The following is a 57,671-nucleotide window of genomic DNA, read 5'->3' on the forward strand; positions in this document are numbered from 1 at the left end:
TCATTTGGACTTCAAAAAACCTCCTAGCTCGTCCGTCATTCAAGAATTTTTGAATTCCACGCATCGCTATGGTCGCAACCACTTGCGAGCGCATACAAATAAGCACTAAGCGTTGACCTTCCAGGAATATGGGGGTATGTTAGTATGGTTGCCATTTCGATTAAGTCACGATTAGTTTGCGTTACTACGGGTAATCTCACTAATCAATTCATTCAATAAGGAGTTGAACCACTTTGGACGAAACTGAAAGAGAACACGGACTCTGGCGTCGTAATCTGCGGGTTCTCTGGTTTTGTACGTTCGTTGCCGGCATGGCTTTCAGTGAAATCATGCCATTTCTATCGTTATATATTAGTAGTTTAGGTGATTACACCAAGTCACAAGTCACCATGTATAGTGGGTTAGTCTACGCGGCCGACTTCTTTGTCAGCGCCATCGCATCCCCACTTTGGGGCATGGTCGCTGACCGTAAGGGTCGGAAACTCATGCTACTGCGGGCATCACTAGGAACGGCTGGTGCCATGGCGTTGATGGGATTTGCCACCAGCGTTTGGCAGTTGGTCGCTCTGCGAGCCCTCCAAGGGGTCTTCGCCGGTTTCATTTCCAACGCACAGGCTTTAGTCGCCTCACAGACACCGCGGAATCACAGTGGTGCTTCTCTCAGTACCCTCATGACCGGGGTTACCAGCGGAATGTTGCTGGGACCCGTCATCGGTGGTGTGTTAGCACAGGTCTTCTCAATTCGACTGACCTTCTTCATCACCGCCGCCCTGTTATTTATCACCTTTATCATGAGTTGGGTTTTAGTAGAAGAAAAGTTCAAACCGGTTCAGAAGAAACCAGCGGCCGAACGCAGCCACAATCCACTGGCCGCCTTTCCAAATCCCAAACTAATTTTGGTTCTTTTGACGTCCACCTTGATCGTCCAATTCGGGAACATTTCTATTTCTCCCATCATCAGTCTCTACGTCAAAGAACTGATGCATAACGTCGGCCCAATCACCGTGGTCGCCGGGGTCATTGCGGCCCTACCCGGGATTTCAAACATCTTTGCGTCACCACGACTGGGGCGTTATGGTGACGAGCACGGTTCTGGTAAGGTGCTCATCTTCGGTTACGTTTTCGCGTTTCTGATGTACCTGCCACAAGGGTTGGTCACCAGCGTCTGGGTCTTAGGGATTCTACGCTTCATGATCGGTATTTCCGACGGCGCCTTGTTCCCCGAAATCCAAACGTTATTGACTAAAAATTCGCCAGTCGAGTTGACCTCCACCGTCTTCAGTTGGAACCAGTCCTTTCAAGCAATTGGAAATATGCTGGGATCACTACTAGGTGGCTGGATTGCCGGGGTCTTCAACTACAATGCAGTCTTCTTCTCAACGGCGGCTCTCATGCTGATCAACCTCGCATTGATTTGGTGGCTCGTTCCAGAAATTCGCAAGTCTAAGGTCCAATCGGCCGCTTAATTACACGCACAAAATAGACGCTGTCGCAGAACGGCTTGATCTCATCAAGTCCTTCCGCGACAACGCCTATTTATTTTTGTTCAAAATTCGTATGGCCCGCACCAGCAGGTCAGGAATTTCGCTAGCTGTGGGGACCGGGGAAAGCCACAGAACGGTCTTTCCCCTCGACTTGAAGCCGCGCAGATCACGCGTCTCCAAGCTCGTCCCATGGCCTAAGCTGACAAAACAGTCAGCCAAGGCCATCGACACAGCTAGCTACATCCCTGACCTTCTGGTGCTACACTGTCCAACTTTACAAATAAATTAAGTAGTCGTGAAGCTGATAATATTTATCATAATTACTAAAACTCACTTGAGTATGCTAATTCAATGCTGAAATTTCGACAAATTTTTCCTACAAATAATCAGGTAACATTACCCAACTCCAATTAGCATTATCTAATCACTGCAGTTGCCAGCACCCCACTGCCATAACCGGAGGTCGCCAGGAATGGTGGCAGCTGTGTCGGTGTTCTTAGTCCGGTGAACTGTCGGACTTAGAACACGGGACGATCTTGGAAACTCGGTGGTCTTCCGAGGTTTCAAGTCGAGGAGTAAGACCGCTTCTCAGGCTTACTCCGGTCCCCACAGCAGACGCCATTACTGGCGGCCGCAGGTGACAATTAGTGGCGTGCTTACCCCGCGAACTTAGTTAGGGGCACGTCAGCATCGTCGCTCCCAAAAACCTTAACGGGAGCCGGATTAACTGCCAAGAGTGTGTTGATTTCGCCAAAACCATCCACGAGGTCAAAGTCCAGGCCAGCCGTCATCAGTTGCCGCCGGGCATCCCTAATTTGGCCAGGCAATTCAACGATGTCGTCGGTCCGACCGACCAACAACCGGTGCGTACCCGCGGCCTGTGCCGCAGTAATCAGCGTCGTCACCGTCTGGGTCAATTTGATAGTTGGCACCAAGGCCACCACCATGTCTTGGTCAAGCATGGCGGCCGTTAACCCACCCTCGTCCAGCGTCTCACCGGTCAGAGCCATGACGGATTGCGGCAAGTCGACCGCACTCGGTGTGTACACGGTTAAACTCACGTGATTATTTTGACTGAGTTGGCGGACAAAGGTTTGGCTGGTCGTGTCTAACGCCCCAGCAAGCAGGATTCGTTTCAAGGTCGTAACTCCCTTTCGTTTTGATGATGTTTCTTAGTATAAGGGGTTAGACTTAGTCGAAGGCAAGCCCTATTTTTAAAATAATTTCCGCTAAGATTAATAAGAAATTTCTTATTAAAAACTCATTTTTCTGAGCGAGTTTTGGAGGCGGTTCATTGCTTACTCCTATACGGGATAAGGGCTTACGTGAATTCGTTCACACTCACATATCATCAACAGTAGCAATGGTTATCTTTTGGATTGCGGGGGTAATTCGTGTACAATGAGTACTAATCGAGAGTTGAGAATTCAAATACGACCGGTCTCCAGGTTGCTTCGTGACTAACGCGTGCTGCCGGCACACCGATCGTTATTTTTACGCCGAAGAACTGTCGGCGAACGTGACACCATCACACAGGAGGTTAATCTATGCTACTTTCAATGGAACATCTACGTAAAGAATATCCTAACGGTAAAATAGCCGTCGACGACTTCAACTTAGAGGTCGACCGCGGCGAATTCATTGCCTTTATCGGAACGTCTGGCTCAGGCAAGACCACGACCATGCGGATGATCAATCGCATGCTCAATCAAACTTCCGGTACCATCAAGATCAACGGTAAGGATATTTCTAAGATGGATCCAGTCAAGCTCCGGCGGTCAATTGGCTACGTGATTCAAAACACCGGGCTGATGCCCCACATGACCATTCAAGAAAACATTGAAATGGTTCCGAAACTACTTGGCTGGTCCAAGGAAAAGCGCGAAGAACAAGCGCACAAAATGATTGCCCTGGCACAGTTGCCAGATGAAATGCTGCAACGCTACCCCGGAGAGCTCTCCGGTGGGCAGCAGCAACGGATTGGGGTCGTTCGCGCCCTAGCCGCCGATCAAGAACTCATTTTAATGGATGAACCCTTTGGGGCCTTGGACCCCATCACGCGTGAATCTCTCCAGGATTTGGTCAAGCATTTACAAAAAGACCTCGGCAAGACCTTCATCTTCGTCACCCATGATATGGATGAAGCGCTGAACCTCTCAACTAAGGTCGTTATCATGAGCCAGGGTAAGCAGGTCCAAGTCGACACACCCGAAAACATCTTACGCCACCCCGCCAACGAGTTCGTCACAAACTTGATTGGGGAGGAACGCCTGATCAGAGCGCAACCAAACATTCTGACGGTTAGTCAAATCATGTTAAAGAACCCCGCCGCCATCACTCCTGACAAGACGTTGGAAGACGCCATTGAACAAATGCATGAACGGCGAGTTGATACGCTGTTAGTTACCGACAAAACCGGTGTTCTGCAAGGCTTCGTTGACTTGGATGATATCAACCGTATCGCGGATGCCCATACGCCAGTCAGCCGGTTCACACAAGACCGGGTCTTCTACGTTAAGGCCAATGCGTTGATTGGTGATACCGTCGACCGCATCCTGAAAAAAGGTGTGAAGAACGTGCCCGTCGTCGACGAAGACAAACGCTTAGTCGGTATCGTCACGCGGACCGCCCTCGTGGATATCGTCTACGATGCCTTACATGGTGCACCCGACGCCAATGAGAAACCTGCTTCACCAATTAATGCTGATATCCATGCTGCCGCAACCCGTGAAGGAGGCGAAATGCCACAATGATGCACTTTTTAGCAACTTATGGGACTCAACTGCTCAGTAAGACGGGGCAACACCTGTTGATCTCCGCAGCTGCCCTGGGGCTAGGTGTCATCGTGGCCGTTCCGCTGGGAATCTTACTCACCCGCATGAAACACGGTGCTAACCTTGTAATGTCACTGGCCGGGGTGCTACAAACCATCCCCGCCATGGCCCTGTTAGCGATGATGATTCCCATCTTTGGTATCGGCTCCACGCCCGCCATTGTGGCCCTCTTCATTTACTCGTTGTTACCGATTCTCCGCAACACTTATTTAGGCATGCAAGGGGTCTCACCGACCGTCCGCGACGCTGCCAAAGGGATGGGAATGACTTGGTGGCAAATGATGACGCGGGCTGAGATTCCGTTGGCTGCGCCCGTCATCATGTCTGGTATTCGGCTCTCCGCCACCTACGTGATTGCTTGGGCGACGTTAGCTTCCTACATTGGTGCTGGTGGCCTCGGGGACTTCATTTTCAACGGGTTGAACCTTTACCGGTCCGACCTGATCCTCGGCGGCTCGATTCCCGTTATCCTGTTGGCGCTCCTGGTCGACTACCTGTTGGGTAAAGTGGAACGTGCCGTCATGCCTAAGCCATTACGATAGGAGGTCCGTTATGCGAAAACATTTACGCAAATGGCTCGCCGGACTTCTGGTAGTCATTGCAATATTACCGTTAAGTGGGTGCAGCTTCAGCTTTCCTGGGCTATCCGGTTCGGGCGATAACACCATCCGCATCGCCTCTCAGAACACGACTGAACAACAGATCATGGCCTACATGATTCAAGGCATGATCACCCACTACACCAAATTAGATTCAACCATCATCAACAACCTGGGGTCTGGTAACGTGAGTTTCAACGCCCTGAAGAATAAACAAGCTGACATCTCGTCCATTCGGTTCTACGGGACCGACCTGACGACCATCCTGAACGAAAAATTCGAACGGGACCCCGCCAAGGTCAAGACGACCGTCAGGGATGAATTTCAGAGCCGTTACCACATGACCTACCTTAAAAACTATGGGTTCTCAGATACGTACGCCTGGATGGTCAAGCAGAGTTACGCCAAGAAGCATAACTTACAGACGGTCAGTGACCTGCAAAAGCTTTCGCCCAATATGACCGTTGGGATCGACCAAATCTGGCAAAACCGTCAAGGAGACGGTTACCCCGCCTTCCAAAAGATGTACGGTTTCGGCTTTGGCAAAGTTTTGCCGATGCAGACCGGACTGCTCTACGACGCACTGTCTGCCGATAAAATGAACGCCATCTTGGGTTATTCCACCGACGGCCGGGTCTCCAGCTATCATTTGAAATTGCTGAAGGACGACAAGAACTTCTTCCCACCTTACGATGCCGCACCGGTTGCGACCGACGCCATCCTGAAGGCCCATCCGGAATTGAAGCCCGTCTTAAACCGGTTGGCCGGCAAGATTTCTTTGAAGACCATGCAGACCTTGAACTACAAGGTGGACGACCAACTCGAAGAACCACAGACCGTGGCCAACGACTTCTTGAAGGCGCACCACTACTTTGAAGGGGGGAACGACTAGTATGAAAGACATGGATCTGTTCAATCAGTTAATTTACTATTTTAGTCATAACGGGATGTACGTCCTCAGTCAATTCAACCAGACGTTCCTAGTTTCCATCTATGGCGTGCTTCTGGGCGCCATCGTGGGGATTCCGCTGGGTATTTGGATTTCCCAATACCGCCGGCTCTCACCAGTGATCATCGGGATTGCAAACGTGATTCAGACGGTGCCCTCACTGGCGATGCTGTCGATTCTGATGTTAGGATTGGGACTCGGGGAAAATACGGTAATTGCGACCGTCTTCCTCTACTCCCTCCTGCCAATCATCAAGAACACCTATACTGGGATGCTCAGTGTCGACGGCGACGTACTGGACGCTGGGAAAGGGATGGGGATGACGCGGTTCCAGGTCATGAAGACCATTCGGATTCCGCTGTCACTCTCCGTCATCATTGCTGGGATTCGTAACGCGCTGGTTATCGGAATTGGGATTACCGTTATCGGCTCGTTCATCGGTTCTGGTGGGCTCGGGGACATCATCGTCCGCGGGACCAACGCAACGAATGGTGGGGCCATCATCTTGGCCGGTGCATTGCCAACCGCTTTAATGGCAATCATCACCGACCTGGTACTGTCCTTCATCGAAAAACGCTTAACGCCGAAGACTTCTTCGGAGGGTTAATTTTAATTTGTTTGACGTCAGTATGCCGCTTGGGTATGCTGGCGTTTTTTGTTTGCTCCTAAATTGTTAGTCTTAGATCAAAGTGCAGGTAGTGGGCAGTTGGCCGCCTGTGGCTGCCAGGTAGTACGCTGTGGGGCAACCCATGTTCTAAGCGGCAAAACCGCTAAGAACATCGACACTGCGCACCACCTGGCTTCCTCCGGCTCTGAATTGCGTATCAATTTGAACGAGACCAATAAGTATCCAACTGGCGCATGATAACCTAACTAAAACACTAAAGGAGATGGTGAGGTGCACAGCGTCCGCCAAATGGGCATCGACTTCTCCGTCGGCACCCTCAACTTTTTAGCTAACATTGGCATCATGCTGCCCTACATCCTGATGCTACTAAAGTATCAACAGACCCAGAGTGAGACGTTTCTGATTGCCCTGGTTGCCTTCTACATTTCCCGAGCCGCCAGCATCTTCTACACCAAGCGGCTCAACCTGCGTTCTACGACCTATCTCATCGTGAGTCTAGTCTTTGGGGCCGTCGGTAGCCTGACGTTTGCCCTAAACAGTGCCGTTGGCTGGCTGATTGTCGGCAGTCTGTTGTGGGGCTACAGCGCCGCCACAATTTGGCCGTATTTTCTGACCGTCAAGCTCCACCTAAGTACCAGTTCCGGCTTCAAAATGAAGCGGCTTTACTGGGCCATCTTTCTAGGGCTGGGCCTCATCCTCGCTGTTGATCTGGCAGTGGGTCTCAATTACTCGCTGACTTTCATCCTGCTCGCCGTACTCTACTTGGCCGCAGTGCCCGGTGGCATCCTGCTTGATAACTTTACCAATGACTTTTATCAAAACCGCCATCTGCGGCCCCACCGGCTCCATCAAATTTGGCGGTGGGTGTTGTCCCTGATTGGGTTCGCAGCAATTGCCGTCCTGACCACTCTACGTAAGCAAAGCCTCAACCTCCCCGGCGGGCTGCTCTTGACGATCATTGCGGTGGCCCTCTTGGTCTTGGCCATCGAACTGTATAGCGACCGCCACGTGTTGCCCAACTACAAGATTCGCCTACTGAACCGCGGTTTTCTGGTCAGCCTGGTTTTGCTCTTCAACGGTTTCTTTGCCTACTTCTATTTTGGCACTGTTGGCATGTACGTGGTGTTTGCCCTGTATCTCGTCGGTTTTGAGACGGGTTACCCGGTCTTTCGTAAACTTGGTCACGGTGACCCCACTCGCGCTCTGAAGTACAGCCAAGTGGCTCTGGTGGCCGGTCACCTTTTTCTCCTGATTCCGTGGTGGCCAGCTTATGCGCTTGGCATCCCGTTCATCACCCTCTTCGTGGGCTACGATAACCCCACCATCAACGCCACCCTCTACGGCTTACCAGAAATCGATAGCGACACCGCTATCGTCCATAAATACCGGTTCTCCACCTATGGTGGTCTACTCTGCCAGCTAGTGCTCTTCGGACTCCTGATTGTCGTCAGCACGGTTCAGGGAACGTCTATTCTGGGATTCTTCAAACCCACGACAATCGCTAATTTCTGGCTGTATACTTGGACGTTAAGCTGGCCGTTGATCCTGATTTCCTTGGGGATTTCGATTGGCAATATTTGCCATGACCCTCATGAGGAGCAATCTCGTTAGGTATATCAGCATGCTGCTATCTAAGTGTGACCAAAAATAACACCGCGTTTAGGAAAAGATCCCAACCGCGGTGCTATTTTATGGCCTAATCCCCGATAACATGGAAAAGATTAATGCTTAGACCATTTCCAAGTCGGATGCCAACCGTACCCTTTAGAGGCATGGTGCATTGAATTGATAATAGTTAAGTAAATATTGTTGTTCGAATAATATGTAACGGTATGTTTATTTTTGAACTCCGGCATATACAGACTATCCATAGCATTTTCAGAATCACGGAAACTGTTGTTAACAACCTTGGTATGATGCGGTTTTACCGTAACGTACTTGTGAGGCCGATTGACATGAAAAGTTGAATCTTCATTATAATCATTATCTAACGGTGCAAAATAAAGTTTGGAAAAGTAGAATCTGACCGATTTTTTACTGCGATTCTTGATCTGAGTATCGTAAACCGCAACATTGTTCCAAGTGTTCGGGTTATTTGAAACGTGGCTCAGATGCCGATTGAACTTAAACCGGACGTAAACCCCGTGATAGGATGAGCCCCTAGCAATCGAACCATAATTGATGGTCTTAGCATTAGCGGTAGTTGAGGTCGTAGCTAATCCTAACCCCAGCGAAACCATTGCTAGACCAATAAATACAATGTTTCTTTTCATGTTCCAGCCCCCAATTTAATTACTCTTAAAAGAATATCATGGATACTAACAGTTTAATAGAACCAACATAGACGGCTAGGACAAAATCCTAACCACCGCTGCTGGTTCTATTTGTTCAATCGAAAGCTAGTCCCCAACACAGGCGATGCCGTCACAAACTGCCCATTACGTGGTGAGGTGATAGGACTGGTTAAAAAACTGGGGTGGCATGAATCGCTACACAGTTTTTCTGTTATCCGTTATAAATTATGGAGAAATCCCAGCCCCACCGTTCCCGAGTACTCAAAAACGTTAATCTACAGCAAAGTTACCCGTTTCCCCGCTAAAGCAATCAAACCATCATCTACCAGAAGTCCCAACTGGCGACTCAAAGTCTCCGGCGTAATACCCAGAAAACTAGCCAATTCCTTCTTCCGAACCGGCAACTCAAATTGTGCCGCCTGTTTTTCCCGACCGATCTGCTGGAGATAAGCCAATACCCGATTCTTAGATTTTAAATTACCAGTCAACGCTGACACGGACTCCAGTTCGGTTAGCCGCTCACCTAGGATATTCAACAAATTAAAGGCCACCGCGGGTTCCCGATGCATCAATGATTGAAAATCGTCCCGTCTGATGGAACAAATTTTAGCGTCCTCGACGACCTCGGCATAGTTAAAGTGATTCCGATTGGCAAACAGTGCCGCTTCGCTATCAATGGCACCATCCCGCAACATGTAGAGCACCTTCTCCTTACCATTTTCGTTGAGCTGATAGACTTTGACCCGTCCCTGATCGACAATCATCATTCGGTCAAGCTTGGTGGTGGGATCGTACAACACAGTCCCCTTCTTCACGGCCTGTTGGTGAACGGAAATCTTCGCCAGTTCAGCAATTGCAGCATCGTCCAATCCGCGAAAAATTGGGGCGCCCTGGACACATTTAAACGGTGAATGGGTCATCTTTTTCTTCCTTTCTTGATAATTATCAATTTTTTATTATTAGAATCATTATATACTAAGCTCATCAATTCGAGGAGGCTTTTCACATGAAAATTTATCAAGCAAATATCGTCCCATTAAATGACCAAGTTATTGGTACTGCCGCCCACGGGACGGCCCTGTTCACCGTCAATGGCGGCTCACTGACCATCAACATCGAGATGTTCGATACGCCAGCCAATCTCCAACACTGGGAACATTTTCACGGTTTTCCCGATGGCAAGCCGGCTGAAATTGCTACGGCTGCTCAGGACGTCAACCACGATGGCTTTGTCGACCTCCCCGAAACCGGTGCAGTATCCGGAACCACAATGGTCCCTTTCAACGACGCTCCTCACGAGATGGACATTCCCAACGATGCCTACCCAGTGTCCGACGCCAACGGCTACTTCGCGTACACTAAAGTGGTGCCCCTAGCTGCCCTGAGTAAAAAGTTCAAGGAAACCTTCAACGATAGTGACCTAGAACTTGATAAGCGGGTCATCTACATTCATGGTGTCACAGACGATGTAACGTTGCCAGAGACAGTTGCTGGGGCAGTCGGCCACTACTCAACTCACGTAACGTTACCCATCGCCGTCGGCAAGATTACGGCGCTCAACTAATGACTCGTCGAAAAACCTGGCGATTGATTGCCGTCATTTTTTACTTTGCCGTCTTCCTACTGGTGGCTTTCCATCAAGATATGCTCGCCATGTACGGCATGGCCCTAGGGATGTTGGTGGAAGCATTGATGCAATTCATTCAAAAATAGCCAACTAAATAGAGACCCATCACGGGAACCACAATAGGTAAGGTTCCCGTGATGGGTCTCTATTTATTCGGTTAAAAACCACTATTCACAATCGGTCTCGTCGACCCACTCTCTGAGCTGGCGTCCGCATTATTAACAATGCTACTATCAGACGAGTCATCGGTTGTGGTACCAGACATGTTCGGCACATTACCCAAGTACCAGGTAACGGTCCCTTGATAGGCGGTGGAAGCTGAACCGGAGTAAACATTTGGCATAGCATCCAGGTAAATCCCTTCGGGGGTCTTACTGGTATCACTCTTGGCTGTAGCCCAACCAGCCGCAATATTCTGCGGGTAGGTGGTACTACGGTCACGTTTACCAGAAGCCACTTGGACGATAGACGACATTGGTTCTTGATTGCCGTCAGTATCCACATAAACTAGATGGCCGTTCAGCGTACGGTTAGCGCCATCTTGAGACGTAAGTTCGGAAGCCTTGGCCGTAACATACCAGTTGGTATTAGCCGCCTGACTATCATCAATCTGGATATTCGGTTGATCAGCCGGTGCAATCAACGTTTCCTTAGATGGCACGGGAACTGACCCAAAGTTTAACCCACTCATGGTCCCGAACTTGAGCTGACCATCGCTTTTGGTAACGGTGATTGGTTGAGAACCATCGCTCTTAGTTCCTGGGGTAGCTACCAACGCCGCACTAACATCAATTATCATACTCTGCTTGTCGGTCAAACTAGCAATTTTAGTTGCTAAATCAGTAGTCGCGCTTGAAAAGGTCACGTCAGAGTTCACAACTGGATCTCCGTCATGAGTCACAGTGATTCCAGCCTCACCGACCAACCAATTCAAAACTTGGGCATCAGTCTTTGCAGATATATTGTCAGACACACTATCAGGATACATGGTTAAATTAGGATTAGCGACATGTATGTCTAGAACCGGAACAACGTAATCACCGGCCATAGAAATATCACCCATATCGTTATATTGATATAGGCTAGTTCCCTTTGGTGAAACTTTTCCAAGAGGGCCCCCAAGGTCAAAGCTGTATGTTCCATCTGCACTAACCGTTTTCGTCATTGTACTATCGACACCTGAAGCAGATGTCAAAATCATCATGACTGTCATACCTGGCATCCCAGTCCCAGAAATTAATGTATCTGAGGACTTTAACCTGGCAACATTTCCGCCACCACTTGAACCATACGTTGAATTTACTTTCAAGCCATGACCTGAATTGTCCCAGCCCGTAGTAACTGACTGGTTGGGATTAATTTCGGCATACTTCATATAAGCATAGTCTGCCTGATCACTGGTCTTCACATCAATACTAATTGAAATGGGCCAATAATCTCTCAAGTCACTTAAGTTCACATCAATTTCATAGTAACCGCTAGACATCGTAAAACTCTTGGTTGCTCCAGAAAAGAGACTCTTCATCGCAATTGAATCTAGTTTCTGAGACCTAGTGATATCTGCTCTAACATTCGTAATGTTCATTGAACCATTTCCAGGAACTGAAACAGTCCCCGAAAAAGCAACGTAAATTTTAGTTGTTTTATCAGTGAGCCGACCATCTTTAACATTATTTGCCGCCACCGAAACCAAGCTAGGCTTCATAGAAGACAATGATGACCACCCAGTTGATGAGGTTCCAGCAATTCTCAATGGTGAATTCCCATATCCTTTAAAAGTTACCGAATTTCCACTGATCAAGCTAGCACCTGCTGGTACAGTTGCCGCTTTCGCTGTTTGTTCGCTTACCAAACCAACACCCACAACAATGGTCAACAGTAAGCCAAGCTGAAGCATAATTTTCTTAAATCTCATCCTGACTCACTCCTTCTCCCGCAACAGGCGTGCCTGTTGGTAGATTAATAACGCTAAGATTAGCGCAATCAGGAGAAAGATGCCTACTAAGCTTGCCAGAAACATGCGCGCTTCACTGGTCTGTGGTAAACGACCAGCAACCGTATCAGCTGCTGCAGCTCTCAGGGTAGTCACTCCTGATCGACCGTTGCTTGTTGGTGGATTTAGGGCGTCACCAGCGCCTAAACCATTCTTATTTCTTTTCGTTCCATTGGGTATACTGCCATCGATAGTTGCTGGATCACCACCATGGGACAGATTCGATGTATGATTATCCGTAAATCGAATGCCCACCTGGGTAGTCCCACTACTATTGCTAACAGTCTGAGCGAGCGCTGATGTTCCCATCTCCAGACCAGAAGCCACTATAAGTAGCAAAACCAATCGCAAGAGAACCTTCTTCACAATCAACGCCCCCTTTCTTGTTTATTTATTTGTCACCATCTTCATCTTTCTTGTCACGACGACGCCGACGAATCAAGTAAATAATCAACAGAATCAGAAGTACCAGAATCAACATACCTAAGGCACCTAAAGCAATTAAAAGCCAAATACTAATCCCAGGATTTTCAATTGCATCATGGTTATATTTATTTGCCTGAGCCTGTGTAATAGTAAAGTCACGGTCAAAAACCCACTCATGGTCACTATTTTTAGCAACCATGTGTAAATGATAATGGCCTGCTTTTAAAGGCGTCTCCCCATAAAGCATAGGGTAATTGTAAACCGTGTTCGGGGCCATCAGGACATTTTTATTAGCATCCTTCTTGACGACACTTCCACCATCACGGTTGGTAATAGTGGAATTCACTTTTAGCTTAGGAATCATAACAGCCGTTGGGTTACGTAAATCTGCAATCACCCCACGACGCTTATACGATAGTCCTGCCGCTACTTTACCCAACTTCATGTTGGGATTGGGAACTTGTCCCTTAGTGTACTTCATCCCAACAACGTAGGTATATTCGTTGCGAATATTATCAGCACCTTTAACGGTTCCGGTAACCTTATTATCAACCCGTTTAAAGTACCAACCACCAAGAATGACACCATTAAAACTCGTCTTAGGCATCTTAACTGTTGCCGTGACGACCTTTGATCCGGCCGCTGGAATCGTGATGGTCTTTTTCCCTTGAATCTTAGTAATATCACTCATTTTGTAACGTAACGAAGAATCAAACGACTTTGCTGGTTTTACATACTCAACAGATCCACCAGAGTTCGTCCAGGCCGTATGAATCGCAGTTTTAACCTGAATATCCTTGTTTGTCACGTTGTAGATTCTAACCTGTAACGTCTGTGTTTGACCTGATTTCATTCTCAAATCAAAGAATGAATTGTTCTTGTTAATCTGATTTTTAGGAATTTTAGCAGAAACACTGTAACCAACATTATTCCCAGCAGCTTGTGCAGTTGTTTCAAATGTTACCCCAGCAACAACAATACTAATAGCCATCAAAAAGAATAGGCCAACTTTTTTAATTCCCTGCATCCTCGCACCTCTACATTAACCGATTTTATATACACCTATATAATACTACACATGCCAGAAAAAAAAGGCGCTCATTTAAATTCAATGAGCACCTTTAGTCATAATAAATATTAAGATTCTGGAGTGTCACCCAAAGTCCAGTTCAAGGTGCCAGTGTATGTGCCAGCCTTAACGTTAACTGGCAAGTTACTCAAGCTAATGTTGTCTGGGGCAATCTGCATAGCAGTCGTACCTGCACCATGACCTACAGCTGCAGAGTAAAGCATTTCTGCACTCCCACCAGTAGTTAAAGTCTTACTGTTGGATGCAATAGTGTCATCAGCAGAGTTCATAACCTTGTTCTTAGCATCAGTTGCAGCACCATTCAGTTGAAGAGAAGCACCAGTAATGGAAGAACCGTTGTCACCAGTTAAGTCAGAAGCAGTTACACTTACTTCCCAACCAGCGTTAGTCCCACGAGCATCACTAACTTCAGTTACTAAGTTAGCATTAGGGGTACCAGTACCGAAGTCCTGACTATCAACGCTTTCAGCTGTAAATGATTGGGCAGCTGCTTCCGTCTTAGTCGTAACAGATTGGTGAGTCCCAAAGTTGATGCCCTTTGAGACGTACAAGAAGGCTAAATCTCCGGCCTTACTTGGATCAGTAGCACCACCATGATCGGTCTTACCTGGATCCGTTTTTACAGGTGTGCTAGGGTTATCTGGATCAACTGGCGTAACTGGCGCAGTTGGCTTAGTGAATTCAACGCTGGTAGTTGTCTTACCAGTTGATGATGTAGTTGCGGCGCTTGCTGTGACTGGCGCTACGGCCCCGACTAATAATGCCCCGGCTAATACTAAACTGCTTAATGATTTTTTCATGATATCTGCACCCCTCTGTGTGATTTAGCTCTTCATTCCTCAACAATTAATTAATAACTTCACTCGATAGTAGGCACCAGTTCTCTAGCCATCCTAGTAATGACTATTTTGAAGAGTGGTATGAAGTGTAGGTCCTAAACCTTCGTTACACTTCCCTGTCTATGTAACAACATTATTATATTGCTTATATGTCGATATGTAAACAGTTTTTTTGAAAAAGTTCGATTTATTTTATATTTCTTGTTTTAAATATAAACACCGTCATGTCGCTAATCTTCGAGCCAATTTTTCTTTTCTTAATATTCCATGATCAATCTACTTTTGCCACCATCTGATAAATGTCCCAATTTATACTAGTCAGATTGTTTAATCTAAATCTGCATAACAGCAGTAATTGCCATCAATTCAAAACCATTGAATTTTACTGTTTTTACATTAAGTAATCCCTATAAACTAATATGATAGTATTACTGGTTCTTATTGTTTTTCTACCAAAGATAACTAGTAAAAAAGCAACGTTCTCATAATCAAGAACGTTGCTCACTCTAAACCTCTTATGAATAAATTGTTTTTCAGCCTAACGTTATTGTCCGGTTACTGAACTCTGACCAACAGTCCCAGGGGCATTAGTCAGCGACCAAGTAACTTCACCAGTATAAGTGGTCGACGTCGTCCCAGAATAAATATTAGGCGTTGCATCTAGGAAGATACCAGCCTTGCCTGCTGTATCCGTCGAGGTCGCCCACTTACCAGCAATGTCAAAGCTGTTACTACCAGATTGACGAGCTCCGGTAGCAACCGTAATATTCTGATCAGTCATTTGGTATTTATTACCATTGCTGTCCAAGTAAACTAATTTTCCAGCCAGTGTATGGCCATTGCCATCAGTCAGCGTGCTTGCATTAGCACTCACAGACCAATCAGAACTAGCTACCCGGGTGTCTTGAACGTTAACCGACAATCCCTTAGGGGCAATTAGAGTCTCCTTCATTGGAACAGCTTGACTACCAAAGTCCATGCCTTGACTGATATCGCCAAATTTTAGCTCGCCATCGTTTTTGGTTAGCTTAATTTCAACATTACTATTAGTCTTATCACCGGCAGTATCAGTTGCACCCACACTCAAAGTTGTGCTAGCACCATTAGCCAAGCTACCGATGGTCTTCGCCAGATTCGTATCATCACTAGTATATTTCAGGCCATCCGTATCTTCAGTAATAGCTTTCGAATCCTGCGTAACATTCATCCCGGCGTGGCTAACCAGCCAAGCATACACGGAATCATTCGTCGTCCCCATTGCTTCAACATCAGCGGGCGTGATATCCAGACTCTTATTCGTTGCATCAATTACCAATGGCTGTTTAGCCTGAACATAGGCCGTTCCAGTCTTAGAATCACCAAAATCATTCGTCTCAGTAAAGGTTAATTTACTACCGTCAGCGACATTCTTTAGTCCGTCGCCCACAGAAATAGAGAAATTCCCGTCAGAATCAGCTGTTGTGCTATACATTTTACTCGTTCCATCAGCACTCAAAACTGGAACACTAATGACCGCATTTTTGGCAGCTGTACCAGTAATTGTTGAATCGACCGTTTTAATCGTCGGATTGCCATCAGCGTTGGCGGTCGCCGTCCCTGTCACTTTAACTGGGGCCATCAAGGCTTCTGCCGTTGTATCAGCCTTAAGTGTCACAAAGGCACGTGGTACCGTGATTACAGTACCATAATCATCTGCAGTATACGTATATCCAACTAAGACTGGTAACCTGGATTTCGTTCCTAAATCAGAAAAATCTACATTGATTAACTGATAGCCACTAGGCGCTGTTACGCTGGCAACATTCGTCGCAATGTTTGGCGTCTTTGTACTTGCCGCTGAAGAAACATCATCACTTGTTCCCGCTCCGGTCGTTTTTAAAACATCAGCGTATACGCTCAGAAAGTTATGTCCATTCTTAAGTGTCATGGGTTTACCCATTAGGCCTAACGTATATGCTACATAAAGTTGGGTTGTCTTTCTGGTAATTCGACCGTTAATCGTATTATTCCCATAAATATCGCCCACAAGCATATTCTCTGACGTGTTAATACCATCGCTATCCCAACCAGGCGCCACGTTACCAGCATAGCCACCATTATCTATAGTAGAACCAGTTAGCTTAGCAAAACCAGTACTCGGTATACTGGCAGCCTTTGCAGTCCCTGTATAAACAAAACTAATTCCAAACACAGTTAAGAGCAAACCAAGAAAGATCAAAAACTTTCTAAATTTCATCTTGATTCACTCCCTTCCTGCAGTTTCCGCGCTTGCCGATAGATCAGTGCCAGCAAAAGTAAAACTATCAGTAAGAGAAAACCAACTAAACTCACTAACATCATTTGAGCTTCACTCGTCTGAGGCAATTTCCCAGCTACAATATCTGCAGCAGTGGCTTTTAACGTTTTAGCTCTAGAGTGCCTGTCAGGCGTAACCGTTGCACCTGATCCACCATTAGTCGGTTTCGGCTTAACGGGTCCATTTGGAACCCCAGTATCTCCGCCGCCACCACGTGTCACTTTAGTCGGCGAACTGGTAAACGTCACACCCGTAGTCGTGACACCACTACTATTCGTCGTACGAGCGAGCGCTGACGTTCCTGCACCGAAGCCAATCGCAACGATGATTACCAGTACTAGTCGTGTGATAATCTTTTTCACGGTCAACGCCCTCCTTTCCATAATTAAAGAGGTTATTTATAAGGTAATCATTTTTAACAGACATAAGTCGACTTCAAAAGAAGTTAAGCACACCTACAATCTAAACCCTAGTCATAATAATGCCATGCCCAAACTGTACGTATTGGTTAAAAATAATCTAACTACTCTATTCTTTTGTAAAACCCTTAAGGCCCTATACAAAATATCCAGAATCAACCATTCAAAAGCTAATTACAGCCTTTGAATGGTCATCAACCACTTTCTTATTCAACCTATGTAAGATAAAAGGATGCTCATTAAGCTAATGAGCACCCTCAGTCTTCGTAAATATTAACCTTCTGGAGTGTCACCCAAAGTCCAGTTTAAGGAACCCGTGTAAGTACCGGCCTTAACGTTAACTGGCAATTTGCCTAAAGTAATGTCGTTTGGGGCAATCTGCATAGCGCTGATACCAGCACCAGTACCTGCAGCTGCTGAGTACAGAATAGCACTGTCAGCACCAGTAGTTAATGTTGGGGTACCGGCCGTAATCTTGTCACCAGCAGAGTTCTTAAGAAATTCAGGGTTAGTGTTGGCAGCCAACTGGATTGAAGCACCAGTGATGGAAGAACCATTGTCACCAGTTAAGTTGGAAGCTGAAACAGAGACTTCCCAACCAGCGTTTGTCCCACGAGCATCACTAACTTCAGTAACTAAGTTTGGGTTAGCAGTCCCAGTACCGAAATCTTGGGTGTCAACCGTTTGAGCTTTAAATGACTGAGCATCAGCAGCTGCTTTGTCAGTCACTGACTGGTGACTCCCGAAGTTGATTCCTTTTGATACGTATAAGAAGGCTAAGTCGCCGGCCTTACTTGGGTCAGTGGCACCACCATTGTCACCACCATCTGGCGTCTTTGGATCAAGTGGCGTTGTTGGATCAGTTGGGTTAACTGGTGCCGTTGGTGCAGTTGGCTTAGTGAATTCAACACTAGTCGTCGTCTCTCCAGTTGAAGGTGTTGCTGCCGCGTTTGCCGTAACTGGTGCAACGGCCCCTAATAATAATGCTCCGGCTAATACTAAACTGCTTAATGACTTTTTCATAATTAATGCACCCCTCTATTTGTGTTTGTTCTTAAGTAATTCATGTCTAGTTCCATACGATAGTTGTTGCGCTCCCCGCTCGGTAAGTTATCCCTAGTGACAACCTGCTAGCTTCGAAGTTAACCAGAAGCTTCATCCCCTCAAAGATGTAACGCTTCTTTAACTATGTAACAACGTTAGTATATGACTTAGATGTCGATATGTAAACAGTTTTTTATAAAAAAGTTGAACTTTTTTTAAAAATAATTAGGAAGTCCATAAATACCGCCAATCCGGGCTGCATAGCAATTTCAAAGTGACTATTTGCACCGCTAATCATTCATATTAAGTGAGCACAATGCTATTTGTGTCCCAAAAATTTCGTATTTTCCTAGAAAGCGCTTCAGTCGTTGGTATAGTACTTTTTAAAAAGCACTCATCTTCCCTCAAATCGTTCAGGGGCATCGTAAATAACTGTAACCCGTATAAACTATTTCGTTAAGGTTCTGTCATAATTCTTCAATCCCAGCACCATTTAAAACGCTTACTATAAATTAAAAAACCGGACGGAGCACGTTTAGCTACTAAGCATCAATGACGAAAATTCTGGTCCGGGATTATTTGACGTTTGAGGTTAAGTTAAGCTGAGTTAGCCGCCTACTAACGCACGACTTGCAAAATAAAATTGGCAATAAGAAAAGGTCCAGGACTTTTATCCCGAACCCAGTCTTCAATTTATTTCTGTTTGAACAATTGCGTCACCAAGTTGTCAGTTGCCTGCTGGCGTTGGGCCCGTTGATCCGCCACTAACAACGTATACCGTTGCAGCGCCGACAGGGTTACCGCCTCAGCCTCAGCTGGTAAGGCATACAAGCGGTGATAAGCCTGAGCCGTTGCTGCAAAGTTCGGTTGCCGGTCCACTAACCGCCGCAATTGCTTGGGTGTGACGTGATTTTTCTTGGCTGGCACCCAGCCGGTCTTGGGTTGTCGCGCTAATCGTTCTGAAATAGCGATCTGTAACGCCTGAGGCCAGTCAGTTGGTAAGGCAACGCCGTTTACTAGTCGCTCCCGTAATGTCGCCAGTTCTAGATACACCTGTGCCGGAACCCGCTGTCCCTCCCAGCTGTCATGCAGCTGAGCTAAGCGACTCTGCCGTTCCGAAGGTGTGAGGTCGAACCCGACGGCTGCGTTGAACACGTCATCGTTCCAATCCCGCTGGCGTTGAGCCGCCAACTGCCGACTCACCTGATTCAAATCAGCTACTAAATAACGTGGCACAATCTGCAACCGCGCCGCCTGAATCTGACCAGTCCGGGCAAACTCCGTGGCCATGACGCCTAGCTGATAAGAATTTATTAGCCGTTGGAGGGAGCGAGGCATGTTCAGTTCGCCCAAGCGCTCCTTGAACCCAGCTAACGGTAAGTGCTGAACAATCAGCGTCGCCACTGCCTGCAAATACCCACGATAGTCAGTCGACGCCCGCAACCGTTGTTCCGCAGTCGTCTGAGCCTGGTTAGCTGCCGTCCACGCCGCTGCCGCTGCCTGTTCAGCAACTCGTTCATTGGCTGCTACCACCTGTTCCTGCTGTTTAATCTGAGCCGTTGCGGTCGCCTGATCAACGTCTCGTAGGATCTGATATTCCGTTAAATAGGGTGCCAACTGTTCCTCAGGCAGCGTTGGACTACGATGCTTCAGGTACCCGGTCACCGTTGACTTCGTTCCCTTTTTGACCCAGTGTTGGCGGCGCTGATGGCTCTGCGGCAAGTGTGGCAACGCCTGATTATCCCACAAAATTTCTGGCACCTGTGGGTAGTGCGCGGTCAAGTCATCGTACTGCGCAACCGCGTGGAAATTATCCTCCGTCGTGATTGTCATCAGGTACTGCATTTCATCGCTCATAAACTTCTTGACGCACTCAGACCCCACCACAATTTCATGGCCGTCCGTTCGCAACACCACGTGATATTCATAACGCACCGGCTTATGGCACAGCGCACAGTGGCGCCAATCCGTGCGGTGATCACTGTCGTTGATGGCGTATGGCAATCGCGCCAGCAACTTCCACGCCTCACTCCCCTGTACCAGCCACGCCACCCGCTGGTCTAACAGGAGCTGACGGGCCGAGCGGGACAGAAACTCACTGCTGTCTTTTATAGTCGGGTGGTCGCGCAGTAGCGGCATCACCCTAGTCAAATCCGGCAACTGTAGGGCCGGCTGACTCAATTGTAGGAACCGGTTCTCAGCCGGCGTCAAAATAGTCGTTGCCATCAGAAACTTCTCCTCTGTGATGAAAATAGTCTTTTAAGCATACCATATTTCGACGGCAAAAGAACATACGTTTTCTCGAAAGTTGCGGTCCTTCCGGTAAAGTAAAAGCACGCGGCTACTTCGCCACGTGCCAGTAATCTTATTAAATTTGTACCATCACCACAGCGCCAAAGATCAAGATGGCTAACCCTGCCGTAGTTGGCTTTAATTGTTTGGCATCGGCTTCCCGCAGAATCACAATCCCCAGAATCGTCGAGACCACCACGTTCAACTGAGTCAGAATAAACGCGTTGACTAGGCCGTTTAATCGTAGTGAAATCAGGTAGGTGGCTGCCGCCACAGAGAAAATCAGACCTGACGTGATATTCCGCACGCCCCACGCATCGTTGCCTGAAAACTTCTTACGACCACCCAAGTAGATGAAGAACGAGGTCGTCAGCATCCCCAATGACTGTGGCAGGAACCCATTTAACCCCGTCGCACCCGAAACGAAGTGGGGAAACGCCGAGTAACCCCAGTAGCCTGCCGCCGTGACCAGCAACAGTAGGTACGCCCCCAACTGATCACGTGCAATCTGGATCATACCGTTAGTCACCATGACGCCAATGAGAATGATAATCAACGCTAAGATTCCCAGCAGGCTATCATGCCAACCGGCCCACTCGCCGAAGGCCCAACCACCAATCAGAGAATTACCAATGATTTGAAACGCCGTCGATACGGGAACGGCATTGCTGACGCCCAGGCGCGTGTACCCCCAATACTGACCGCCCTGGCCAATGCTCCAACAGGCACCGGACAGATAGTACAACAAAAAGTCCGGCCAACTAATGTGAAACCGAAAAATCAGCTGCAGAATGATCGCACTGATGACGATTCCTGAGCTGGTACCAAGAAGTTGTTGTAAAAAGCTACCGCCTGTTTTCTTTTGCATCCAGATGGGCAGGACGCCCCAGAACAGGGCGGGCAGCAGACTAATCAGTAAGTTCATATGTATTTACCCGCTTCTTCTTTAGTGACGGTTCTAAATGGTAAATATCGCTTTACCAGCCACCCAATATAGGCTGGAGCGGTGCCGGCACAATTTTGCGTCTCAAAACTTGCCCTTATTCTAAGCAGAAGCGCCCCGGCTAAAATATCGAGGCGACTGAGCCGATATTGAGTGGTTTTTCGGTTCAACACTGCCTTTCATCGCTTTATTGCTTTAGTAACTGCAATATTGCCAGCAATGACGGCAGTCCAGTCAACGATGATACCACCCATGTATGGTTATCGTACGCCAGTCTTGAAAGCGCTGTCAATGACTATTCTACAAGTTTTTTTAAGTCTACCCCGAACTCTCAGAAATCAGAAGAGAGTGCGCCAAAAGGCGGTTAGTCAATGAGCATTAACGTCGATAGGCGAGCAATCCCGGTCCTGGATTGTTTGTTTATCGGGGTTAAGCAAAGTTGATTGCCTTTTGGCGCACGTTTCGACCATGCATGTTCGGAGCACAAAAAAGGTTTGAGACTTTTGTCTCAAACCCTAGTTTCTTCTATAGATTACTTTCTGGTAGTATCACCCATATCGCTCACGCTTCTAGTTAGCCTAATCTGCCAGTCATAAACTGCGCTTCACCATCACCAAAGCTCCAGTCAGCCTTCGTGTTACTGGTAATGTTAACCATCACGTCACTAGGAGCAACGCCAGCAACGGCTGCTAATTCCTTGACCAACCGCGCGTAGAACCGTTCCTTATCCCCTTCGTCACGAGGACTGGACGTCAGGCTAAAGACCAACACCTTATCCGTGCGATCAAAGCCCAAACCCACGTCTTCAATGATCATTTCTTCTGGATCGTGTTGCGTGACGATTTGATAACGGTCCCGCGGTAGTAAATGTAATTCTTCGGTCGCAACTTTGTAAGAGATATCCAGAATGTTTTTGATTTCAGCTTTACTCCGACCTCTGAACATATCGATGCGCATTAATGGCATTATCTACAACCCCTTTTCGATTCTTCTGTGACTCACGGTGAGTTACTATTGCTGACTCAGTTTTATAACTAACCCAGCTTGGATTCCCGCTTATTTATAAGAGACGTTCCTTAATAACCTGATTTAGTTTACTGCGGAATAGGTGCGACTAAATTGATATTTATCAAGGAATCTATTGGCTACTTGCGATAACTTAATTAGGGCAGGTGATTTTCTATGGCTGAAACGTGCTCTGGAAAGCAGTCAGCTCCGCTTAACAGCGATAGGGCCAAAATCCAGGACCGGGATTTTCACCCTATCCCCGTTAATGCTCACTGACTAACCGCCTTCCAGACCACTCTTATTCTCAATCCACGCCTTCAACGCTACCCCCGTCCGGGACGTTGCTACCTTAACTGACTCTCTAGGCGTGCCGCTATACTGAATCTGGCCACCATACCGACCAGCGTCCGGGCCAACGTCAATTAACCAGTCAGCCTGGCCAATCACTGCCAAGTTATGTTCGATGATAATCAACGAGTTTCCTGCGGCGACCAGCTCGTTGAACAAGGTCATCAGGCGTGCTGTATCCTTCAAATGTAACCCAGCCGTGGGTTCATCCAACAGATAAATCGTTCCCTTCTTACCTAACTCAACGGCTAGTTTCAACCGCTGTAGCTCCCCACCAGATAGCGTGGTCAGGGGTTGGGCCAACGTCAAATACCCTAAGCCAACGCGGTCCAAGTTGTGTAGTTTAGCGGCTACCTTGGGCGAACCTGCAAAGAACGTCGCTGCAGCCGTCACCGACATCTGGAGGACCTCAGCAATGTTCTTTCCATGATAACTATACTGCAGCGCCTCCTCACTGTACCGCTTACCCTGACACAGCTCACAGGTCTGCACGACCGGGTCCATGAACGCCATGTTGGTAATTGTGACGCCTTTCCCCTTACACCGTGGGCAGGCCCCTTTACCGTTGTAACTAAACCAACTGGTCCCCACACGGTCATTGGCCTGACTAAATATCTTTCGAATCTCATCCAAAATACCTAGGTAGGTGGCTGGCGTCGAACGGATATTGATGCCGACGGGTGCCTGCGCTAAGTCGATGTAGTCCGTGGTCAACTGCTCGCGCAGTGCCGAAACCAACGACGATTTTCCTGACCCAGCGACCCCAGAGATGACCGTCATCACCCCTAGAGGGACGTCCACGTCGACCCCTTTTAAGTTATTCCGGGTGACGTTTCTCAGGGCTAAATGGCCTTTGGGTTGCCGCTCAGTGCCCCATTGATGGGCCTTCCGTAACCAAGTCCCAGTCAATGTGGCCGATGCCAATAACTCTGGGTAGGTTCCGGTAAACGTCACGGTTCCTCCACCTTGACCAGCCTGTGGTCCCATCTCAACGACATAATCGGCAAAGTCGATCATTGCGGGATTATGTTCAACAACTAAGACGGTATTGCCCTTATCCTTCAACCGGGTCAATGCCTGTTTGATCAATTGAATATCATGGGGATGCAACCCTACACTGGGTTCATCCAAGATATAAACCATGTCGACCAACGCACTCGTCAAGTATTTGGCAATCTTAATCCGTTGGGCTTCTCCACCGGACAAGGAACTTGTGCCGCGATCCAACGTCAAATAGCCCAGCCCAATATCGACCAACGACTGAATCTTAGTCGAAAGTTCTCGCACCACATCTGTCGCTAACGGCTCCGTGATTCCGTCCAAGAATTTTAGCACGTGACGCAGGTCCATAGCAGAAACTTCTGCAATATTTTGCCCATTAATATGATTGGTCAAAACCTCTGGTCGTAACCGGGTTCCGTGACAAACGGGGCAGGGCTTTCGGGTAACGATGGCCGCAATGGCTTCACGATGGTGTTCCGCTTCCTTCTTGCCAATCACCGATCGCCGAATCCGGGGCACCACGCCTTCATAGAGGGCTGTGCGGGGGAACCCCTCACCAGGATGCTCTAGTCGTTGCTGAGGCGCATGCATCAGAAGTTCATATTCTTCCTTGGTGTAGTCTTTAATTGGCTTATCGTCGTCAAACAAGCCACTGGTTCCGTACCGTCGCCAGCGCCAGGTGTCAGGCCCAAAACTGACAAATGTAATGGCCCCCTGATTCAGCGACTTCTCTGGATCAATCAACTTGCTCTCATCAATGTCGTCGACGTAGCCTAACCCCTGACAAGCCGGACACATCCCTTGCGGCAGGTTAAACGAAAATGTATCGGAATAGCCGATGAAGGGTTTACCGATACGCGAAAATAACAGTCGCAGGAGGGAGTAAATTCCGGTATAGGTTGCCAGTGTGGACCGCGCGTTCTTACCCAACCGCTGCTGCTCGATCACAATCGCCACTGGTAGGTGTTCAATGTCTTTCACGTGGGGTTGCCCGAACTTCGGCAAGTACTGTTGTGTAAAGCTTGGAAAGGTCTCGTTTAACTCCCGTCGTGATGCTGCCGCAATCGTATCGAATACCAATGACGACTTACCCGACCCAGACAAGCCCACAAATACCGTCGTTTCATACTTAGGTACCCGCAAATCAACGTGCTTCAAATTATTTTGCGTGGCGTCTTGAATCTCTATGTATCCCTGATCAAAAATTTTATCCATACGAAACTCCTCTCTGACGCGTCTTCTCTTCTCACCCGTTCACTCACAATCCACCATATCACAACAAAAAATAGAATGCGCGTGTGCCGTTCTACAAGCTAATTTCCACCGCAAAATATCTAATAAGTTTATACTTTAATTGTACTTATCCATTGAAGGAGGAATCTTTTATGTCCTTATTTAAACGTCATCCCTTAAATCTCACTGCCGCCGTAATTGCCGGCGGGGCCGCCGGGGTTATCTCCGGCCTGGTCAAACTCGGCTGGGAAAACGTCCTGCCACCCCGCACGGAAGAACGCGATGCTACCAACCCACCCCAAACATTGCTAGAACAATTTGGCGTGCCCAAGACTGTGACCCACGCAACCTATCACTACTCTGGGCACGAACTACCCTGGGTCAGCTATGTGATTCACTTCGGCTTCTCCACAACCTTTGCTGTCCTCTACCAAATCATCGGTGAGAAGATTCCAGCCGTGAAGAAGGACGCCGGTACCTGGTTCGGTCTGGCTATTTGGGTCGCCTTTCACTTAGGCATCATGCCCGCCATGGGTACCGTTCCAGCTGCTAAAGACCAGCCAAAGACGGAACACGTTTCTGAAGCTCTGGGCCACATCGTCTGGATGGTCACCAACGACCTCGTTGGCGCCGAAGTCTACCAGCGATTGATTCGGCAGAGCCAGCGTAAGTAGTCGAAAGGAGGCTACGACAAGTTGAATTCACCTTGGCAAACCAAATGGCCGGAGCGTTTGAGCTACGGTCTGAGTGACGCAGCGGACAACCTGGTCTTTCAGATGATGACCACCTACCTACTGTTCTTTTACACCGACGTCTACGGCTTATCTGCCAGTGCGGCCGCTATTCTCTTCATCGTTGCCCGCTTAGCTGACGTGGTGGAAAGTCTCATTATCGGGTTAATGATCGACCGGACCCATTCAAAATGGGGCAAGAGCCGACCGTTCTTTCTCTGGTACGCTCTGCCCTACGTCCTATTTGCTGTGCTAACCTTCGTTACCCCACCGTTCAGTGGCACCGGCAAATTAGTCTGGGCTTATGTAACTTACTTAGGATTGGGCTTCTTCTATACGGCCGTCAACCTCCCGATTACGTCGATCCTTCCCACTATGACTCAGAATGAATCGGAACTGACCCTTCTGGGAGTCATCCGCCAATTTGGAGGGAGTTCCGTTCAAATTATTGTCGCGGTCTTTACGCTTCCCTTGGTTGCCTTCTTCGGTCACGGTAACCAGCAACGAGGCTTCCTGCTAACAATCGTGCTGTTCGGCCTAATTTCACTAGCACTGATTTGGAATACCTTTTTCCACGTCCGGGAACGCTTCACCAATCCGGAAGCCTCCCACCAGTCCTGGCACGCGGTCAGTACCATGTTGCGAAAAAATCAGCCTTGGCTGGTCATCTCGGTAGTCATCCTACTGTATTGGCTGACCACCGCTATCAAGAATCAAACCACCATCTACTATTTCAAATACATTCAGCACAGTGAAAACCTGGTCCCCTGGGCCAATAGTTTTACGTTTGCTGCACTGATTGGTGTATTGTTGATCATTCATTCCACCCACATCTGGGGCAAGAAGCGTACCATGCTCACGGGTATCACAGTGGCAGCAATCGGCCAAGGTATTCTAACGATTGGTGTTTTGCTAAACCACCTGGTCGTGCTGTTTACGGGAATTCTGATTAACTCCGTTGGTAACGGCATCATCATCGGTCTGGTCTCCATCATGATTGCTGACACCATCCGTTACGGTATGGCAATGGGCATCCAGGCAGAGGGCATCCTCGCTTCCACCGATGACTTTGGCGTCAACGTCGGCTTAGGCTTGGGTGGGCTGGTAACGGCCGGTCTTTTCCACTTCTCCGGCTACGTAGCCAATCACCCGCAAAACGTCGCAACCCAGCACATGATCACGTTGAACTACGCGTGGATTCCACTGATACTTTACGTTATCATGTTCAGCATCCTCTTGTTATACAATGAACGTCAGCTCGAAGCTACGATTTCTAAATAGTCTGTGAGAGTTCGCCTCCGGCTTAGATTGTGGGTTTACCGCAACTTCAACCTAGGCATTCACACCATATGTAGCTAGTATCATTTAAAATTAAACTTACAGTAAAACAGAACCTGCTGGATTTCTCAGTAGGCTCTATTTTTGTTATGGATTAGGTTGTTGATCCGTAGGCGCAGGAATTCTAACAAAAATTTCCCGGACTACAAGTCATTTTATGTAATCTAGTTTTCTTCCGTCCGATCATGAACTCCCCACACCATGACTAATAACCGAGTGATTTTTCACCATTACCATCACCGCAATTTAATGGTCACGCACAACTTAGCCGGAGGCTGCCAGGGAGGGGGACCGCCGTGTCGACGGTGTTAGATGGTGGGTTTCCACCTTACAGCATGGGATGAGCTTGGAAACACGCGACCTGGGCGTGGTTTCAAGTCGAGGAGCGAGACCGCACTTTGGCTCGCTCCGGTCTCCACAGCAGTCCCCCTCCCTGGCAGCCGCCGGCGGCTACAATCATCCAGCATAACCCAAAACAAAATAAAAACGACCACCAGGAAGAAATCTCCTACGGTCGTTCAGTATTATCAAACAGATTATTCATTGGTGTGCCCGTGACTCCGACTCTTGTTAGAGTTCCGACGCTTATCATGTAAACTGTCGAATCCAACAAAGCCAGCAGCAACGGCCCGCTCATTGGCTTGGTGGAGAACCCGGATAAAGCGTTCAGCTTCTTCCTTACCACCAAAGAATTCTAACCAACGGTGGAACCGTTCGTCGGTAGCCTCAGAGAGGTTCCGTTGAACGCGGCTCCCCGCAGCCGTCAGCGTAATGTACTTAACGCGTCGGTCATTAGGATCAACCTTTTGCATCACGTAGTTCTCCTTCAAAAGAACGTTCACTTGCCGAGCAATCGCACTCTTGGAAACGCCCTCGAGTTTAGCCAATTCAACTAAGGTTTGACCATTTTTACTCCGAGCAACGTTGTCCATCACCATAAACGCTTCAAAAGTTAAATTATACTTTTGTGTTGGAATGGACACAAAATCACCAATGTACTTGAAGATGTGCATGTACAAATCGTCAAATTCTTTTTTCAGTTGTGCTTCAGTAGTTACTGCCTCATTTGTCGTCTCTGTCATTGTCAGTCCATTACTCCTTCTCATTCAGCGCGAGGCGCTGCCATTTACCGTCCTGGAAAATGTGCACAGCTACGGGACTTCATTGTAGCCTAAAAAAACGCAGACGTCTTTGACCAGATTCCACGAAATGGATAACCCTACGTACATTTCACCGTCAAATCAAGTTATCCAATAATATTAAAAAACTGGTTTGCAAAAACGAACACTTGTTCTATAATGAAAACAACCTTTATTTTAAGGACGTGATCTCATGCACAGTGTTAGTCAGCGAATCAAAGCCATACTCCAAACGGCTTATCAAAACAATCAAATCACTACCCTAATATTTCATGACGTTACCTACACGGGAACGGTCGACTACGTTTCCGCGTCGACCGTTTACATGGGTTTAGCTGCTGGCCAATCGCAGGAAATTCCCCTCACCGAAATCAGCCATGTCAAGTTACACCAATTACAATCATGGTGGTATCTTTATGATCAAGCCCGTGAGTAACTTCCTCTAGTATCACCTCTATCAGCCAAAAAATAAACCCTTTTTTCTGAAATTGTTGGCATTTTCTTTACAATTTGAAGAAAACGCTACCTTGGTTAATCCGTTAGGTTTTTCCGTCCGACGCTGGCAACGTCATTTTAACGATAAAACCCCTTTTAAGTTAGTCCTAGTCTACCTAGAGTATAAACCCAAACGACCGGAAATATTGACCACAGTTTGAGTGAACTGGTAACAATCCGAAAGTTATATAGATTGACTGATTGATTGATCGAAATCAATTAGCGGGCAAAATAATAGACCCAACTAATTTCACGATAGCCAAAAGGTCGTGTACACTAGTAGATAAAGGAGGTCCTATTCTTGATCAAGATGATTGCTCTAGACCTAGATAACACGCTACTTGATAACCACAAAAAAATCAGTGAAGCCAACGTTGCCGCACTACAACGGCTCCATCAACAAGGCTTAAAAATTGTCCTATGTACCGGCCGACCACTTGCGGCTATCCACCCCTACATTGCCCAACTGGGCTTAACTGCGGAAACCGACTACACCATCACCTTTAATGGCGGTTTAGTCGTCCACAATGCCACGGGTGAGGTTCTCTATCAAAATGGCCTCCACAAGACGGACTTCGAACCGCTCTACCAGTACGCTTCACGCTACAGTCTCCCGCTAGATATCTTAGATTTTGATCAGGACTTCCAAATTAAAGAACTTGGCCCCTCACTTTATCACCGAGCCAAAAAGGTGGGCGTCGACTATTTTCCCGTAACGTTCAAAGAGTTACCCGATAACCTTTTTAGCACAGCATTAGTTTCGATTAAGCCAACAATGCTAGACGCCGTCAACCAACAACTACCAGAGGCCCTCTTTTCAACCTACCACGTGGTTCGTTCGCAGCCCCACATGCTAGAATTTCTCTCACCAGAAGTGGACAAAATCGTAGGCATCAAGGCTCTCCTGGCCCGTTTCAACTGGGATACCAGCAACTTGATGACTTTCGGTGACGCCGAAAACGACTTCCACATGATTCAACAAGCAGGCGAGGGGGTCGCTATGATCAATGGTCAGCTGGATGTAAAGGCCGTCGCCGATCACATTACCACCAAGGACAACAATGAATCCGGCGTGGCGGACTATCTACAAAGATATTTTGAGCTGGTTTAGTCGTAAAACCTACTTCCAAAGTAAAATCACACGAAACGGCCTGCTAGAAGTCATTGGGAAGATTACCCTTAATGATCGGTATGGACTTCTTAGACCATCCTTACAATCCCCAATTCGCACCATTGGTTATGGTATACTGAGACTCATTATTTGCAAACATTCATAACTTGATTAACTGGTGGTGACCACTATCTGGGGCATCACCTTTTACGTGAAGGAAGACTTTCATGAACGACGTCATCAACTACTTCCAGTCAATTCGGATTCGTGGTCTTGGCTGGCTTCTCTTGGCAAGCCTGTACTTATTCGCCAACCAGCCCATTCTAATCATTGTGTACATCTACTTAGCGACGGTAATGGTTCTGCGGACGTGGCTCGCGCAATTCCCCCGTCCAGCTAAAATTGGCCTGACCGTCATCTACGGCCTTCTCCTAGTTATTCAGCTGGTCTTCATTTCTGCGGTCGTCTTCCCGTTGCGAGGCCAATCGCTCATCTATTTCCCAGCCAAACTGATTGGCGTGCTCATCGTACTCTTCCCATTATGGGTCGAGCGCTTCGTAACGACCAACAACCAAACGGTCTTCTACTTACCCACGGTAGAAGAGACGGCCACGGTCAGCTTCGATGAATTACGTCAAAGTGCTGATAAACTGAGCGCGCTCATGGATAATGCCGCTGCGGCTAAAGATAAGGTCTCAGTCGACCACGTAAAAACAATTTTAGAAGACCTACCGCGTCACAGTTCCGTACACTACATCAATCACGGAACCCTCACAGATGCTTACTTTGATGCTGCTACGGCGACGTTAACCGATTCCAAACTTTACTTGGCCGTTTCCAACACGGGCAGTGCCGCCAGCGAGATGATCTCAGTGTTTACTCGTAAGCAGTTCAATCACGTGTCGCTCGCCTTCGACCGCGACTTAGAGACAATTATTAGTTATAATGGCGGCGACAACGTTTATCCACCAGGAATGAACGCCGAGACTCTGGAATTCTTCCACCAAAAGACTGGGGCTTCTGTCCTGGTATACAGCCTCCCGGTAACCACCGCTCAAAAGACGTTTGTCATTGACAAAATCGCCGAAATCAACCGTGAAGGCAGCGCCTACAACATGCTTGGATTGGTCTCTAAGCATTCTGCTAAGCCCAACATCATGTTCTGTTCACAATTTGTCTACAAGATGCTCAAATTGGCGGGAGTCGCCTACTTCGACATGAAGGATGGTGCCGTCCGGCCAACGGACTTTATCGAACAGGATTATTATAAGAAATTGAAGTTTGAATATGAACTGAAATTCTAAGGACACGAAAGACGAGCCACCAGCGCTGCATGCTGGTGACTCGTCTTTTTTAAGAAGGTTGAAAGTTTACCTGAATATACTCAGACTAGTTGCATCTAGACTGCTGCTATCTACCGACGATGCAGCTACAGGCTAGGAAGTCTTAGCTGACCCGCACGCTACCGCTAGTTGCGTAAACACTAATTGCGTGTTCTGGCTGATCACCGACCGTCCCAATCTTATGGGAGTCATCGTTTAAGCTCAGCTGTGCTTCTTGTGGTTCTCGCACGCGATCATGCTTACTCTTCAGATCCAAACGATAGTCAGTCATCAATGGCATCTGCAGGGTCACGCTGCCCCCAGCCTCAACCTTAAAATCATCAGTTAAGCCGGCCAGCTGAACGTTGACATTCCCGTTCCCAGCATGAAATGTACCGCCACCAGTAAAATTGCGGCCCTTAATGGCCCCATTATTGGCCGCAACAATGGCTTGTCCCGTGTACCCGTCCAGCTTGATAGCGCCGTTTTGTCCGTGCAAATCAACGTCACCCGTGTGATCCGCCAATTTAATTGCGCCATTACGGGAATCGACCTTCAAAGTCCCGGACGTTTCCCGCGACGTCACGCTACCATTTTTGCTTAATAGTTCCAGCTTAGCCGCATGAACTTGGTCTAGCCGAATGGCACCGTTGGTGGACTTCAGTAGGAGCTCACTCACATGGTCATCAAACGCCCGCATACTGCCATTGATAGCGTGCGCCGTAATTTTCAGTGGCGCACTGAGGTCGCTGATTTCTAGACTCCCATTACCAGCATGGACACCGACCATTGCCGCCAGGTTAGCCGGCAAAAAGATTTCTGCGCGGACGTGGTTGGGCCACAAACGGGGCCGATCTCCCTGTTTAATTGTGAGGAGATCCCCGTGCCGTTCAGCTCGCAGGTAATACCGGGCATTGTCCCGGCTCATGTACTCATTGATCACGATTTCGTCGGCATTAGCCGGGCCCAATTTAACTGCCGCATCCCGGTAGCTCAGATCCACATGTGCCAAATCCGCCACGTTAAAGGACTGTGTGTTGACCAGTCGCAGTGACTCCACAAAAGTCCGTCGTGGCCGCTCACCATTCACATAAACGTCGTCACCCTGGACATCGATCATCCCGCCGGCTACCGAAACATGGTCGCCATCAACTTTGACCAATTTACCAAAATCAACCTTATCATTTTCTCCATCTACCAGAACGTGGTGACCCCAAGTCACTTTGTCCCCGTGAATCTTCAATTTGCCAATTTTTACTTGGGAGTCGTCAACGTCACGTTCCGTGGCGTCATCAGCTGACCCATCCGCCGCATCTTCTGCCGCCACTTCTTTAAGCAAAGCATCGATGTCGCCCAGCTGTGCCATGGCTTCGTCCACGGCCAGTGCTGCAGCCTGTCCCTGATTCACTTTATCCGTGACGGCCTCGGTAAGGTCCCCCACAAGTTCTTCCTTCAATTCCGTCAACGCCCGTGAAGGCTGATACTGGCTGAATCGTTGATCCAACCGCGTGCGAATTTCCATTGTGATATCGTCCATGCTAATCCTCCTCGGGAACCGTTCCCGTAATTAAGTCATCAATAATTGGTTTGGCCACTTGCCAAGCCGCAGTATTTTTCTTCAGCAGGGCCACCCCCACTGGCGTCACGTGATAGTACTTTCGCCGAGATCCCTGAGATTCATCCCCCCAGTAATCTTCCAATGCCCCATTCTTTTCCAGCCGGCGAAAGACGGTATACAATGTAGCCTCGTTGAGTTCATAATGTCCCTGGCTTAGTAGCTTGACTCGTTTGGCGACCTGATATCCATAACTATCCCCCTGTTGCAGAATATTTAAAATAATCGTATCCGTATGGCCCCGGATGAGATCTTTGGAAATAACCTCAGCCATATTGCCACTCCCTTCCGTTTTCTCAATGGAACTAATGTATCACACACTACTATGTGTGTCAAAGTAATTTATCTAAAACAGTAAAATACCTAAAAAAGAGAGTGAGCCAAAAGGCGGTTAGTCAATAAGTATTAACGTCGATGGACGAATAATCCTGATCTTGGATTGTTTGTCCATCGGGGTTAAGCGGAGTTGACTGCCTTTCGTCGCATGCTTCAACTATATATGTTCAGAACGCAAAAAGGGTCTGAGACTTTTGTCCCAGACCACTTAGTCTAAAATTAAGTTTGCATGACTGGCTTGAGTTCTAGTGAAGCTGGATCAGCCACAAACTAAGGTCGGTGTACTGCCTAACACGTAACCCCCAATTTAGCTACCAACCACTTTAGCTACCAACCCGAGGTTTTTACACCAACGGACAATTACAACGACTAATGTAACCGCAGGCCGCCAGAAATTGGAGCCGCGGTGTCGACGGTGTTAGTTGGTGGGTTTCCAACTTACACCGTGGGACGAGTTCTAAGCCTCGGCGACTTTCCGAGGCTTAGAATCGAGGGCAAAGACCGCTTTATGGCTTTGCCCGGTCCCCACAGCGGCCCCAATTTCTGGCAGCCGAAGGCGGCTTGTAAAGTCTATTTCAGCTCAGTAAACGCCCCAGGAAGAATACCCTCAACGGTAGTCTCAGCAAAAGCGCCGGACTGATTAGTTAAGTAGACCGGTGCATCAGCATCAAAGAACTCAGCAATCACCTGCCGGCAGATACCACAAGGTGCGATGGGACCTTCCGTATTGCCAGTGACTAACAGCGCCGTAAAATGTTTCTCACCAGCAGCGATACCGGAAAAGATTGCCGTCCGTTCGGCACAGTTGGTTGCGCCGTACGATGCGTTTTCAATATTGCAGCCACCATAGACCTTGCCACTAGCCCCAACCGCCGCTGCCCCAACGTGAAAGTGGGAATACGGGGTGTAGGCTTTGTCCAACATTGCCGTAGCAACTTTCAATAATTCAACTTGTTCTGCCATGTTGATTCCTCCTCGTTATTAAACGGTTTTACTTCACTACATTGTTACACAAACGGCTTGTAAGCGCTACCGTTTCGGCCAACTTTCTACGTATTTCGTTAATTTTTCACTAAACTGGCTAAGCCTGAGACGAGCTATGCTAGAATAAACGTCATAACTACACCTCAATAAACCAAAATTCAGGGAGATAATTCGTCTAATGAAAGCCTTTCGCAGTATTCTAAGCTGGGTTTTGCCTATCTTGATTGCCCTTGTGGTCGTCTTGCTGGTACGCACCTACGTGTTTGAAGTCGTTAAGGTCTCAGGTGGTTCCATGGAGCCCAACCTGGCTGACCAAGAACGAATGGTGGTCGTCAAACCACTGAAGTTAAAACGGCTCAGCGTCATTGTCTTTGACGCCTACGGGGAAGACCCACAAGCCGCCAAAAACACCAACTACGTTAAGCGGGTCATTGGCCTACCTGGTGACAAAGTCGTCAGCAAGAACGGCTATATTTACGTGAACAACCAAGCTATCAATCAGTCCTTCATCAGCAAAGACGAGCGGACTTCGGGAACTGGTAATTGGACGCTAAGCAGTCTTGCCAAGGCGCATGACTGGAAGTATCAGGGGAATACGGTTCCCCAAAACCACTACTTCGTGCTCGGTGATCACCGGAGCATTTCCGAGGATGGCCGCGCCTGGGGTTACGTGGACTCTGACAAGGTCATGGGAATTGTGAAGGTTCCCTTCTGGCAAGGTACCACAACTCATCGGACCAACGTGAATAGTCTGGCAAGTTAAGCTAACGACAGCAATCAAAAATGGATTCAGGGCGAATAACCTTGAATCCATTTTTTAACACGCTATTTACGCATCCACGTTCTATTTTTTTACAAATCGGTTAGCTCTCACGACGCTTCACAAGTGCCCCACTGATCACTGCCGCTAAAATTAAGAGTCCCAGCATAACCAGCGAAGTGGCCTTCGCTTCATTCGTTTGAGGCAAAGCACCAGCTGAACCCGCTGAAGGGGCAGCTGCAGCATGGTGTGAAAGGGTTGTCGCTGGTGTATTCCCAGTTATGGTGTCGGCACCACCCCCGTGATTGGTAACATCAGGCGTATTAGGTGAAACACCATCGCCCTCTTCACTAGTTGGTGTCTGATCATCCGGAACGGTGACCGTCTGGCTAGCATCATTAATATCCGCGTGGGTAGCAATCTCCTTGCCATCCTGGTACAAGTTTTCAAATACAACCAGTTGCTTGCCAGCTAAGCCACTTGCATCAAAGGTAAAGTCAACATAAACGTAGCCATTAGCTGTCGTTGGCGTAAAGGTCGTCGAACCGGTGACCTCTTTACCATTGACCAACAGCGCGTTCCCCGTTTCCTTGTCCATTAAGACACCAGAAACGGTGTAAGACTTACCTGGCGTTAAATTCGTGTATTGCACCCGATCTTGTACGGTGACCGAGCTATCAGCGTCAACTGATTTGTCGCCATCACTGGCATCGGTAGCCGTCGTTTGTAGCGTTGGATTGGAAACGATAACCGTTTGACCATTATCGTTAATATCAGCGTGACTAGTTACTTGATTGCCGTTGTGATAGAGCGTTTCAAAGACCACAATGTCCTTACCACGTAGTGAACTGGCATTAAAAGTAAATTGGACATTGATGCTACCGTTGGGTGCTTCAGGGGTAAAGATGGTTGAACCAGTAACTTCTTGCCCATCAACTTTGAGCGTGTTACCAGTCATCTTATCCATCAAGACACCCTTGACCGTGTAGGTCTTACCCGGCGTCAAATTGTGGAAAGTAACACGATCAACAATGGTTGTGTCGCGGGTTGGATTGATTACCTTATCCCCATCGTTACCATCAACCGCAGTCGTCCCAATTGATGGTTTTTGCGTTAGATTAATAGCCACAGTCTGGCCGCTATCGTTGATGTCTTCATGACTAGTGACCACTTTACCATCTTGAAGTAGGCTTTCAAAAGCAACGACCTGCTTCCCATTCAGAGCGCTCGCATCAAATGTAAACGCAACATTGACTGACCCTGCGCTTGAAGTTGGTGTGAACGTCGTTGAGCCAGTAACCTGTTTGCCGTTCACTTGTAAGGCGTTACCCGTAGCTTTGTCCATTAGAGTGCCATTAACCGTGTACGCCTTGCCAACGGTGAGTCCTTTATACTGAACCTGATCGACAATCTTAGCCTCACCAGACTGGGTAATCGTTTTATTACCGTCACTAGTCGCCGTCGTCCCAATGGTTGGCTTCTCAACATCTGACTTCCAACTCATCGTGTCAGTGGCCTTTTGATCATCACTGACATACTTATCACCCACAACTAACGCCTGTTGTTGGTTCGTCGCAGGTCGATCGTACTTCGCGAAGGTGTAGGAATCGGTCCCACCATTAGCAACGACATCGACCGATCCATCAGCCGTCGTGTCTGGCACGGAAATGCTGAACTTATCACCGACCTTGACGTTAACGCCCTTGGTCGAACTAATTTCTGAACTCGTTCCGTCTGCCGTCTTAATCTGAGCACCAGTTACGTCCTTACTCAAAGTAATATCGGCTTGCCCTTGTAGATCATGCGGCGCGGTTAACTCATAATTCTGCGTGAACTGACCATTCGTATCAGTAACGCTACCATCCTTTTGCAGCTGAATATCCAGGTCTTCGTATACCCACTGTTTAAGGTTAGCCATCGCATCGTTCAACGTCGGATTTACAATATCAAAATCATCAACGTTAATCCCATCGGTTGGGACAATCTTATGAACCATCCACTGCGTTGCAATGAAGGCATCGATGTTGCTCAGGGTCGAAACACCAGCCCCTTTATATGTATCGGTACCGTGTTCAACATAACCCAACTTTAACAGGTTACTTAGTTGCTTCTTCTGGGTGGCACTCAAGTCGTCTAGCGGTGACGACGAGCCATTTGGTGTTTCTTGATCAAAGTTCAAGCAGTATGCCAGAGCACCATCAGCCGTCTTAAACTTTTGACCATTCCAATCAGCGCCATTTCTTTGGGCAAATCCCCAAATTAACCCATCACTATCATATTTCAAATAGGTCCCTTGCAGTGGCACGCCATCATTCCAGGCATTGGTCGTCGTATCAATGCCAACTGGTGAAAATGTCTTTGAACCCGCTGGTGTAACCGCATCTTGAGCGGCTGAAGCCGGTGTGGGTGTGACTAAAAACAATAGCGAAACCGCCAACAGTCCAACGAGGCTAAGAATCCCTAGTATTCTCTTTTTCATTTCTAAGACCTCCTTAAGGAAATTTTAATGTCATTTACAGTTTGATAATATTACATAACATTCAATCCTGCAATAGGTTCGTAGGGCATAATTCTAGTGGGTGTTAAACACTTTATGAATAAATTATATGACTAATCAAGTGATAAACTATGATATCAGACAATTACTGTTAAAACGTTTATAAAATCGCACCACATCGAGCTATCTGGACAGTATAAGCATCATAGTATGTTTAATTAAAATAATTTTTAAGTGGCCGTAAACTAGGGCTATTTTGCTATTTTAGCGATTGGTTTGTTTGTTCAGCTTCATAACGTCTGCCCTCACACAAACTGAATAGTGGCTAAATATTGTGACGACAGCTTCCGACCCTTTTCACAAGCACCTGATTATTTTAGAAAACGACAGCTATGCGTACCAAGCTTCTCAACCACTACTTGTGTTCTCTGCCGCTTTTTCAAATGTGCTATACTGCTGAAAAATCGAGGTGATTTGATGGTTCGCAAATACCTAACTAATTACTGCCACAGTCTCCTGCCGATTCTCAGTTACCTGCTATTCACGGCCCACACGTTGGGCTTCACCGTTAAATTAGATCACGGACCGCTCACCATCTATCTGCTAAGCTCTTGGCTTATCTGTTATCCCTTGGTGGCGGACACGTTGCAGCGACTCCGACCCGAACGATTTTTGGCTCGACGACCTGCTATTCGATTACACAACCAGGATCTCCAATTTCACGACCACGGTTCTAACTGGCGCGTCCCCCACACCAAGGTCCCCCTTCTCGCTGCCAAAGATGTCGACACACCTGCGACGATTGGGCGCTGGCTATTCCTTCAAATTGCTATTCTGGGGCTGATTTTGCTAGCGCCTGCCTTATTACTGGGAAAATTACTCTGGCGACGTGGCTATCATTAACATTACCAAAAGACGCCTAGTCTCAGCCCAACACCACTCACATGGAATGGTGTCTAAGGCTGAAACTAAGCGTCTGCTTAATTTATTGTGTTTAAACTAAACTGTCATTATTCCTAGCTAAACATCCGCCGCGTAGCTTTCAACAAGGTCCTCTTATCCTTGTCGTAACGTGGTGTATCCACTAAGTTATCCATTGAAATCCCAGCAAAGTGGTAAGCGGCAATTTCACCTGAACGAACCGCACTCTGCTCCGTGAAGATCATCTGGTAAGGCTGTTCCGCAAACTCACCAGTGAAGGCTAAGTTAGTGGAATGCGCTGGAATGACCTCTGGCCGGTCCGTCTTAGCCCGGTTGTTAAACAGTGCTGAGGCGTAGGGCATGTAAACTGGAATGTTGTTAATGATACTGTCCAAGATTTCTGGTTCCTTATCCCGAATATTGTTGGGACCAGGGTCGACCTTAGCCAGTTGTCCAATCAATTCCTGGGCCATTTCCTTCCCAGTCATCTTAATGTACTGCTTGTGGACGAACTCACCAGTCCGCCGTGGGTATAGGAAGTAGCCCCAAATGACGGATTCGTTAGGCTTTTGGGTGGTAAAGTGTGGTTGATGATGAACCACGATCGACATGTTCACGTCCTTTTGCCCCAGTGGTGTGATCGGTGTCGTGGACAGGAAGGAGTTCAACGCGTTTCCAGGAACCTGCGTCGTAATCCGGGTAATTTCGTTCAAGAGTAGGTGATTCTTGGTAGTCAACGTAAAGCTGACCCACTCGGAATTCTTACGGTCGTCGAAGAACTTGTCTGGCGTCCCCAAATTGTAGAAGCGTTCGGTGGCCTTCTTCCACAGTGCCGCACTGATCCCATATTCCATGTTCTCCCGCGCTGGGGTGTCGTAATCTCCCATGGTAGCAGAGTCCGTGATGGAACCATTGGTGAAGATAACAGCCGTGTCACCATCCACATCGACCAACTCTTCCGTATCATCGGCCACATTCTTAACGTGCAGGCCGGTCACGGTAATTTCATCCTGTAAGGCACTGTCCGCAAACTCCCAGTCAGTCACGATTCGGTTGTCCAAGAAGGTCACACCGTTATCCTTTAAGTAGTTGATCAGCGGTAACATAATACTTTCAAACTGATTATAACGGGTCCGGTTGACCCCAACTAAATGTTCAATCTGCGTAAATTCATAGATCATTTGGTGCATGTAGCGCCGCAATTCTTGCGCGGAGCTTTCAATTCTGAAGGCAAAGGTCGTTTCCCACATGTACCAGAAATTAGTTTGGAACATGTGCGGGTCATCCTTGAAGTACTCGGCAATCGTCACGTTATCGAGCTTAGTTTCCTCTTCGTCAGGCATTAAAACTAACTTGGATAGCAAGACCCGGTCCTTGTTATTCAGACCTAATTTACCGCCATCAATGATGCCTTCCCCCCCCTGCATCAACCGTGCCTTATCAAAGGTTTGGTGATGAAAATCAAAGTCGTGGGTATCTTCAGCGGCCGTCATGCCCTCTTCGGTGGCTGACGGAATCCGGTCGAGCAGGTCCATCAAATCAACGTAAGTCCGGTAGTTCAACATTCGACCACCACGGGCCACGTAACCCGTTTGGTTATCCAGCGGGTGATTCTTGTTCCAATACTCATTGTTGAACGCGCTAGTCTCACCACCGTCATTGGCTCCGTGCATGTCAGCCCCATAAAATGTAATCTGACTGCCGTTCCAATGGGCTTCTTGAATCAGGTAAACCGCTGCGGCCATATTAGATAAGCCGGCACCGATCATTACTGCTTTTGTCTTTACCATCAAAAACACCTCCGTAGATTCATAACGCCTTTTACGCCCCCATTATGCTTGCTTTGTCAGACGTTGTAAAGCGATTACTTTTCAGTATTAACCAGTTCTAAGAATCGCTAGAAATCCTTAATCCAACGGCAATTGTGATAGGTCGTGTTGTAGTTAGGTCTGAGTCAAGTTCCTAAAATAGCCGCCTCCGGCCGCCAGGGATGGCACCTGCTGTGGGGACCGCCTGCGGCCTGAGGCCCGGTCCTTCGGCTCGACTTGAAGCCCCGCCCAAGCCCAGGCGGGTCTCCAAGCTCGTCCCGTGTTGGTGGCTCGGCAACCCCACCGAGCCACCAACACTTTCACAGCCGGCACCATCCCTGACAACCTCCGGCTACGGTAGTTTTCTGGATTTAATCCGGTTTAGGCCCACGACACGACCTATCACAGTTGTCTTAGCTATCAGTTTAATCAGTAACAATTGCAGCGGCTATTAAGCACGTAACCGACATCAAACTTACTGACTACCATATCGTGATGGCAGGCTGACCAATTCCATCGAACTTCAACTGCATAACCGGCTTGCGTTTACAGTGTTGCCATTTCCCATACACAGAAGCCGCTGGTAGCTAGACTTGGATCCTGTGTATGGGGCTGGTTTCCCAAGATTAGGCCACGGGACGAGTTTGAAAACACGGTGATTTTCCGAGGTTTCAAGTCGAGACTAAAGACCGCCTTTTGGCTTTAGTCGGTCCCCCCAGCGAAACGTCTAGCTACCAGCGGCGGCAATCTACAACTAATCCCAACAAAAAAAGAAGCACGCCATCAAGCGTGCTTCTAGTTGAAACAACCACGTTAATCTGCTGCCATAAACTTACCAGCGGTCAGCAATGATGCCTTTACCCAGCCTTTGTTGGTAACGTAGAGGTACTTAACGTTCTTCTTGTTCTGTTTAATGGTAATCTTCTTAGTTGCGTAGAAGGTCTTGCTTTGTGGCAGGACGCCCTTCTTGGTCAACGTCACCTTGGCCTTGTCAGCAGCGAACTTGCCACTGAAGTAGGCCGGTGTGGTGCCCTTGAAGTGGAAAGCGGCCTTCTTGATCTTAGCAGAGCTAACCAAAGTGTAGGTTTTCCCCGCAATCTTGTCAGCAGCGGCTTTCTTAGTTGCTTTCTTACCATCAGCTGCCATAAACTTGCCTGCTGTCAATTTAGAGAGAGCGGCCCAGCCTTTGACCTTACCGTTAGCACTCTTCACGTAAGCATAGGTCACCTTCTTGGCCTTAGCCTTCTTGGTAGCCTTAGTCTTGATCACAATCTGCTTAGTGACGTTGTAAGTCTTTTCGCCAGCCAGAGTCCCCTTCTTAGCTAAGGTAACTTTCGCCTTGTCGGCAGCAAATGCGGCGCTATACAGTGCTGGTTTACCACTCTTTACGTGATAAGCGGCTTTTTTAATGTTTTTAACGCTTACCAGTGTATACGTGGTTTTTTTGGCGGCCACTTTAGCGGCCGCCATCGCAGTTGTTTCACCAGCTGCGGGAGCAATAGCCCCTAACCCTAATGGCAATACCATCGCTGCTGCAGCTGCGATCATTGCAACTTTTTTCATCATAACAATTACCCCCCAGTAGATTTCGTGGTGAATCCATCCCTGAATTCACTTGGTATATTACCACGTAACGTAATTGAGGCTCTCATCTGTTTACTCAAAATGGTCCCAAATCCTCCAAAAAATTGCGGCCACTGGTAAATTAATGGAACTAACATCTTGGGGCAAATTAATGAACCAACAAAAAAATCGCAAATCCCGGTCAATTCGGGACTTGCGACTTAGTAAACCACTTAAAAGTTAAAATAAATAACAACTTAATTAGTAATACGACTATCTGCCCGCCTTACCGGTCACAGCGGATGGGCTGGAACGGTGCCGACACAATTTTAAGCCTCAAAACCCGGAGTCTTAAAACTTGGTCTTATTCTAACTACCGGAAAACCCACCGGTACTAAGAATAACGAGGCGCCTGAGCCCATCCGCTGTGACCTCACGGCTTCAATCATCTGATATTCTTAAAAACTATTATCTAATATTTGGTTAGAAGCTAGCTGATAAAGTAGCACAGTATTTAAAAACTCATTCACCAGACAATTGTTCCTCGCCAACCGTTCAATACACCCGATTAAGACTGACGGCTAACACATTGGTTATTTACACAACTACCGTAGCTACAGGTTGTCAGGGCTGGTGGCAGCTGTGAAAGTGGCGTTAGCTCGGTGGTTCTCCGAGATTACACCACGGGACGAGCTTGGAAACACGTGACCTGGGCGTGGTTTCAAGTCGAGGTGCGAGACCGCACTATGGCTCGCGCCGGTCCCCACAGTAGGCACCAGCCCTGACAGCCGGAGGCGACCATGTCACGCCATGTCACGCCAACCGTTATTTAGAAGTCTTGGCCATCGACTTGGCAATCAGTGACGTGAAGTACCGGTTCCCAAGGTTGTTAGGATGAACGTGATCGCTAACAAACCACTTGTCATGCCCCTTAGCCGTCCCGTACCAATCAATCTCATGGACGTTGTCGTACTTGGCAGCCGTCTTTGCAATCATCTTGTTCACGGAATTCTGCCATTCCCGGGTTGGGACGTGCGCGTTGACCCAGAAAATCTGGCGCTTAGGTCCAATAGCGTGCACAATCTGATCTGCCTGGTCAGCGGTCACGTACCCGTTGGTCCCAATGTTCACCAAAACCGTCTTGGCTAATTGGCCCCGTTGTGCCAGACCATTGATTACACCTGGCAAGGCATTTGCTTGCCGACCAACTGCCCCATCAACGACAGCACCAGGGAAGACCTCTTGAAGATCACCGGAGTCATCTAGCAGAACGGAGTCCCCCACTGCCGTGATTGGGGTTTGCTTACTGGTCGTCAGTTCCTCAGCGTTTAAGAAGTAGTATTTTGCCGTCTTCTGGTCCGCCTTGGACATCTTTGAAAAAGCCACGGCCTTCTGGTGCTTACGCTTAGAAGCAGCCGCCGCTAACGCCTTTTGCTTTTTTGCCGCGTCTGCGTTTTGTTTCTTCGTCGAAGCCTGTCGTTCCGTAATCGTCCGCTGGAGGGCCGTTGGTTTAGCAGCGGCTGGCTGTTGGACAAAGCCCACGGCGGTGACGCCAAACAGAACGGCAGCAATCACCGTAAACGTGCTGGCCACCCGGTGGGCACCGGGTTGTTGCAACAAACTCTTCACATCATGCGTCAACTGACCGTAATGGTAGTGTCGCATTGGATTTTCAATAAACCGGTAACTCAACTCCGTCACCAACATGATTAAGGCGACTTCAACCAGGGCGTTGAACAGCGGATGATTACCGATGTTCACCTTAGCTTCATAGAAAATCATGACGGGAAATTGGTACAGGTAAATCCCATAGCTCCGCTTACCCACGTAACTAAAGACGGGATTAGAAAGCAGTCGGTTCATGTCACTTCCCGGATGGGCCACCGTTGCCACCAGAACGCCAGCTAACAAGGTGAACCAGAACATACCACCACGATAAGTGCTGGCTGCTTGCCCATTCATGGTAAAGAACATGTAAATTAGAACTAATAGTGACGCTAGACCCGCACCATTTAAAATCCAGCGGTGGGCCTGTGAGACATTTGAATTGAGCTTATGGGCCGGCCATAGGAAGGCCATCCCCGTCCCAATCAGGATGGCAAACATCCGAGTGTCAGTTCCATAGTAGACCCGGTTCGTGTTCGCTGGGTCGTACAGTAACGCCATCAAAACCGCAGATACAACCGCTACCGCGAATAGAATGGCTACAGCGCGGGCCCGTTTCCGCAGGAAGAGTAATAGGGCCAACACCACAAACGGCCAAACCAGATAGAATTGCCCTTCAATGGATAACGACCACAAGTGTGTGAACGGCGATTCCCCGTTGAACCGGTCAAAATAGGACTGGCCGTGCTTAATCTCAAACCAGTTATAACCATAAATTAAGTTCGTGACGACGGTACCCCGAATATTGGCCAACAAGCTCCGCTGAAACAGCGTGATATAGGCTGTCGTTCCCAAAATCATGGTAACCAGGGCCGGATACAATCGCTTTAGCCGCCGTCCATAGAAACTCCAAACATCAATTTCATTGTGCGTATCCCACTCCTGAATCAGTAGATAAGTAATCAGATAGCCAGAAACCACGAAGAAAATGGGCACTCCTAAGTACCCCCCCTGTAAGGTGGATGGTGCTAAGTGATAAATGATAACCCCCAAAACGGCTAACGTCCGGATACCATCGAATCCGGTTATGTATCGTCGCTTTCCTTCGCGCTGACTACGCAAAAGCGTTCGCGTGAGCCGCGTGTAAGTCTGATCCATAATGATTGCTCCTTCTCTTTATAAAAACCAGTAACTGTTAGACTGGTGATACTCCCCAAATGGTTGTAAAACTAGTTATTAAGTTGATTTTATTATTCGTTATGTTGATATTTTTTGAGATGATTTACCAGGTATATGTGCCGGACCTACTAACAGCCCTAATCGCCTGGTAAAATCTCGGTAGCTAACTAGACCTAATCATATAATGTTTACCCCTTAGAAACAACGTTTTTACCCACATTTTTGAAATTGTAAAATTTGACATCAACAAGTAACCGTTCTCATTTAGCAAAGACGGAATTGTCGGGATTTTCAAGTGATTCTAAGCGGCTGGTTAATTCGTCAATCAAACATTCAGAAAGGCAAAAAGACGGGTCATTCGTTCTAGCTAATATCAGTAATCGATTTTTCTCTGGTAGTTAAGCGCTTTCATGATATACTTAAAAGAAGCTATTTACCAAAGGAGGAGTTCCCCATGTCCCGCGTCAAACCTTTTACTGAAAATAACGTCCGCCAATACCCCAAGGTTGAATTACATTGCCACCTTGACGGCTCAATTTCTCTGCCCGCTCTCCGGGAAATGGCAGCGGTAACGGGGACCCCGTTGCCCGCTGACGACCAAGATTTACGTAACCTGGTCACCGCCCCCCTTGAAACCGAAAGTCTCATTGACTACTTACAACGTTTCCAAGTTGTGACTGACCTGATGCAGACCGCTGAACAGCTGCGAATTGCCGGCTTCGATATGGTCCGCACTGCGGCCGCCGATGGCCTCATTTACTTAGAAACTCGCTTTGCCCCAACCATTTTTACCCAAAAGGGGCTGTCCGTCCGTGACGCCATTCAGGCAACTTTAGACGGTCTCCACACCGGTACTGAAGAGTTTGGTATTCCAGTTAACGCCATCGTCTGCGTCATGCGAGATCGTCCCGTCGACGAATGCATTGGCGTCTTTGAAGTTGCCAGTGAATTTATTGGCAAGGGTGTCGTCGGGCTCGACTTTGCTGGTGACGAAGCCAACCACCCCGCCATCGACCTCGCCGAAGCCATGAAGGCTGGTCGGCAAACAGGACTGCCATTTTCATTTCACGCGGGTGAAGCTGGCCCCGTTGACAACGTGGCGGTCGCCCTCACCATGGGCGCCAAACGAATTGGCCACGGGGTCCACATGAGTGGCTTCCCCGCTACCATCAAGCAAGCCAAGCACGCCGAGGCAACCATTGAAATGTGCCCCACCAGTAACGTCCAGACCAAAGCAGTCACTGGCTACGACACCTTCCCGCTCTCTGAATTCTTGAGTGCCGGCTTGAATGTCACCCTCAACACTGATGACCGGACCGTTTCCAACGTCACCCTGACCAGTGAATTCATGACCGTTCACGAACACTATGGTCTGGGCTGGCAACATCTGGAGCGGCTCACGCTAAACGCCATCAACGGCGCCTTTATCTCCGACGAGGAAAAAGCCGCCCTCCGTGATAAGGTTCACGCCGCTGTCACGGCTTAAACCTTGTTTTAAACCACCATTGAATTGACTTCAGTGGTGGTTTTTATTTTACACGCGTTTAGCGTAAATCTGGTAGACTGGTGGTAGATTAATACTTACAGTCATTAGGAGTAGCGCTGGCTGTGGGGACTGGGCAAGCTATCGTACAGTCTCGCCCTCTACTAGAAATCACACTAAACCGTGACCTGAACTCGAAAGAACACTGACCTAACACACCATTCACACCCAACCTTCGACCAACCAATTCAGGTAATCTAACACCTAATCAATCAGTAATGGCAGGGCACAACTGTAGCCGCAGGTGGCTGGGGATGGGGGCGCCGTGTCGATGGTGTTACTTGGTGGTTTTCCAAGTTACAGCATGGGACGAGCTGGGAGACCCGCTGGGCTTGGCGGGGCTGCCAGTCGAGGAGCAAGACCGCTCCTCAGGCTTGCTCCGGTTCCCACGGCGCTCCCATCCCCGGCCACCGGAGGCGGATGCTACCCACAAGACTTTCCGATTGGTTAAAGTAATTTTTAGAAAGTGAGGCGGTTGAATGCCGCAAGAATACCCGTACCAAGACGCCTTCAACCGAACGCTAGCCGACCGGTCAATGGCCACCGCCACCCGCGACGAATATACGGCAACGTTGAAGGACTTCTTCCACTACTTAGAAAACTTCAATCCCACCTACCAACGCGATCACCGGGTCAACCAGCTTCAGACCCCCGACGTGGAACAGTACCTGGCCATGCTGGTGGACGCCCGCCAAATTCAAAACCAGACCTATAACAAAATTCTTTCCCACTTAAACGTCTACTTTAAGTTTCTCTTTTCTCACCGCTGGACGCCTTACCTGCCCACGCTCGACCTCAAGAGTAAGCCCAAGCAGGCCGCCCAACCAGTCAATTATCGGTGGGTCGACACCCTGGACGACTTCTTAGCCGACCAGCGGCTCCACGTTTACACCCGGCTGACCCTGTTGCTGATTGCCCACGGCTATCCCGTGCAGGTCTTTTTGCAACCGGATTTTACGGCTAAACTGACCACCAGCGAATGGTCCGCCGCCGACCAGGCCTTTCTGCAAGAATTCCGAGTATTTGTGACGCCCTTACAGGACCGTTTTCAAACCGGTGATTGGTTCTTAAAGCAGCGGGCCGCGGCCGACCCACACCTGACATTGCCCGGCCTCCACAAGTATCTCAAGCCCGACGAAAGGATCATTGGGTTCGCCCTCAGTCCCACCGTTTTATATCAAGGTTACTTAGTTAACTATCTTCGCCGCCACCCGCAAAAGACCGACAGAGAGGTTATTGCGACCCTCCATTTGGAACCAGATTCCATCGACTATTACCGCCGACTGGCCCAACGTGCCGATTGAGTTCACTTTTTACAGAATTCCTCTTATAATATAACTTATATAAGATTAATTATTTGGGGGAATAATTATGCGTAGAAAATGGTGGTTATTGGGTGGCTGTCTGGCCCTTGCCGCCCTACTCGTATGGGGAATCAATCGTTCCCAAGAGCGGCCCAATCACAACGTGCAATCTCATCCGGCACAAGAAAACGAAGTCTCCAGTCACGACGTCTCGGCCACTCAGGTCAAGACGCCCAAACCGTGGTTGAAGTTAAAACACCCGTTAAAGTTGCCGATTCTGATGTATCACAGCATCGCCAGTGGCAACCAACTGCGGGTGCCCAAGAAACAGTTCGCACATGAGATGGCCTACCTGAAACAGCACGGCTACCAGACGCTAACGACGACGCAGGCGATTCGCGCACTGACAACCAACACCGTGCCCCAGAAAAAAGTCGTCTGGATTACGCTGGATGATGCGTACAAGGACAACCGCAAGATTTTACCCATTTTGAAAAAATATCACCAACACGCCACAATCAATGTGATTACTGGCTTTACGCACAAGTCTAACCACTTGACTCTGGCCGAGATGAAGCAATTGAAAGACTCCGGTCACATTGATTTTGCTAGCCACACGGTCCAACACCTGAACCTCGATAGCCTCACGGCGACGGAACAGAAGCAGGAACTGACGGCTTCCAAGACTTGGTTGGACCAGCACCTTCAGCAGGACACCAAGATGCTCTGCTACCCCGCCGGTCACGCTAACAAAACAACTCACAAGCTCGCTAAACAGGCTGGCTACAGCATTGCTCTGACGACCCAGGAGGGCGTCGCTACCATGAAACAGGGCCGCTACAACCTCGCCCGCTTACGAGTCACCCCGGGCATGACGCTGGCCACGTTTGGTGCAATGATAGGTTCCGGGAGTTGATTCTTCATTACTTTGCTAACTAATGGCTCTGGCTAAGCTTCACCAACCAGGGCCATTTTATTTCATGTAAATGTAAACGTTTCCCATTGTTTAATCCCGCCTTTCGCCGTACAATGAAACTAGTTAAAGAAATCACAAGGAGGTCTTGATTATGGGGAGCGTGGCAACGTTAGTCACTTGGTCATTCATGGTAATCTTGATCGGAGCGGAAATCGTCCGGGGCATCTTCATGTTCCGCGGCTAAAAATGATGATGGGAACGGGTTTGGGACAAAAGTCTCAGACCCTTTTTGTGTTTCGAACGTATTTCGTTCGCCGACCAGCCTAACCGTCGCCTCCCACTGCCAATTGCCACCGCATCGTGCTAGTCTGTGGCAACCTCATCGGGCAAAACCGCCCGTTAGAAAATTTAGCAGCGAGAAGGTGGCCCCATGTGGTCGAAGTTGAATCCTCATTTCTATCGGACGTTGCCCTTTTGGTTGGGCGTCCTCTGCATTATAGCTGAACGACTCCTCTGGCAGGCTGATAGCCAATCGGCGCGGTTACTGGGGGTGGGGACCGGCACTTTTCTCATTCTCTTGAGTTTTGACCATGAACCGAGGGACAATCCTTGAAGCGAGTTGCTGAGAATCCCAGCAGCTCGCTCTTTTTACTTACCAACAACCGTACCACTCGTTGACAGTTTATAAATATACTCATAAGATGAACTTGTTTAAATTATAAGGAGGAACCCCTACATAATGAAAAAAGTACCACTGTTGATTGTCACACTACTAGCCGTCCTAGGATTGACCGGGAGCGCAGTTCGGCTGAGCAACTACGCCACCACTGCGCAAGCTAAAACAACCAAGGCCACGAAGACCCCTTCCTGGAAACAGTCTTCTGAATCTAAACCTTACCCAAACCTGAAGAAGCACAAGCACGCCTTTATCAAGGTCTCCATTGCCAAGCAACGGGTCTACATCATGGCCAGCAAGAAGAAAGTCCTGTATACCATGAAGTGCTCAACCGGTAAGAAGTCCTCCCCGACTCCTAAGGGCACGTTCCACATTCAAAACCGTGGTAAGTCCTTCTACAATGCTAGTTCCCGTGAAGGTGCCCGTTACTGGACCTCCTTCAAGGATTGGGGCGTTTACCTGTTCCATACGGTCCCAACCAACGCCAAAGGGAAGTACGTGGTCAGTGAAGCCAAGAAGTTGGGCAAGCGCGCCAGCCACGGTTGCGTTCGCCTCAGCGTTACCGACGCCCACTGGATCTACACCCACGTGCCAGCTAAAATGAAAGTCGTTATTCACTAGGCTTACAATCCTGACTGATCATAGCTAAGCTGTTGCTGAATAAATCATTAATTTGATTGCCATTCAACACGCCCCTAAGGCCTGTTCCACTGCCGCAATTTCAGCCCTCAAGGCACGTGGTTTAAGGCCAGTCATGTTGACCGATGATAACCAATGGGTCGCCCAAACCATCGCCACTGAGGTCGGAATCGATACGGTCATTGCTGACGTCTTACCTGGTGACAAGACCGATCACGTCAAACAGTTACAAGCCGACGGACCAGTCGCCTTCGTTGGGGACGCCATCAAGACGTGGTCTGGTGAAGAGTTTGACCTACCGCTTCTGGACTAAAAGGAGTTGAGATACATGGAGATTAATAAACTGGTTGAACTTAACGCCCTCAGGGACAATCTTGAAGACCTTCAGGCCCTGTCTGACACCCAATCCGAGGAACTGGACCTACACATCAAACTTGAGCACGTATGGACGTCTAACGCCATCGAAGGCAACAGCTTAACCTTGCCTGACGTTACGGCAATCTTGACCCGCGGGACCACGCTCAAAGGTGGCCCGGTCAAAGACCTGTTGGAGACGTTGGACCTGAGTGCGGCCTATGATTATATGCAGCAACTGGCGACTGACCCGGAACCCTTGAGCACCGCTGTGATCCGCAGCTTGAATCGGCTCGTGATGCAACGGACTGCAGTCGATAAGCCCGGTACGTACCGAGTCTTAGCAGCTTGGCCCTACGGCCATGAGGACCAGCCCTACAGCATACCGGCTGATATTGCCGCACAAATGGACGAACTTATCGTTTGGGCGCACGAAGCGCAAGGGGCGCTGCACCCCGTGCTGTACGCGGCTGACTTGCATCAACGATTCGTTGCGATCCATCCGTTTATTGATGGGAACGGCCGAACCGCCCGGTTATTAATGAACCTGGCACTAGTCTCGGCTGGCTACCCTGTGATCAGCGTACAACCAGACCAAGTAGCCCGCGATACGTACATGCAGGCCCTGGCTAAGTCTCGTGAAATGGGCGATTTGAGCGACTTTGAAGACCTGATTGCTGGCTACGTTAAGACCGAGCTGGAACGATTAATTGATATGCTGAGATTGAACCACCAGAAACAGGCCAACTTTAAAAGCGGTATCGAAGAGGCCCTTGAAGATGTTAAGAATGGCAACGTGACTGAGTACCACACGGCTGCGGAGCTCATGCAGCATCTCACAGATTTGGAGAATGAGGACTAATTAGAAAAGAAGCCTATCAACTAAAAGCTGATAGGCTTCTTTCTTTATGTAATCACCCAAAGTGACAAATTGTGTCATGCCACTCGCGTATAATCTAAACATAATAACTAATTTATGAAACTGAGGAGTGTTCTTTATGTTAAATCGTAAAAGTTTAATCAAGTTCGTTACCATGTTAGGTATCGGCGTTAGCCTGTTAGGCGTCGGCTCGGTCACCGCCAACGCGTCAAGCAAGCCATATTATGGGAGTTTTTCTTCTCGTAAGATTACTTATCATATTGATTCCACTTCCAAGCATTGGAAAAACCTTTGGAAGGGCGCTATCAATTCATGGAATAGTTTGCATGTTGTCAAATTGCGTGCTATTAAAAAGGCCTCTAAGGCTGACATTCGATTGACGACGAAGAAGAGTATTAAGGGTGGGCTTACTATTGGTAGTACTCTTAATGGGCCTCAAGGCGTCGGCGGCATTTTCTCATCAAAGGTTGCCTTGAATCGTAAGTCATTGGCCGATTTAAATGAAACCGAATCAGAAAAAGAACAAGACGCTTTATGCGGCGTTGGACTCGCCATTGGATTAAAGGAAAACTTTTACGATAACACGAGTGCATTATCAGGCTATTCATCAACTCCGAACGCACAAGACAAGAAAAATTTGCAACTTGCCTACAAGGGGATCAAGTAAACACAAAAACACTCGCTTAACGAGTGCCTTTTTAATCCATCAATGTGTCTCTAACCAGCGCCACGACGCCAGTCTCAAGTTTTTCTGTCCAGACGCGATAGTCACCAAGCAGCTCCTTTGATCAGTCTATTATACTACTACCTGTAGAGTGTTAGAGCGGTGGCGAACCCTCAACTATGATTGGAGTGATGCGTATGCAACACAACATCAAACTTGAAAGGCTCGCTGTATGTGATAGGTCTGTCGGCATGCCTCCTGGGCATCGCCGCAATCTTGAACGCTGTTGCCAAGGTGATTACGGCTTATGCCAAAATCATCGAAGCAAACAAAAAGAACCGCAGCTAACTTGGCGGTCTACTCGGTTCTTTACGCTGTAATGTGACTGGGTGAGCTGTCGCTCTACATCTACCGTGTTTCTGCGCTAATTATAGCACAGGACACGGTGTTTTTGTACAGTGTTGAATTCAAGGCAAAAGAAAAGAACCGTCGCTAACTTGCCGGTCTGCCCGATTCTTTACGTCGTAATGCAACTAGGTGAGTTGTCACTCTACAGCTACATAATTATAACACCTAAGCTATTCGATCAGGACCAGTATGCCTGACGCATTTTGGTATCAAGGCTATCCTTTATTCGGAGCAGCTTTTTTATTTTGGCGTTCAAAAATTAAATCACGTTAACTATTGAAGCATCTCTTCAATGACCATATAATAGGTCTTATAAACACATTGTCACTACATAAACTGGTTATTGAGGAGCAATAATATCGTGAAAACAAAAAAATTGATCATCGCCACCGCGACCCTGTTAGCTGCCGTTGGTATGACCTCCGGTACTGCAATCACCCAAGCAGGCTTGGGAGTCGATCAGGCTAGTGCTAAGTCTGTACGTCACACTGCAACGCCTAAGTCATACAAGAAATTGGCTAAGAAGGCCGTGCACGTTTCAAAAGGCAATCTGTATTCATCTGCTAAGCTCAGCAAGATCACGCACAAGGCTAAGAATTATAAGCACACCACCTTCTATCGGACGAAGCAAGCTAAGGTTGTTAAGGCTAATAAGAAGACTGCTGTTTATAACTATATCAAGTCGAAAAATGGTAAAACTAAGGGCTGGATTTGGCATGGTTATGTGAATAACGGCAAGGCTCCAAAGGCTAAGACAAGCAAGGCTGTAGCCATGAGTGCTAAATCTAAGTCAAGCTCATCTGTAAGCTCAAGCAATAAGATTAGTAAGAACAAGCTGAAGAGTCTTAGTTCATCAGTGAATAACAGCTCTAAAACTCTTAATAACTGGCTGATTAATCCTGGTAAAAAGACTTCAGGTGCATTAACCAATTCTAAAGGCTACTTGAAGCCCGCTAAGGGAACTAAATTTGAGGATCTTGGTGGACAGGCAATTGTTGGAACACTAAGTAACGGTCACCGAATGATGGGATCATTAAAACATCCCTCTAAATATCTTGAAGTAATGCCGGGGATGCATAGTAATTCCGAAGAGTTTATTAATAATTCTGGACATTGGGTTGTATACTATATCAGTGGCAATGGGGACGACGGGATCGCAGCCGCTCCTCATAAAGGGTTTAAGTATTTGAGCGGAATGGATCAAGGTTTAATTACTGGATTTAACGGCATGTGGATGGGTAACAAAGCTAGCGATGATAGCACGTTATACAATTGGAATTCTAAGATTTTATTGATTAATAAGAAAGCTGCTGCTGCCGATTATCAATAAAAATCGGATAGTTTAAAACATCTGATTCAAGATTAGACAGATCAATCTTAGATAACAATAAAAATACCCTAAACTAGGGTATTTTTTATTTTACATATTGATGCGTAGTCTAAAAATATGCGCTATGCAATTGAAAAATTAAACACTAGTCAAACTCATACCACTAGCTTTAAATGCTAATATTCCGCAGGCGTTAGACCACCACGCCTAAATACGATAAACTGGAGATGATTAGTAACACGCCACATAGGTAAGAAACTTCCTGCCAACTTAGAAAGGGTTACATCCATTATGCTATTAGTCGCATTCTTCTGCACACTAGCCGCCTTCATTATGGGCATTATGGGGCTGGTTCAACGCCCCCAACACGCCAAACTGCTGATTGGCGTCTACGTCTTTTACTACCTGATTGCCCTGCTGGCCGTCTTCGTGATGCTGCCCAGTAAAGCACTCTTTAGCCTGATCATCCTCAACGTCATCAGTGGCATCGCCTACCTGCCTTTTTTGGCTTTTAGTAGTCCCAACGTGACGATTGAGGGGCCTGAAAAGAGTGGTCGACCGCGCTTCCGTAGTCGCAACCGCGGCCTCAACGTCGCTGCTGCCATTCTGGGGCTGCTCTTCTTAACCAGCCTCTTCGGCGCCGCCCAGACCCGTTTCGGCGTGAAGCCCGTCTACAACTCTCTGAAAATCAAGACTATGAAGACGGCGCCCCTCTTGGATAAGGACGCTACCCCCATCGCCATTGCGCCTAAGACCGTCCGCAACAAGATGAACAAGGCCATGAGTACCGTCCCCAACACTTCTTACTACAAGCTAGGTGACCTTCAGACGCAAGTCGTCAAGGGCAAGACCGTCTACATTGCCCCCGTTGAATTCGACGGATTCTGGCGGTGGCAACGCGCCCGTGAGACACCGGGGTACTTCATGATCGACGCCACCAACGTGAACGCCGAACCCCATTTCGTCAAACAGGCCATGAAGTACACGCCGAGTGCCTACCTGATGGACGACGCCCAACGAGTCATCTACAATCGTTTTCCAGGTTGGGTCCAAGAAGGCCAACCGCAACTCGAAATCAAAGACAACGGCGAACCCTACTTCATTCAAACGGTTTATAAGGCGCGCGGCGTATCCAGTCGTATCAATTACCACAGCCTGCACGTCGTGGTCCTGAACGCCAAGACCGGGGCCACTAGCCTCTACGCCGCCGCCAAAGCCCCCAAGTTTATCAACGAATCGATTGCCTCCTCCACCGCTGCCGAAATGAACGACATCTTCGGCTGGTATGGCAACGGCTACTTCAACGCGCATTTCAACAAGACCGGCGTTAAGGAACCCAACAGTAACGGGACCGAGGACGGCGTCACACCCGTCGTCGACAAGCACGGCAACATCTCGTACTTTAACGACTTCACCTCACCTAAGACCAGCGCGGATTCAACCATGGGTTACTCCATGATCAACGCCAGAACCGGAACCCTGACCTACTACACCGGTAAAAATATCGGGGTCATGGACAGTGACGGTGCCAAGAAGATTGCCGAGAAGGAATACGTGGCCCAGAAATGGACTGCCACCATGCCAATCATGTACAACATCGATGGCACGCCAACCTGGGTCGTTTCCCTGCTAGACTCCACTGGGGCCTTCCGGAGTTACGCCTACATCAAGGCTGCCGACCAAAGCGTGAAGGCTTACGCCACGACGGCGACCCAGGCACTGGACCAGTACCGGGTGCAACTGGCTTCCGTTGGCTCCACGGCCAGCTCAACCACGAACTCCAAGGTTACGAAGACCAAGGGAACTGTGGAACGGGTCGTCGTCATTCCCAACGGGGACACCCAAAACGTACTGTTTGCCTTAAAAGGCAACGACACCCTCTGGACCGTGGGAACAGCCGATTACCCGAAGGCCGTCCTGATGAAGGCTGGTGACCAAGTCAACCTGACCGGCCGGATCAACCAGAGCGCCAAAACGGGAACCGTCGAAACCTACACGAACCAAACCTTTAAGTAGTCCCTACTCTTACTAACGAAATTCAGGTGAGATTTGTCACCCTCTTTCTTGAAATACTTGACCATTTGTCTCAGTTTTAAAAGGGCAAGCTCTTATTTTTAAATTTGATTGTCAAAGTAGCCGGATTGGTTAACATTGTTAGTACAATGTTATATACTATCTTTGGAGGTGAGCGTATTGTCAAAAAACACAACCCTGACCATTCGATTAAACAAAGATGTCAAAGAACATGCCGCCAAAGTTGCCTCTGGCATGGGCTTAGACTTAAGTACTGCCGTCAACATGTTCTTAGTCGAACTAATTAAAACCAATAAGTTACCTTTCACACCAACAGGTCCCGAGTTTCCAGACATTTGGAAAGATGATCCCAAGGATATCGCAAGTTTTAATCAGAGCATAGGCATCTTAGATGATGGGAGAAATTCTGGTAAGGAAAACACCGATTAAACAAGGTCAACTTTAAATGCAAAAACAGGTTTGAGACAAAAGTCTCAAACCTGTTTTTGCACTCCGAACATATATAGTCGAAACGTGCGACAAAAGGCAGTCAACTCCGCTTAACCCCGCTATACCAACAATCCAAGACCCGGATTATTCGTCTAGCGACGGTAATGCTCATTGACTAATCGCCTTTGGCCACACGCTATTTACCGTTGAAAGTTAGTGTCGTCTGAAGCTAACGGTCCCACTAGTTCGTGTGGTACATATGGGTCTTCCAGATACTGCACGTCATCTGGCGTCAATTGGAGGTCCAATGCCTTAACGGCGCCCTGCAAATGCGACGACTTCGTAGCGCCAATGATGGGGGCAGTCACCGTCTGCTTCTGTAACAGCCAGGCCAATGCGACCTGAACACGGTCCACACCATGCTTGTCGGCAATCTCACCAACCCGCTGGATGATTGGCATATTCAACTGCTTACTATCATCGTACTTGGAACGGGCCACTTTATCAGTCGCATACCGCTTCGTATCACCGGCCCAATCGCGGGTCAACCGACCGGATGCCAGTGGGCTGTATGGTGTCACCGCAATCCCCTGGTCCGCACACAGCGGCAGCATCTCCCGTTCCTCTTCCCTGTAAAGAAGATTCAAGTGATTCTGCATCGACACAAATTTGGTCCAACCGTGCTGTTCAGCCACCGCTTGCGCCTTTTCAAACTGCCAAGCAAACATGGCCGAGGCTCCGATGTAACGGGCCTTACCGGACTTCACAACGTCGTTCAACGCCTCCATGGTTTCTTCAATTGGCGTGGTGTAATCCCACCGATGAATGATGTACAGATCCACGTAGTCCGTCTGCAAGCGCTCCAGACTCTGGTCGATCTGAGACAAGATGGCCTTGCGGGACAATCCCGCCACGTTAGGCGCTTGGTTCGGGGTGAAGAACACCTTCGTGGCTAACACAACTTCGTCACGATTGGCCAACTTATTCAGTGCGTGACCCACGAACCGTTCACTATCGCCGTGAGAGTAAATATTCGCCGTATCAAAGAAGTTAATGCCCAGGTCTAACGCCTCACGAATGACTTGTTCGCTAGCCGTTTCATCGATGGCCCAGGGAAACATCCCCGTCGACGCGGTACCGAATCCCATGGTCCCTAAACACAACCGAGAAACGTCTAATCCGGTACGTCCTAGCTTTACGTAATCCATTGTCTACCATCCTTTTCTGCAATGATTTCTATGTACGTCAGCCGACTCAGCCAACTGACTAAATTTAGTATAGAGTCTTCGACCAACTCGAAGGCAAATCCCATACTGATGACGCCATAACCGATTGCTAACCCTCAAACACCAACCCACCCTGATTGACCAGCGTGTCTGGCGTCAAGATAGTGGTTGTTGATTCCTCCACCATGGCTTGACCGGCTGCTTGATAGCGCCGGTAGCCCGCCGACTGACAAAGGGTCTGGTAAGCCAATAGATCGGTATAAACATCAAAACGCACCCAATTTTGTGGCGCCGTCACTGACCGACCAATGTACGTTGCCAGAATCCCCTGAGTACCCGCCAACCAGGTTCGGAGAGACGTTTGCATCAAGTCCTGGTAGGCTTCCTCTTTATCCGCCTGCAACGTGAACTCGTGTAACTGAATAAAGTGCCCATCTTCCTGAGTTCCCCGCAACGATTGGTTTAGTTCCAGCAGAAGTACCGGCGTCAAGTTGATCACCGTTTGGTCAGTCACCG

General features: G+C 48.2%; 49 protein-coding genes and 1 pseudogene (1 of these 50 cut by a window edge). 26 read left to right on the plus strand and 24 right to left on the minus strand.

The features are described 5' to 3' along the window. The first annotated feature begins 233 nt into the window (after nucleotides 1–233). The gene (locus tag EKM87_RS02710) at nucleotides 234–1,466 is read left to right on the plus strand and encodes an MFS transporter (RefSeq protein ID WP_125681590.1); all 1,233 of its coding nucleotides are present in this window, start codon (nucleotides 234–236) and stop codon (nucleotides 1,464–1,466) included. Nucleotides 1,467–2,140: 674 nt separating this feature from the next. Here EKM87_RS02710 and EKM87_RS02715 read toward each other — a convergent pair. Then, the gene (locus tag EKM87_RS02715) at nucleotides 2,141–2,623 is read right to left on the minus strand and encodes an NAD(P)H-binding protein (protein WP_125681592.1); all 483 of its coding nucleotides are present in this window, start codon (nucleotides 2,621–2,623) and stop codon (nucleotides 2,141–2,143) included. Nucleotides 2,624–3,031: 408 nt separating this feature from the next. Between EKM87_RS02715 and EKM87_RS02720 the strand changes: the two genes are divergently transcribed. The 5 genes from EKM87_RS02720 to EKM87_RS02740 all read left to right on the plus strand — a co-directional run bounded on the left by EKM87_RS02720 (nucleotide 3,032) and on the right by EKM87_RS02740 (nucleotide 8,105). Next, nucleotides 3,032–4,237: a betaine/proline/choline family ABC transporter ATP-binding protein gene (locus EKM87_RS02720; RefSeq protein WP_125681594.1), complete on the plus strand. Its 1,206-nt coding sequence runs from the start codon at nucleotides 3,032–3,034 to the stop codon at nucleotides 4,235–4,237. Further along, nucleotides 4,234–4,860 (plus strand): ABC transporter permease, encoded by a 627-nt coding sequence (locus EKM87_RS02725; protein ID WP_125681596.1) that lies wholly within the window; start codon nucleotides 4,234–4,236, stop codon nucleotides 4,858–4,860. The genes EKM87_RS02720 and EKM87_RS02725 overlap by 4 nt, the downstream gene beginning before the upstream one ends. Before the next feature lie 10 nt (nucleotides 4,861–4,870). Further along, complete coding sequence (locus EKM87_RS02730; RefSeq protein ID WP_125681597.1) at nucleotides 4,871–5,809, plus strand: osmoprotectant ABC transporter substrate-binding protein; 939 nt, start codon at nucleotides 4,871–4,873, stop codon at nucleotides 5,807–5,809. A 1-nt stretch (nucleotide 5,810) separates the two neighbouring features. Beyond that, nucleotides 5,811–6,473: an ABC transporter permease gene (locus EKM87_RS02735; RefSeq protein WP_125681599.1), complete on the plus strand. Its 663-nt coding sequence runs from the start codon at nucleotides 5,811–5,813 to the stop codon at nucleotides 6,471–6,473. A 291-nt stretch (nucleotides 6,474–6,764) separates the two neighbouring features. Further along, nucleotides 6,765–8,105: a hypothetical protein gene (locus EKM87_RS02740; protein ID WP_125681601.1), complete on the plus strand. Its 1,341-nt coding sequence runs from the start codon at nucleotides 6,765–6,767 to the stop codon at nucleotides 8,103–8,105. A 110-nt stretch (nucleotides 8,106–8,215) separates the two neighbouring features. On the opposite strand, the gene EKM87_RS02745 is transcribed toward EKM87_RS02740, so the two are convergent. Further along, nucleotides 8,216–8,767, minus strand: coding sequence for a hypothetical protein (locus tag EKM87_RS02745; RefSeq protein ID WP_125681603.1), 552 nt, complete (start codon nucleotides 8,765–8,767; stop codon nucleotides 8,216–8,218). Between the two features lie 296 nt (nucleotides 8,768–9,063). Further along, nucleotides 9,064–9,708: a Crp/Fnr family transcriptional regulator gene (locus tag EKM87_RS02750; protein ID WP_125681605.1), complete on the minus strand. Its 645-nt coding sequence runs from the start codon at nucleotides 9,706–9,708 to the stop codon at nucleotides 9,064–9,066. Between the two features lie 86 nt (nucleotides 9,709–9,794). On the opposite strand from EKM87_RS02750, the gene EKM87_RS02755 reads away from it, so the two are divergent. Together EKM87_RS02755 and EKM87_RS12360 are read left to right on the plus strand one after the other, a co-directional pair. Beyond that, the gene (locus EKM87_RS02755) at nucleotides 9,795–10,352 is read left to right on the plus strand and encodes a hypothetical protein (protein ID WP_125681608.1); all 558 of its coding nucleotides are present in this window, start codon (nucleotides 9,795–9,797) and stop codon (nucleotides 10,350–10,352) included. Next, a complete protein-coding gene (locus EKM87_RS12360; protein ID WP_164506418.1) occupies nucleotides 10,352–10,501 on the plus strand; it encodes a hypothetical protein in 150 nt (49 codons plus the stop codon). Before EKM87_RS02755 ends, EKM87_RS12360 begins: the two co-directional genes overlap by 1 nt. A 71-nt stretch (nucleotides 10,502–10,572) precedes the next feature. On the opposite strand, the gene EKM87_RS02760 is transcribed toward EKM87_RS12360, so the two are convergent. The 11 genes from EKM87_RS02760 to EKM87_RS02810 form a co-directional block, all read right to left on the minus strand. Next, a complete protein-coding gene (locus EKM87_RS02760; protein ID WP_125681610.1) occupies nucleotides 10,573–12,330 on the minus strand; it encodes a WxL domain-containing protein in 1,758 nt (585 codons plus the stop codon). 6 nt (nucleotides 12,331–12,336) lie between these two features. Next, nucleotides 12,337–12,774, minus strand: a complete 438-nt coding sequence (locus tag EKM87_RS02765) for an LPXTG cell wall anchor domain-containing protein (RefSeq protein ID WP_125681612.1) — start codon at nucleotides 12,772–12,774, stop codon at nucleotides 12,337–12,339. A gap of 25 nt (nucleotides 12,775–12,799) precedes the next feature. Continuing rightward, nucleotides 12,800–13,825 (minus strand): DUF916 and DUF3324 domain-containing protein, encoded by a 1,026-nt coding sequence (locus EKM87_RS02770; RefSeq protein ID WP_225428382.1) that lies wholly within the window; start codon nucleotides 13,823–13,825, stop codon nucleotides 12,800–12,802. 146 nt (nucleotides 13,826–13,971) lie between these two features. Continuing rightward, the gene (locus EKM87_RS02775) at nucleotides 13,972–14,724 is read right to left on the minus strand and encodes a WxL domain-containing protein (RefSeq protein WP_125681616.1); all 753 of its coding nucleotides are present in this window, start codon (nucleotides 14,722–14,724) and stop codon (nucleotides 13,972–13,974) included. 583 nt (nucleotides 14,725–15,307) lie between these two features. Then, nucleotides 15,308–16,999: an autotransporter outer membrane beta-barrel domain-containing protein gene (locus EKM87_RS02780; RefSeq protein WP_125681618.1), complete on the minus strand. Its 1,692-nt coding sequence runs from the start codon at nucleotides 16,997–16,999 to the stop codon at nucleotides 15,308–15,310. Continuing rightward, the gene (locus tag EKM87_RS02785; RefSeq protein WP_164506419.1) at nucleotides 16,996–17,421 is read right to left on the minus strand and encodes an LPXTG cell wall anchor domain-containing protein; all 426 of its coding nucleotides are present in this window, start codon (nucleotides 17,419–17,421) and stop codon (nucleotides 16,996–16,998) included. Before EKM87_RS02785 ends, EKM87_RS02780 begins: the two co-directional genes overlap by 4 nt. A gap of 330 nt (nucleotides 17,422–17,751) precedes the next feature. After that, nucleotides 17,752–18,501 carry a WxL domain-containing protein gene (locus EKM87_RS02790; RefSeq protein WP_125681622.1) on the minus strand — a complete coding sequence of 250 codons (750 nt, stop codon included), beginning with the start codon at nucleotides 18,499–18,501 and terminating at the stop codon, nucleotides 17,752–17,754. Nucleotides 18,502–19,215: 714 nt separating this feature from the next. Next, nucleotides 19,216–20,748 carry a hypothetical protein gene (locus EKM87_RS02795; protein ID WP_125681624.1) on the minus strand — a complete coding sequence of 511 codons (1,533 nt, stop codon included), beginning with the start codon at nucleotides 20,746–20,748 and terminating at the stop codon, nucleotides 19,216–19,218. A 142-nt stretch (nucleotides 20,749–20,890) separates the two neighbouring features. Continuing rightward, complete coding sequence (locus tag EKM87_RS02800) at nucleotides 20,891–21,739, minus strand: GRP family sugar transporter (protein WP_125681626.1); 849 nt, start codon at nucleotides 21,737–21,739, stop codon at nucleotides 20,891–20,893. Nucleotides 21,740–22,330: 591 nt separating this feature from the next. Next, nucleotides 22,331–22,723: a tautomerase family protein gene (locus EKM87_RS02805; protein ID WP_125681627.1), complete on the minus strand. Its 393-nt coding sequence runs from the start codon at nucleotides 22,721–22,723 to the stop codon at nucleotides 22,331–22,333. A 318-nt stretch (nucleotides 22,724–23,041) separates the two neighbouring features. Next, nucleotides 23,042–25,330: an ATP-binding cassette domain-containing protein gene (locus EKM87_RS02810; RefSeq protein ID WP_125681629.1), complete on the minus strand. Its 2,289-nt coding sequence runs from the start codon at nucleotides 25,328–25,330 to the stop codon at nucleotides 23,042–23,044. A 170-nt stretch (nucleotides 25,331–25,500) separates the two neighbouring features. Between EKM87_RS02810 and EKM87_RS02815 the strand changes: the two genes are divergently transcribed. Together EKM87_RS02815 and EKM87_RS02820 are read left to right on the plus strand one after the other, a co-directional pair. Further along, the gene (locus EKM87_RS02815) at nucleotides 25,501–26,022 is read left to right on the plus strand and encodes a DUF1440 domain-containing protein (protein ID WP_125681631.1); all 522 of its coding nucleotides are present in this window, start codon (nucleotides 25,501–25,503) and stop codon (nucleotides 26,020–26,022) included. Nucleotides 26,023–26,043: 21 nt separating this feature from the next. Further along, a complete protein-coding gene (locus tag EKM87_RS02820; RefSeq protein WP_125681633.1) occupies nucleotides 26,044–27,360 on the plus strand; it encodes an MFS transporter in 1,317 nt (438 codons plus the stop codon). A 593-nt stretch (nucleotides 27,361–27,953) separates the two neighbouring features. Here the strand turns inward: EKM87_RS02820 and EKM87_RS02825 are convergent. Continuing rightward, nucleotides 27,954–28,499, minus strand: a complete 546-nt coding sequence (locus tag EKM87_RS02825) for a MarR family winged helix-turn-helix transcriptional regulator (protein WP_125681634.1) — start codon at nucleotides 28,497–28,499, stop codon at nucleotides 27,954–27,956. Between the two features lie 250 nt (nucleotides 28,500–28,749). On the opposite strand from EKM87_RS02825, the gene EKM87_RS02830 reads away from it, so the two are divergent. From EKM87_RS02830 to EKM87_RS02840, 3 genes are all read left to right on the plus strand, one after another. Then, nucleotides 28,750–28,992: a hypothetical protein gene (locus EKM87_RS02830; RefSeq protein ID WP_125681636.1), complete on the plus strand. Its 243-nt coding sequence runs from the start codon at nucleotides 28,750–28,752 to the stop codon at nucleotides 28,990–28,992. A 369-nt stretch (nucleotides 28,993–29,361) separates the two neighbouring features. Then, nucleotides 29,362–30,162, plus strand: coding sequence for a Cof-type HAD-IIB family hydrolase (locus EKM87_RS02835; protein ID WP_225428384.1), 801 nt, complete (start codon nucleotides 29,362–29,364; stop codon nucleotides 30,160–30,162). 227 nt (nucleotides 30,163–30,389) lie between these two features. Further along, nucleotides 30,390–31,466 (plus strand): hypothetical protein, encoded by a 1,077-nt coding sequence (locus tag EKM87_RS02840; RefSeq protein ID WP_125681640.1) that lies wholly within the window; start codon nucleotides 30,390–30,392, stop codon nucleotides 31,464–31,466. A 142-nt stretch (nucleotides 31,467–31,608) separates the two neighbouring features. Here the strand turns inward: EKM87_RS02840 and EKM87_RS02845 are convergent, their stop codons facing one another. From EKM87_RS02845 to EKM87_RS02855, 3 genes are all read right to left on the minus strand, one after another. After that, the gene (locus EKM87_RS02845; RefSeq protein ID WP_125681642.1) at nucleotides 31,609–33,021 is read right to left on the minus strand and encodes a DUF4097 family beta strand repeat-containing protein; all 1,413 of its coding nucleotides are present in this window, start codon (nucleotides 33,019–33,021) and stop codon (nucleotides 31,609–31,611) included. Nucleotide 33,022: 1 nt separating this feature from the next. Then, on the minus strand, nucleotides 33,023–33,373 hold the full coding sequence (locus EKM87_RS02850; RefSeq protein WP_125681643.1) for a PadR family transcriptional regulator: 351 nt from the start codon (nucleotides 33,371–33,373) through the stop codon (nucleotides 33,023–33,025). Nucleotides 33,374–34,005: 632 nt separating this feature from the next. After that, entirely contained in the window at nucleotides 34,006–34,398 is a 393-nt protein-coding gene (locus EKM87_RS02855) for a cytidine deaminase (RefSeq protein WP_125681645.1), read from the minus strand. A gap of 199 nt (nucleotides 34,399–34,597) precedes the next feature. Between EKM87_RS02855 and lepB the strand changes: the two genes are divergently transcribed. Further along, a complete protein-coding gene (gene lepB / locus EKM87_RS02860) occupies nucleotides 34,598–35,182 on the plus strand; it encodes a signal peptidase I (RefSeq protein ID WP_125681647.1) in 585 nt (194 codons plus the stop codon). 100 nt (nucleotides 35,183–35,282) lie between these two features. Here lepB and EKM87_RS02865 read toward each other — a convergent pair whose 3' ends face one another. Further along, a complete protein-coding gene (locus EKM87_RS02865; RefSeq protein ID WP_125681649.1) occupies nucleotides 35,283–37,658 on the minus strand; it encodes a VaFE repeat-containing surface-anchored protein in 2,376 nt (791 codons plus the stop codon). Between the two features lie 495 nt (nucleotides 37,659–38,153). Here EKM87_RS02865 and EKM87_RS02870 point away from each other — a divergent pair, with 495 nt between their 5' ends. Beyond that, the gene (locus EKM87_RS02870; RefSeq protein ID WP_125681651.1) at nucleotides 38,154–38,579 is read left to right on the plus strand and encodes a hypothetical protein; all 426 of its coding nucleotides are present in this window, start codon (nucleotides 38,154–38,156) and stop codon (nucleotides 38,577–38,579) included. A gap of 113 nt (nucleotides 38,580–38,692) precedes the next feature. On the opposite strand, the gene EKM87_RS02875 is transcribed toward EKM87_RS02870, so the two are convergent. The 3 genes from EKM87_RS02875 to EKM87_RS02885 form a co-directional block, all read right to left on the minus strand. Beyond that, nucleotides 38,693–40,387, minus strand: coding sequence for an oleate hydratase (locus EKM87_RS02875; RefSeq protein WP_125681653.1), 1,695 nt, complete (start codon nucleotides 40,385–40,387; stop codon nucleotides 38,693–38,695). An 831-nt stretch (nucleotides 40,388–41,218) separates the two neighbouring features. Beyond that, nucleotides 41,219–41,971: a hypothetical protein gene (locus EKM87_RS02880; RefSeq protein ID WP_125681655.1), complete on the minus strand. Its 753-nt coding sequence runs from the start codon at nucleotides 41,969–41,971 to the stop codon at nucleotides 41,219–41,221. A gap of 822 nt (nucleotides 41,972–42,793) precedes the next feature. Beyond that, nucleotides 42,794–44,731, minus strand: a complete 1,938-nt coding sequence (locus EKM87_RS02885) for an acyltransferase family protein (protein WP_125681657.1) — start codon at nucleotides 44,729–44,731, stop codon at nucleotides 42,794–42,796. A 475-nt stretch (nucleotides 44,732–45,206) separates the two neighbouring features. On the opposite strand from EKM87_RS02885, the gene add reads away from it, so the two are divergent. The 11 genes and pseudogenes from add (at nucleotide 45,207) to EKM87_RS02940 (ending at nucleotide 55,929) form a co-directional block, all read left to right on the plus strand. Next, complete coding sequence (add, locus tag EKM87_RS02890) at nucleotides 45,207–46,238, plus strand: adenosine deaminase (protein WP_125681659.1); 1,032 nt, start codon at nucleotides 45,207–45,209, stop codon at nucleotides 46,236–46,238. Between the two features lie 536 nt (nucleotides 46,239–46,774). Continuing rightward, entirely contained in the window at nucleotides 46,775–47,599 is an 825-nt protein-coding gene (locus tag EKM87_RS02895) for a phage integrase N-terminal SAM-like domain-containing protein (protein WP_125681661.1), read from the plus strand. A 67-nt stretch (nucleotides 47,600–47,666) separates the two neighbouring features. Beyond that, nucleotides 47,667–48,515, plus strand: coding sequence for a polysaccharide deacetylase family protein (locus tag EKM87_RS02900; RefSeq protein WP_125681662.1), 849 nt, complete (start codon nucleotides 47,667–47,669; stop codon nucleotides 48,513–48,515). Nucleotides 48,516–48,945: 430 nt separating this feature from the next. Then, nucleotides 48,946–49,128: a hypothetical protein gene (locus EKM87_RS02905; protein WP_125681664.1), complete on the plus strand. Its 183-nt coding sequence runs from the start codon at nucleotides 48,946–48,948 to the stop codon at nucleotides 49,126–49,128. Nucleotides 49,129–49,254: 126 nt separating this feature from the next. Continuing rightward, on the plus strand, nucleotides 49,255–49,812 hold the full coding sequence (locus EKM87_RS02910) for a L,D-transpeptidase (RefSeq protein WP_125681666.1): 558 nt from the start codon (nucleotides 49,255–49,257) through the stop codon (nucleotides 49,810–49,812). A gap of 43 nt (nucleotides 49,813–49,855) precedes the next feature. Beyond that, a pseudogene (locus tag EKM87_RS02915) lies at nucleotides 49,856–50,098 on the plus strand (HAD family hydrolase); the annotation flags it as partial. A 60-nt stretch (nucleotides 50,099–50,158) separates the two neighbouring features. After that, a complete protein-coding gene (locus EKM87_RS02920) occupies nucleotides 50,159–51,046 on the plus strand; it encodes a Fic family protein (protein ID WP_125681669.1) in 888 nt (295 codons plus the stop codon). A 136-nt stretch (nucleotides 51,047–51,182) separates the two neighbouring features. Beyond that, nucleotides 51,183–51,731, plus strand: coding sequence for a zinc metalloprotease (locus EKM87_RS02925; RefSeq protein ID WP_125681671.1), 549 nt, complete (start codon nucleotides 51,183–51,185; stop codon nucleotides 51,729–51,731). Nucleotides 51,732–52,497: 766 nt separating this feature from the next. After that, nucleotides 52,498–53,466: a hypothetical protein gene (locus EKM87_RS02930; RefSeq protein ID WP_125681673.1), complete on the plus strand. Its 969-nt coding sequence runs from the start codon at nucleotides 52,498–52,500 to the stop codon at nucleotides 53,464–53,466. A gap of 291 nt (nucleotides 53,467–53,757) precedes the next feature. Next, nucleotides 53,758–55,482: a hypothetical protein gene (locus tag EKM87_RS02935; protein WP_125681675.1), complete on the plus strand. Its 1,725-nt coding sequence runs from the start codon at nucleotides 53,758–53,760 to the stop codon at nucleotides 55,480–55,482. Nucleotides 55,483–55,659: 177 nt separating this feature from the next. Then, entirely contained in the window at nucleotides 55,660–55,929 is a 270-nt protein-coding gene (locus tag EKM87_RS02940) for a type II toxin-antitoxin system RelB/DinJ family antitoxin (RefSeq protein WP_164506420.1), read from the plus strand. A gap of 200 nt (nucleotides 55,930–56,129) precedes the next feature. Here the strand turns inward: EKM87_RS02940 and EKM87_RS02945 are convergent, their stop codons facing one another. Together EKM87_RS02945 and EKM87_RS02950 are read right to left on the minus strand one after the other, a co-directional pair. Next, nucleotides 56,130–57,137 (minus strand): aldo/keto reductase, encoded by a 1,008-nt coding sequence (locus tag EKM87_RS02945; RefSeq protein WP_125681680.1) that lies wholly within the window; start codon nucleotides 57,135–57,137, stop codon nucleotides 56,130–56,132. 127 nt (nucleotides 57,138–57,264) lie between these two features. Beyond that, nucleotides 57,265–57,671: the 3' portion of a putative quinol monooxygenase gene (locus EKM87_RS02950; RefSeq protein ID WP_125681682.1), read on the minus strand. 265 nt of this gene lie beyond the right edge of the window; the window shows 407 of its 672 coding nt (coding positions 266–672); its start codon lies off the right edge, out of view; it ends in the stop codon at nucleotides 57,265–57,267.

Source organism: Levilactobacillus yonginensis, assembly GCF_003946265.1.
GTDB classification, from domain to species: Bacteria; Bacillota; Bacilli; order Lactobacillales; family Lactobacillaceae; genus Levilactobacillus; species Levilactobacillus yonginensis.

Bases quoted from the DNA above. Each gene is read 5' to 3' on its own strand.
- EKM87_RS02925 (WP_125681671.1), top strand. From the start codon at position 51,183: ATGTTAAATCGTAAAAGTTTAATCAAGTTCGTTACCATGTTAGGTATC.
- EKM87_RS02865 (WP_125681649.1), bottom strand. From the start codon at position 37,658: ATGAAAAAGAGAATACTAGGGATTCTTAGCCTCGTTGGACTGTTGGCG.
- EKM87_RS02910 (WP_125681666.1), top strand. From the start codon at position 49,255: ATGAAAAAAGTACCACTGTTGATTGTCACACTACTAGCCGTCCTAGGA.
- EKM87_RS12360 (WP_164506418.1), top strand. From the start codon at position 10,352: ATGACTCGTCGAAAAACCTGGCGATTGATTGCCGTCATTTTTTACTTT.
- EKM87_RS02920 (WP_125681669.1), top strand. From the start codon at position 50,159: ATGGAGATTAATAAACTGGTTGAACTTAACGCCCTCAGGGACAATCTT.
- EKM87_RS02855 (WP_125681645.1), bottom strand. From the start codon at position 34,398: ATGGCAGAACAAGTTGAATTATTGAAAGTTGCTACGGCAATGTTGGAC.
- EKM87_RS02750 (WP_125681605.1), bottom strand. From the start codon at position 9,708: ATGACCCATTCACCGTTTAAATGTGTCCAGGGCGCCCCAATTTTTCGC.
- add (WP_125681659.1), top strand. From the start codon at position 45,207: ATGTCCCGCGTCAAACCTTTTACTGAAAATAACGTCCGCCAATACCCC.
- EKM87_RS02880 (WP_125681655.1), bottom strand. From the start codon at position 41,971: ATGATGAAAAAAGTTGCAATGATCGCAGCTGCAGCAGCGATGGTATTG.
- EKM87_RS02745 (WP_125681603.1), bottom strand. From the start codon at position 8,767: ATGAAAAGAAACATTGTATTTATTGGTCTAGCAATGGTTTCGCTGGGG.
- EKM87_RS02870 (WP_125681651.1), top strand. From the start codon at position 38,154: ATGGTTCGCAAATACCTAACTAATTACTGCCACAGTCTCCTGCCGATT.
- EKM87_RS02885 (WP_125681657.1), bottom strand. From the start codon at position 44,731: ATGGATCAGACTTACACGCGGCTCACGCGAACGCTTTTGCGTAGTCAG.
- EKM87_RS02830 (WP_125681636.1), top strand. From the start codon at position 28,750: ATGCACAGTGTTAGTCAGCGAATCAAAGCCATACTCCAAACGGCTTAT.
- EKM87_RS02825 (WP_125681634.1), bottom strand. From the start codon at position 28,499: ATGACAGAGACGACAAATGAGGCAGTAACTACTGAAGCACAACTGAAA.
- EKM87_RS02905 (WP_125681664.1), top strand. From the start codon at position 48,946: ATGTGGTCGAAGTTGAATCCTCATTTCTATCGGACGTTGCCCTTTTGG.
- EKM87_RS02850 (WP_125681643.1), bottom strand. From the start codon at position 33,373: ATGGCTGAGGTTATTTCCAAAGATCTCATCCGGGGCCATACGGATACG.
- EKM87_RS02730 (WP_125681597.1), top strand. From the start codon at position 4,871: ATGCGAAAACATTTACGCAAATGGCTCGCCGGACTTCTGGTAGTCATT.
- EKM87_RS02945 (WP_125681680.1), bottom strand. From the start codon at position 57,137: ATGGATTACGTAAAGCTAGGACGTACCGGATTAGACGTTTCTCGGTTG.
- lepB (WP_125681647.1), top strand. From the start codon at position 34,598: ATGAAAGCCTTTCGCAGTATTCTAAGCTGGGTTTTGCCTATCTTGATT.
- EKM87_RS02845 (WP_125681642.1), bottom strand. From the start codon at position 33,021: ATGGACGATATCACAATGGAAATTCGCACGCGGTTGGATCAACGATTC.
- EKM87_RS02800 (WP_125681626.1), bottom strand. From the start codon at position 21,739: ATGAACTTACTGATTAGTCTGCTGCCCGCCCTGTTCTGGGGCGTCCTG.
- EKM87_RS02725 (WP_125681596.1), top strand. From the start codon at position 4,234: ATGATGCACTTTTTAGCAACTTATGGGACTCAACTGCTCAGTAAGACG.
- EKM87_RS02780 (WP_125681618.1), bottom strand. From the start codon at position 16,999: ATGAAATTTAGAAAGTTTTTGATCTTTCTTGGTTTGCTCTTAACTGTG.
- EKM87_RS02810 (WP_125681629.1), bottom strand. From the start codon at position 25,330: ATGGATAAAATTTTTGATCAGGGATACATAGAGATTCAAGACGCCACG.
- EKM87_RS02795 (WP_125681624.1), bottom strand. From the start codon at position 20,748: ATGGCAACGACTATTTTGACGCCGGCTGAGAACCGGTTCCTACAATTG.
- EKM87_RS02840 (WP_125681640.1), top strand. From the start codon at position 30,390: ATGAACGACGTCATCAACTACTTCCAGTCAATTCGGATTCGTGGTCTT.
- EKM87_RS02755 (WP_125681608.1), top strand. From the start codon at position 9,795: ATGAAAATTTATCAAGCAAATATCGTCCCATTAAATGACCAAGTTATT.
- EKM87_RS02790 (WP_125681622.1), bottom strand. From the start codon at position 18,501: ATGAAAAAGTCATTAAGCAGTTTAGTATTAGCCGGAGCATTATTATTA.
- EKM87_RS02835 (WP_225428384.1), top strand. From the start codon at position 29,362: ATGATTGCTCTAGACCTAGATAACACGCTACTTGATAACCACAAAAAA.
- EKM87_RS02720 (WP_125681594.1), top strand. From the start codon at position 3,032: ATGCTACTTTCAATGGAACATCTACGTAAAGAATATCCTAACGGTAAA.
- EKM87_RS02805 (WP_125681627.1), bottom strand. From the start codon at position 22,723: ATGCCATTAATGCGCATCGATATGTTCAGAGGTCGGAGTAAAGCTGAA.
- EKM87_RS02935 (WP_125681675.1), top strand. From the start codon at position 53,758: ATGCTATTAGTCGCATTCTTCTGCACACTAGCCGCCTTCATTATGGGC.
- EKM87_RS02775 (WP_125681616.1), bottom strand. From the start codon at position 14,724: ATGAAAAAATCATTAAGCAGTTTAGTATTAGCCGGGGCATTATTAGTC.
- EKM87_RS02770 (WP_225428382.1), bottom strand. From the start codon at position 13,825: ATGGCTATTAGTATTGTTGTTGCTGGGGTAACATTTGAAACAACTGCA.
- EKM87_RS02900 (WP_125681662.1), top strand. From the start codon at position 47,667: ATGCGTAGAAAATGGTGGTTATTGGGTGGCTGTCTGGCCCTTGCCGCC.
- EKM87_RS02895 (WP_125681661.1), top strand. From the start codon at position 46,775: ATGCCGCAAGAATACCCGTACCAAGACGCCTTCAACCGAACGCTAGCC.
- EKM87_RS02875 (WP_125681653.1), bottom strand. From the start codon at position 40,387: ATGGTAAAGACAAAAGCAGTAATGATCGGTGCCGGCTTATCTAATATG.
- EKM87_RS02735 (WP_125681599.1), top strand. From the start codon at position 5,811: ATGAAAGACATGGATCTGTTCAATCAGTTAATTTACTATTTTAGTCAT.
- EKM87_RS02815 (WP_125681631.1), top strand. From the start codon at position 25,501: ATGTCCTTATTTAAACGTCATCCCTTAAATCTCACTGCCGCCGTAATT.
- EKM87_RS02760 (WP_125681610.1), bottom strand. From the start codon at position 12,330: ATGAGATTTAAGAAAATTATGCTTCAGCTTGGCTTACTGTTGACCATT.